Here is a 56,838-nt window from a genome sequence, read left to right on the forward strand (position 1 = left end):
GACATATCTGATCAACGAGAAGTACCTCACCAACCTCAAGATTATCGACAAACTTGACGCGCTGCAGACTGAAACCTCAGTGGCGATTGATATCAACCAGCCGATCCTCGCCTCGATCATACAAAAAGCCCTGGATGCCGTGACGCCAGAGGAGAGAAAACGGGTTAATCAATACTGGTTTAATGCGTCTCGGGCACAAGTGATCGACCTGAGTCCGGATGAGCAAGCCTGGATTCGCGCTCACCCTGTGGTCAATGCCGGGGGTCTGAAAGACTGGGCACCCTATGATTTTATCAATGCTGATCAGCGCTACAGTGGGATTATTGCGGACTATCTGGCGCTGATCTCGCGTCGCACTGGGCTGAAGTTCGAAACGACATTGGATGAGTGGGATATCAACCTGCAACGGTTGCAGGATAAACAGCTGGATCTGTTGCCGGGGGCCTATAAAACCCCGGAACGTGAAGCCTATGCGCTGTTTTCGGATGCTTACTTCGATATTCTCGATTACTTCTTTGTACATCGGGATCTGCAACTTGAAACACTGGCTGATCTGGCTGGAAAAACGGTCGCGATTCCCAAAGGTTATGCGCAGGCGGAACGGATCAGGCAACACTTCCCGGAGATAAACGTGTTGGAAGTGGCCAGCTTTTCCGCTTCTATTGATGCGGTACTGCAGGGTAAAGCGCAGCTGCTGTATGACGGTTACCCGGCGGTTGCCTATGCGCTTGCGAAACAGGGCATTACAGAAATTGTGCCGTTCCGTTCTACTCGGGGACAGGGACTGAATACCCTGCATATGATGACCCGTGATGACTATCCGCAGCTGGCCTCGATTATCCAGAAAGCCCTCAATAGTATCTCTCAGGCTGAGAAACAGGCGATTTATCAGAAGTGGGTGCAGGGCTTCATTCTGGAAGAGCTGAACGCCGTTGATCTTGTGCTGACCCCAGAAGAACGCCGTTGGTTAGTCCGCAACCGGCAGATCCGTTTTACCGGCTTGCCACAATCGATGCCGTTTGAGATGAACCGCAACGGTCATCATGTGGGAATTGTTGCGGAATATCTGAAGCAGATTGAGGCGTCGATCCCGGTGAACTTCACCTATCTACCTGCGGACAATGCATCACAGATGACGGCGATTGCGGCGCAGCAGCAGGTAGAAGTGGTGTCCTCTTTTCAGGGGGATGACCGGCTGGCGCAGGATTACCGTGCCACTGTGCCCTACGCGACTGCACCGGTGGTAGTTTTGATGAAGCAGCAGGCGTTTGTGAATGAGCTGGGCGATATTGCCGATGCACATATCGCGCTGGTGGAGGGCACAGGTTATTCGCAACAGCTCAAAACTGAGTACCCCGACGCTAAGTTTGTCCACGCACGGAATGCGACACAGGCGTTAATGATGCTGGAGAACGGTACGGTTCAGGCGACAGTACTCCCGATGCCACAAGCCCGCTATCTGCTGAAAATCCAGAATGTGCACGGGATCAATATCGTCGGGAAAACACACGTTAATCAGGCGTTGGCCCTCTACGTTAATAAATCCCGCCCCGCACTGTACAGCCTGCTTGATAAGGCCTTGAGTCATATCGATCAGACACAAGGGCCGGTGATTTCAGCCAAGTGGAGCAAACTTGAGTTCGCCAAGCAGACGGACTACTGGCTGATTGTGCAGGTGGTGACCGTATTGCTGGTCATCATGGGCATCGTATTTTATTGGAACCTGAAGCTGGCACGTGAAATTCGCCGTCGTCAGCAGCTGGAGTCAGAGCTGCGACAGAGTCAGGCTCAATTGCGGGTGGTGATCGACAATGTGCCGTTACGTATTCTGGTCACCGCGCCGTCGGGGGAGGTCTTGTCGGCCAACGCGGTGGTGTTGCGCGATTTTGACATCAGCGCAGAGGAGGCACGGCGTAAAAATATTGCCGATTATTACGTCAATGATGATGAGCGGGCGGCGGTTAAGGCGCAGCTCGCGCGTGAGGGTAAAGTCGAGCAAAAAGTTGTTTCGATGCGGGAAGCCAACGGCTCTGTCAGCAATATGATGCTCTCGGTGATCCCTATCGAATATAATCATCAGCCGGCATTTTTATCCCTATCGCTGGACCTCTCGGAACGTATTGAGATGGAACAGCAGTTACAGCGGGCCAAAGAGCAGGCTGAAGCGGCCAATGCGGCGAAGTCTGAATTTCTCGCGAACATGAGCCATGAAATCCGGACGCCGATGAACGCCATTCTTGGTTTTACCGAACTGCTACGTGAACAAGTGACAGAACCGCGTTTGCAGGACTTCACCCGAATTATCCAAAACGCAGGTAACTCGCTGCTGCGCCTGATCAACGATATTCTCGACCTCTCCAAGATTGAAGCGGGCAAGATGGAGCTTTCCCACAGCGCCTGTAATCTGCATGAGATGCTGAAAGAGATTGCTGATATCTTCACGATGAATGTGAGTAAAAAGGGCATTCAGCTGTATCTCTCCACCGATCACAGTATTCCCGATGCACTGCTGTTAGATGCGACCCGCCTGCGACAAGTGATTTTTAACCTCATTGGCAATGCAGTGAAGTTTACCGAACGGGGGCATGTGCGGTTGGCGGCGCAGGCGATTAATCACGATGAGGCACGCAGCAAAATTGATCTGGTGATTCGTGTGGAAGATACCGGAATGGGAATCGCACCGGACCAGCTCAAAACAATCTTCGACAGTTTTGGTCAGCAGTTTGGACAAGACAATGAAAAATATGGCGGCACGGGGCTGGGGCTGAGCATCAGCCAGCGTTTGGTCAATCTGATGGGAGGACAGATCGACGTTGCCAGTCAACAGGGGCAAGGGACAGCATTTACGGTCACCTTAAAAGAGGTGGACATTGCCTCGGTGCAAGCGCAAAAGACTCTCAATGCAAGTCTCGCTTTTGACTGCAGTCAGGTTCGGTTCCATCCAGCCACGGTGCTGGTGGTGGATGATGTAGAGGACAATCGGGCGCTGCTGGTTCAGAACTTTGCCGACTCACCGTTAACGGTGTACACCGCCGCAGACGGTCATGCTGCATTGGCCCAGCTGGAGCAACATGAAATCGATCTGGTGATCATGGATATTCGTATGCCGGGGATGGACGGTTATGACTGTGCCGAACATGTGAAACAGCGCTGGCCTGAGTTGCCGGTCATCGCCTTAACCGCATCCGTGATGCAGGATGAGTTCCAGCAGCTGAAGCAGGCTAACTTTGACGCTTACCTGCGCAAGCCGGTATTAAAAGGTGACCTGTTCCAGACGCTGATGCAGTTTTTGGCACATGATGTAGAGGCGCATGACGCAATGGCTGAAGCAGGTGGCGTGCGTCTGCGGGTGCAAGATCTACAGCCGTATGTTTCTCAACTCAAACTGCACGCCTTCATGTTGTTTCAGCAATCACAGAAGAGCAACAATATGGACACGATTACCGAGTTTGCTAAAGCCGTCGCGGATGTGGCGGTCGCAGGGCAGGCCCAGGCACTGGACCGTTACGCCACCTTGTTACTGGAAGCGGTGGATAGCTTTAATATCATGGCGATCAAAGCGTTGATGACAGAATTTGAAGCAGCCTGGGCGGATCTGCCCTGAACGATTTATGAGATAAGCTGGGTTACTGAGTTTATAAAAAAGCCCCGTCGGTAAACCGTACGGGGCTTTTTTGGGTGTGGCGTGTGTGATGCTTAGCCAAGAAACAGCTGATAGGCGCGGTTATCGGTTTCTTCCCAGAAGTTGTAACCGATCTCCGCGAGGAAACTTTCCACTTCGCTACGCTCGCCTTCCGGCACCTGCATACCGACCAGTACGCGCCCGTAAGCTGCACCGTGGTTTCGGTAGTGGAACATAGAGATATTCCAGCGGCCGCCCAGTGTGCTGAGGAATTTCATCAGTGCGCCCGGACGTTCCGGGAACTCAAAGCGGTATACCACTTCGTTTTCCAGAGACCCCGGTGCGTGACCGCCGACCATATAACGCACATGTAACTTGGCGATCTCATTGTCGGTCAGATCTTCCACTTCTGGCACATGCTCGCGCAGGTCGTTCAGCAACGATTCCCGACCACAGCCTGCGGCTTTGGTCTGGATACCGGCAAAGACAATGGCTTCGTTGTCATCGCTATAGCGGTAGTTAAACTCGGTGATATTACGCTGCCCCAGGGCTGCACAAAACGCTTTGAAGCTGCCCGGACGTTCGGGGATCTTGGCCGCAATAATCGCCTCGCGGTTTTCACCCAGCTCTGCCCGTTCGGCGATATGCCGCAGGCGGTCAAAGTTGACGTTCGCACCGGAATCGATCGCAATCAGGGTTTCATCTGAGCAGTTTTCACGCGCGACATATTTCTTCATGCCCGCGACACCCAATGCACCTGCTGGTTCGCAGATGGAACGGGTGTCATCGTAGATATCTTTAATGGCGGCACAGATCTCATCGGTATTGACCGTGATCACCTCATCCACATACTGGCGTGCGATCTCAAACGTGTGCTCACCGATCTGAGCAACCGCGACACCTTCGGCAAAAATACCCACCTGAGACAGGGTGACACGCTCGTTGGCTTCCAGAGCCGCTTTCAGACAGGCTGAATCTTCATACTCGACGCCGATAACTTTGACTTCCGGGCGCAGATATTTGATGTACACCGAGATACCTGCAATCAGACCGCCGCCGCCGACCGGGACAAAAACCGCATCAATCGGCCCGCTTTCCTGACGCAGGATCTCCATCGCAATGGTGCCTTGTCCGGCTATGACATCCTGATCGTCGTACGGGTGCACGTAGACATAACCGTGCTCTTCAACCAGTTTCTGAGAGTGGGCCAGTGCCTGATCAAAGGTGTCGCCGAAGAGCACCACGTTACCGCCCCATGCACGGACATTGTTGACCTTAATGTCCGGTGTGGTTTTTGGCATTACGATGGTGGCGTTCACCCCCATCTTATTGGCGGCCATCGCCAGACCTTGTGCATGGTTACCAGCAGAGGCGGCGACCACACCACAGGCGCGCTCTTCTGCGCTTAGCTGATTCATCTTGTTGTAAGCGCCACGGAGCTTGAACGAGAACACGGGTTGCTTGTCTTCACGTTTGAGCAAAATCTTGTTACCAAGACGCTTTGACAGTGATGGAGCGACTTCCAATGGAGTTTCAACCGCCACGTCGTAAACACGGGCTTCCAGAATCTTCTTGATATATCGGTGTGCCATAGGGGTATCGGTATCTTGCGGGGGATTTTTGACTGCGTATTGAGAGAATGGTAAAGGCTCAGGCATCTATGAACAAGCAATAAACAGGGACGGATGGCGCTATTTGCGCTTATTACTGCCTTACATGACGTATTTTGCGCAGGTGGGTGATCGTTGATTATAGGGTAGGGATCATCCAGCGCTTTTGGATATCCCGCGAAAGTAGTGGTTTTTAGCGTCACCGTTGGCTACAAGCCGTCGCAATCTGTGCGTATAATTTCCCCCAAATTGGCTTCTTAGATGACTGGGGATGCGTGACGCATGACACAAGACGAAATGAAGAAAGCTGTAGGTCAGGCTGCGGTTGATTACATCAAGCCGCGCCTGGATAAAGACAGCATTGTGGGTGTGGGTACCGGTTCTACCGCTAACTGCTTTATCGACGCATTGGCAGAGATCAAGCACTTGTTTGACGGTGCCGTCGCCAGTTCCGAAGCGACTGCGGAACGCCTGCAAGCGCACGGTATTCAGGTATATGACATGAATTCTGTTGCGAATATGGAAGTCTATGTGGATGGCGCGGATGAGTTTGATGACGGCCTGAACCTGATCAAAGGCGGCGGTGGTGCACTAACCCGTGAGAAGATCGTGGCGGCTGTCGCGAAAGAGTTTGTCTGCATTGTGGACAGCACTAAACACGTTGATGTGATGGGTGAATTCCCACTGCCGGTGGAAGTGATTCCAATGGCACGATCTCAGGTGGCCCGCGAACTGGTGAAGCTGGATGGCATGCCGGTATGGCGCGAGAATTTTGTTACCGATAATGGCAACGTGATTCTGGATGTACATGACCTGGAGATCACTGACCCTAAAGGTCTGGAAGAACACCTGAACAACATCGTGGGTGTCGTCACCAACGGTCTGTTTGCCCAGCGTGGTGCCGATGTGGTGCTGATGGGGACTGAAGACGGTGTGCAGACGATCAAGCTGAATAGCTGATAGGTTTGATGTAACTGCCTGAACTGCAAGGGTTCAGGCAGTCTGTGTCTGCGGTACTAAGAACTAAGCGTAAGAACTCAGTATCAGAGCTGCGCTCAGAAGGAAACGTTAGACCAGGCGATGCTTGCTGGCATGGTGATCCAAGCCAGTGCTACCAGATTAATCAGAATCCAGCCAAAACCAGAACCGTCGCGGAAATTTTCGTCGTGATGTGCCATTGAATTCACCCTTTCAAATAGATAAAAAATTAAAAAACTGTGCGCGATTTATAAGCTGGATGCTCCGCATAGAAAGAGTCATCCGCAGCTGACGCGGGAAAACTGTCTCGCTTTCTCTCAACGTCGTGACTGCTGGGTTGTTGCTTTCTGTTCCGGTTAGCCGGAATCTTGTATGTGTTTATAAATTGCACAGAACTGTCTTGGAGCGCGATTCTAGCAGCACCGATTTGCTTTGAGTAGCCCTGAAATTCCCTTGTTTTTTATGATGATATTTAAGTATTAATACCGGATTTCCTGAGTGAGGACCGGCTCAATTACTGTGCTATCGGCCGTTCGCATGACACCAGTCACCCGCCATTTCGCGCAGTAACACCTTGTTTCGTGTTGGGCTATCCTGGCTGCCGTAGGCATTCAAAATGCGCTCAATCCACTGCAAAAGGCCTGTCGGCAGTTGATCTCCGCTGGGGTAGGTTGAATGAATCAGAAAGGTCTCTTCCGAGTAGAGCACGCTACTCACATCCCCCGAATGCATGTCGACCATAATCAGCGCCTCCTCCATGCCGCCGCAATGATCGCGTGTCCCTTTCATCATCAACTGTTCGTTAATAATACGGATCGGTACAAAACCCCCGCCCAGATTACGGAACAGGTGTTGAAAGCCTGCACGCCCGAGCATGGTTTGCAGTACTACATGAAGGTAGTCGTCGTACATCGGTTCACGCAGATACTGATTGTGATACCGGCGCAGGTGTTTGACGGAGTCCGCATCGATGAACAGATCAGGGTGATCGTTAAAAGAGAGGAACAACAATTCGTCCGATGCGCTCTGCTGCTTCAGTTCACTGAAGGTCAGCGCGAAGGCCGGGTGGCAAAAACAGAGGCTGATGAACAGCAGAGCAATCTTTTTCACGTTAGCATCCCTGTATTTTTTACGATTGGCGTTATGATAGAGAAAGTTGTCTGCTAAGGGATAGATAGGATGCGTTGGTTACTGACACTGCTGGTTATTGTTGCGTTGTTTCTGCACAACTTACCGTACCTGATTCGTGATCAGGCGGTTATTTGGTTACGCTCACAGGGGGTGGAGACGGCCAGTCTTAAAGCCCTGAACGTGAACTGGCTCAGTGGCGAAATCGAAATTCTGGAACTGCGCGCCGAATCTGACGGGCACCAGTCGCTGAATATCGACCGTCTCTTTGTGAAGCTGGATTATGCGGCGCTCACCGATCAACGCATACTCGTACGGACGATTCAGCTGAAAGGTCTGAACTCCGGCATTGTTGAGCAAGCGCCGTCTCTGTGGCTCGGGCCTATAGACCTGAACGCATTGTCCGGTGATAGCAGCACGCAGGAAACATCCGATACCGGATCGGCCTGGTTGCCGGGGATTGATGATATCCAGCTCGAAGATATCCGCTGGTATACCGCGATGGCGGGGCAGGAACATCAACTCAGCATCGAGCAGGGTGAACTGAAGGATTTCCATTTCTGGAACAAAGAACAACCCACCGCACTGAACCTGGATGGCAGCATTAATGGTGCACCTCTGTCTTTGAAAACAGAGATGACACCGCTGCCGGAAGAAAAGCGCAGCACGCTCCGCGTCAATATCAGTCAGTTCCCGCTGCACAGCGTGACCGCGTTAATCGAACCGGGACTGAAAGCGTTTATCGATCTGGATCTTAAAATCAGCGCCGATTTTAAGGGTGAAAGTGGTCAGGTGAAGCAAAGTGGTTCGATTCGTGTCAGTGATTTAAAGCTGGCGCGGGATGGATTAGACGTACAGCAATCTGATCTGAACTGGAAAGGTGATGTAGCGGTTTCTCTGCGTGATGGCCAGCCCGATAACCTGAGCGTTAAAGGCCTGCTGACAGGCAATAAGCTGGACCTTAAGCAACCGGAAACCGCATTGCAGCTTGCCGGATACACGCTGTCCCTCAATACCCAGTTAGAAGGTAAACAGCAGTCACTGAGTCAGAAAGGGCCGCTTAACCTGACGGGTTTGCAGGCCTCGATGGGAGATCAGTCCCTGCAGAGCGCGACGTTCGATTGGGACGGTGCAGTGGCGCTGGTCCTGAATCAGGGCGAGCCGAAAGATCTGCACGTTAATGGAGGTCTGAGCGGTCAGGGGCTGACACTTCTGCAGCAAAAACAACAGGTGAAACTTGGTCGGTATGCACTTAACGCACAGGTGAACAGTGCGGATATGGTGGCGTTTGATATTCAGCTGCCCTCGACTGAGCTACAACAGTTCAGCTTGTCGGCGGCGGCTAATCCTCTGTTAGCAATACAAAAACTGATGGTTAAGCAAGCACAGGTGAAATTGCCGTTGCAGGTAAAAACCGGCCCTGTGTCGGTGGATGATCTGTTGGTGCTAGGAGAAAACAAACATCTGCTGAAACTGGCACGTACACGCCTCAAATCGGTTCAATTTATGCCAGAACAAGCCGCCGCGTTGGGTAGTTTGAGCATGGCGGGACTTGATGCAAACGTCATGCTTTCGCCTGAAGGAAAAATGAGCGATGTGGACTGGCTGCTGGCCCAATTATCGCCGCCGTCAGACGACAAGGCTGTAGAGGAAAAATCCACGGCGGAAACGTCTAAGCCTCTACGAATCAGCCTGAAGAGTTTCGATTTGGTGGGTGAAAACCAGATCAACTTCACTGATCAGGGGGCAGAACCCGCGTTTAGCAGCACGATCGATCTGGAAACTCTGACGTTGGGTGCGGTTGATACGGGTACTGTGCAATCGACGCCCTTTGGCTTACAAGCCAAGATCAATCAGTTTGCCACCTTAGATCTCAAGGGGGAGGCGGAACTGAGTGGTGATGAGCACAATGCCGACTGGCAGCTGAATTTGAAGAATTTGGAACTGCCGCCTCTCAGTCCTTACGCTGAACGTTTTACCGGCTATTACCTCAACAGTGGGCAATTTAATCTGGATGCCAAAGGTACATTGGCGGCGGGTAAAATCGATGGCACTAATCAGATGCGTTTGAACCGTCTGACGGTTGATCAGCGTGACTCTGATAAGGTGGCGGCGTTCAGTCAGAAGATCACCATGCCGCTGGAAACGGCGATTATGATCTTGGAGGACAACGACAACAACATTGAGCTGGATATTCCGGTCAGCGGTTCGTTGTCTGATCCTGAGTTTGGTTATCAGAGTGTTATTAATGAGCTGGCCGGACGCGGACTTAAAACTGCGGCGATCAGTTTTCTGACGAAGTCCTTACAGCCTTATGCAACCCTGATCTCTCTGGCAAGCACCGCCATGGAAGCCTCTGAAAAGGGTACTTTCATTACGCTGACCCCGGTGACGTTTACGCCGGGCAGCGCGGCACTCAATGGTCAAGGGAAAGAGTATCTGGGGAAACTGTCCGACATGTTGCAGGAACGCAAAGCGATGCGCCTGAATATTTGTGGGCGTGCAGTGTCTGCGGATGGTCCGGAGTTGATGCCTGCGCTGGTGGCAGCGAACAAAAAACGTAAGAAACCGTTGCCTCAGGAAGCGTTGCAGAAGGAACTTCAACAGAAGCTGTTGGATCTGGCGAATCAGCGAGCGGCAACCGTGAAACAGCATATGTCTGCCAGTGTGGATAACAGCCGTTTGTTCCTCTGCTTTGCCAAAGTAGAACAAGCGGCCGATGCCAAAGCGCGTGTAGAACTGGGTCTCTGATCAGACCCAGTTCTCACATCACTTACCCTAAGCGCCGCAGCAGCTGGTAGCTGTTGCGCTCATCAACTCGCCGCCGGGCTAGCAGACCGGTCAGTGTGAAGAGCGCTGTCGCGGCCAATGGGAGCAATAGCCAGTTGCCGGGATGCAGAACCGGTTCGATCAGCACCAGCCGCTGATGGATAAACCAGAGTGCAATCTCACCCAGTGCTGCCGCTAATCCGCCACAGACCAGTCCTAGCAGTGCAAACTCCAGCAGATCTAATTGTTGGCACTGTTGCGGCGTTGCGCCCAGTGTATGCAACAGGGCATTTTCGTAACGGCGTTGGTCCAGCTCCTGGCTCAGTGTGGTAAACACCAGCACCAGTCCTGCCAGTAGAGTGAGCAACATGACAAGCCCTGAGGTATCACTCAGTTTACCGATCAGGCTGCGTGCCTGTGCCAGTAACTGCTCAATATCGATCAGGGTAATGGTTGGGAACTGCTGCAACAGCTGATTGCCCACCTTGCGTTGTTCGCCGCTGGCGTAAAAACTGGTGATATAACTCACTGGCATATTGTCCAGCGCGCCGGGGGTGAAGATCACGTAGAAGTTAGGCTGGAAAGATTCCCACTGCACGGAACGTATCGAGCTGATGGAGCCTTCTACGGTATGGCTACCGATGCTGAACATCAGCTTATCGCCCAACGCTAACCCCAGCGTGTTGGCAAACTCCTGTTCGATTGACAGCTGCACCTCATCGCCATCGCTTTGAGACGACCATTCACCGCTGAGAAGGCGGTTATGGGCGGGCATTCGTTCACCCCAGGTGAGATTAAGTTCACGGTTCAGTGCGTTGTGCTGCCGCTGTTGTTCAGTGAATGCCGTGGCGATCGGTTCACCATTCAGGCCTGTAATGCGGCCACGGATCATTGGATACAGCTGGCTTTGCAGATCGTAGGATTGTAGCAGTTGATCAACGCCGTCCCGTTCATGTTGTTGGATATTGATCAGAAAATGGTTGGGTGTGGTATCTGGTAGCTGAGACTGCCAGCGATCAAGCAGATCAGAGCGTGCCCAGAGGCTGATGGCCATCAGTGCCAGTAACAAGCTGATAACCGGAATCTGCATCTGGTGCCAGCGTTGTTGTTGCTGCAAGCGCAGTCGAAGCAAACGGACCAGCGTATGTTTACCTGCTAGCGCAAAGGCGCTGATACGCAGTAACCATGCGCCCAGTTTACCCAGCAACCACGCGGTGATCAGCAGGCTGGCGATCAGGATCAGCGTCAGCTTGAGGTCATCCAGATAGAGCATCAACAGACCTGTCAGCATCAACCCGGCAACCAGCTGCAACATCCGTCCGCCCCATGTGGTTGGGGTGGCACTGCGCCGGAACAGATGCATAACGGAAACCTGACTCATGGCAACCATCGGCGGTAAACCCAGCGTAATCAGGCTGACCAGTCCCAGCAGTGCGCCAAGGCCATATAGTGCCGGCTGCGCAGAAGGTACTGGTTGCGGTAACAGATCATCCAGCAGATACAGCGTCACCTGTTCTAATCCCAAGGCTACAGCGGTACCTGCCAGTGCACAGACCACCCAAGCCAGTAATAACTGCAGGAGGAAAAGCCCCTGCAACTGACGGGCGGTCATGCCGAGGCTGAGTAGCACCGCTGCACGGTCACGGGAGTTCAGTGTATACCGCCGCAGACTCAGGGCGATGGTCAGGGCGGAGATCAATAAGGTTAGCAACGCGCCTAAACGCAGATAGCGGGATGCGTTATTCAGTGCGCCGCCGTTTATATTGTTACTGCTGTCTAAGGTGATTAGGCGTTCGCCGCTGGCGAGGTCAGGGCGCAGCTGATTCTCCAGTTTGTTCAGAGCCTCCGGGTCGCCGGAAAACAGCTGGCGGTAACGTACGCGTGAACCGGGACCGAGCAGCCCTGTGGCATCCAGATCTTGCTGGTTGATCATCACTTGGGGGCTAAAGTTGCTGAAACCATTGCCTCGATCCGGTGTACTGATCAGTTTGGCTGCGATGGTGAATTGTGCGTATCCCAGCTCGATCTGTTGACCTACTTCAAGACTCAGTCGTTCCAGTACAGCGGGTTCCGCCCAGAGTGTACCCGGTTCAGGAATTCCCACCTGCGCGGGCTGTGTCACGATGTTGCCACGCAGAGGGTAGGGCATATTGATCGCCCGCAGTGAGATCAGCAGTAAATTTTCACCCGCTTCGATCATGGTGGGGAACTGAGCAACCTGTGATGTTTCCAGTCCCAATGTGTTGGCATTGTTGGCGACTGCTTGCGGGATCGGTCGGCTGCTGTGCAGGGTCATATCGGCCCCCAGCAACTCTGCGGTCTGGCGCCCCAGACTTTGCTCAAGCCGGTCACCCAGTACAGCCAGTAAAGTGGCAATCGCGATGGCGACGGTCAGTGCAAGCAGCAGCGCGCGCCAGATGGGCAGGCGTCCGGCCGACAGTGTTTGTTGCCAAGCCAGTTTGAACAGGCTGCCTGAAGTCATTGTGGCCACTCCTGCAACTTACCGTTATGCAGGTGCAGGCGGCGATCACAGCGGCTGGCCAGATGGTTGTCGTGGGTGATGAGTACCAGAGTGGTGTTCTGATCCGTATTCAGCTGGAATAGCTGTTCGATGATCGCCTCACCTGTGTGTTCGTCGAGATTACCGGTGGGTTCATCGGCAAAAAGGAGGTCGGGGGCTGAGGCAAAGGCGCGGGCAATTGCAACACGTTGTTGCTCTCCGCCCGATAACTCTGCCGGATAATGGTCCAGTCGTGCACCGAGTCCCACTTGTTGTAACCATTCGCGGGCCCTGTCTGTCGCTTGAGTCGTGCCCCGGATCTCCAGTGGCAGCACGACGTTTTCCAATGCATTCAGCTCTGGCAGCAGATGAAATGTCTGAAACACAAAGCTGATATGGCGCGAGCGCAACTCAGCGCGTGCCTTCTCGTCCAGTGTGTGCGTATTTTGTCCGGCAATGGCTATACTGCCGTCACTGGCGAGATCCAATCCGGCAAGGAGGCTCAGGAGCGTTGATTTGCCTGCTCCTGAAGGGCCGGTGATGGCGATGGTTTCGCCCCGACGGATCTCCAGATTAATCTCGCGGAACAGTTCCAGCATTCCGGCTTGCGTGTCGAACCGTTTTGCGACATCTTGAGCAGATAAAATGATCTCTGATACAGGCTCGTTCATGTTACGTATTCTCGTCCTTACCTGGCTAATCTGTATGGCTCCTCTGTCCAGTGCGACAACGCTACTGGTGATGGGAGACAGTCTTTCTGCTGCTTATGGTATCGCCCCTGAAAAGGGTTGGGTGGCATTGCTGGATCAGCGCCTGCAGCAGAAGGGCTACGCTGTATCCGTGGTGAACGCCAGTATCAGTGGTGAAACCACGCAGGGAGGCCTGAGCCGATTACCTGCGTTGCTAAAACAGTACCAGCCCGACATTGTGATGTTGGAACTGGGCGCGAATGACGGTTTACGGGGTACGTTCCCGCCGGTCATTCGGAGCAATCTGGATCGTTTGACCCTGCTGTCTCAACAGCAAGGTGCCAAAGTATTGGTATTGGGGATGCAGTTACCGCCCAATTACGGACCGGCCTATACGCGCCGTTTTGCCGATGTTTTTCAGCGCGTAGCGAATGCGCGCGACACCGCGTTGGTTCCGTTTTTTATGGAAAGCGTCGCGTTGGAGCCAACGTTGATGCAGAACGATGGCCTGCATCCTAATGCAGAGGGACAGCCTTATCTGCTGGAAACGGTATGGCCTGCGTTAAAACCGCTGCTTCCTCTGCCTTAGAGGGTATAGGAATAACGACGTCTACCCGGGTACCATACTCGGGTGAACTCTGAATCCTGAACTGGCCACCCAGTGCATTGACGCGCTCCCGCATCCCTATCAGGCCAAACCCACCTCCTTTGCTTTCTTCACTCTGGCTAAACCCGTGACCGTTATCGGCCACAGAAAGTTCCAGAAAATCTTCCTGTTCGCTTTGATAACGATGTAATTCCAGAGTGATGTGATCCGCAGCGGCATGGCGCAGCGTATTGGTCAGGGACTCTTGTACCAGCCGGTACAAAGTGATGTTGTAGGTCTCGGCCATCTCATTAAGTGGGCCACTGAAGCGGGTTTCCAGCTGAATGCCGTTTTTGCGCAGTCGCAGGTTGGAGATGCATTCATGCAGTGCGTCTACCAGACCCAGATCATCCAGTGATGTTGGACGCAGATAGCGCATCAGATCATAGGTTACCGCGTAAATATGGCGGGCGATTGTGTCGATCGAGTCGGCGCTCTGATGCACCGCGCTGGTTTCGTTCGGATGCAGGCGTTTTAACAGGCGAGCGTCAGTACGGATAGCTGTCAGTGACTGGCCAAGCTCGTCGTGTAGCTCGCGTGCAAGATGACGTCGCTCGTTTTCCTGCACCTCCATCACCCGATGGGCTAAACGCTGGTTTTCTAGCAGCTGTGCATTGAGTTCCTGGGTCCGCTGATTCACATGGCTTTCGAGTTGGTTGCGTTCAGTTTCCAGCTCTTGTAATACGGCCAGACGTTGCTGCTGTCCGTCCCGTTTTTGCTCCGTATAGGCCTGAGTCAGTTTGAGCAGCGCCAGTGAAAACAGCAGCGCGCCTGCCATCAATACCCAATTGATATCACTCCAAACCATACTGCGGGACAGTTGTACCTGTAATGGCTGGCCAAAACGGTTGAGTTTGTGGGTCACTGACAGGGTCGGTAACCAGTTGTTTTCAGGTAGTTGACCGCTGTTGACCAGCAAGCGGCCATTGGCATCCAGCAGTGATATTTGGGTATAGGCATCTTTGGCGGGTGTGGCTGGCAGCAAACCTTCAAAAGTCACCACAAGGGAAGCGACCTGAAAGCTATCATCGGGGCTGTGGTTATTGGCGTAAACCACTTGGTACAACGTGTACGCCGAGCGCCCATCATCAAGGATAAAGGGTTCGGTGGCGACAGGGCGGCGGTAATACACGCTGTCGAGGAACGATTGCGCAAAATGCGTGTTGGTGCTCATGTCGAGACCGAGAAAGCGGCGGGTTTCCGAGTTAAAGGGCTCTAGAAAGGTAAAAGGGAAAAAGATCCGTTCGCCCTGATTACCACTGACTTGTGTCTGATCTTCACCAAAGCGGATACTGAAATAGTCATAACCGCGCGTGCGCATCGTTTCTTCAAAGGCGTTCTGGTCGTTGATTGATACCCGCTCTTGCAACTGCAGGCGGGCAATATGTGGGTTGCGGGTTCGCATCCCCGTCGCGAAGCGTCGCAGTGCCTGATGGTCGTCGGGCTGAGCATCGACCAGCGTGGTAAAACTTTGTAGTAGAACTTCGTTCAGGCGGGTGCGATCGTAAATGCTGTCGTAGAGATATCCCGCTTCGTCATTCACTTGTTTCTGAATTCGGCCGTAATCGATATTCAGCAGGAACAGTTGCAAACATCCTGTCAGCAACAGCCAGAGCAATGGCAGTGTCCATTTGGTTAGAGGGGTATTCAATGTCAGACGTCCTGTCCTGAGTATAGGAATAATCTTGAAAGACTGGTCAAATACTACCCTTGTTAGGGCGTTTTGACGAGCCTGCTACCGTTGGCATCCTTGCCGCAGTAACGGCGAGACCGCTGTTTAAAGCCGTCTCGCGGGAGTCATTTGCTGAGTGGCTAATGTTTTAGCCTGCAAAGTTCTCGTTTACGAAGTCCCAGTTAACCAGTTGCCAGAACGCTTTCAGGTAATCAGGGCGTACATTGCGGTAGTCGATATAGTAAGCGTGCTCCCACAGATCAACGGTCAGCAGAGCAGTCTGGCCGGCTGTCATCGGGGTGCCGGCGTTGCTGGTGTTAACGATCTCCAGAGACCCGTCCGGATTTTTAACCAGCCACGTCCAGCTGGAACCAAAGTTGTTAACGGCTTTGTCGTTCAGTTCTTCCTGAAATGCTGCGAATGAACCCCATTTAGCGTTGATTGCATCAGCAATCGCCCCACTTGGAGCGCCACCACCGTTCGGTGACAGGCAGTTCCAATAGAATGTGTGGTTCCAGATTTGCGCGGCATTGTTAAAGACACCGCCCGCTGGCGCGGACAAGATGATCTCTTCCAGCGTTTTGCCTTCAAATTCAGATCCCGGCACCAAACCATTCAGCTTAACCACATAGGTGTTATGGTGTTTACCGTGGTGGTAATCCAGTGTTTCGGCAGAGATGTGCGGCTCTAGTGCGTCTCGGGCAAAAGGCAGCGCTGGCAATTCAAAGCTCATGAGTGTTTACCTCCATATTAGTTACAACCATACTGCTGCCCTTCCTACGGAAGAACTCCCAGAATGGATGCGGTAAGTGCATTGAGAATAGCACCGCCTTGAACGGTTTTCATGGCACAAAACGTACGGGATTATTGAATGGAAATTGCAGTGCTGCGACTAAAGTAAGCTGAAATACGCGGGTTGAAGCCCTAAACTGTGGTTTCATAACAAAAACCAGAACAAAGTGTTTACAAAATATGGGTAAGATTTTTCTTTGGATTGGAGCTGTATCTATGGCCATATTTTTGGCCAAAACACAGTTGTGGACGTCGGACACCTATGGCCCGTTTGTTGAAGGCTGCATGAAAGGTGACAATGTTACGGAAGAACGCTGCGAATGCCTGGGTAAATATGTACACAAGCATTTCAGTGACAACGAAGTGAAAGCAATTATGGCGCAGCAACTTGAAGGCGCTTTTGGTGAAAAGGTACGAGAAGTGGTTGCCGCCGGTTCTCAGGCGTGTCTGACCCCTTAATAGATCATCTTTTCATCCGGCTGAGCATTTTCAGTCGGTTGACGAGTCCTTTGTGCTCGCTAGCGCATTCAGCGGGAAGTCCGGGTCTCCCACGACATAAAAGAACGGGTTGATCAGGCTTTCCTGCTGGTTATATTTCAAGGGCTGCAGGTTCTCTGCATGCACCAGTTTTCCTCCCGCCGCTTCTACGATGGCCTGTGCTGCTGCCGTATCCCACTCCGATGTTGGAAACAGACGGGGATAAAGGTCCGCCTTACCTTCTGCTATCAGGCACATCTTCAGTGAACTACCACTCGCCAGACTTTCGACGTTGTTGAACCGGGAGGCGAGCTTTACCAGCAAGCGGTCATTCTGCTCCTGACCATGGCGACGGCTGGCGGTCACAATCAATGTATCACCCAGTGACCGACTCTGAATGGCACGTACGCTGCCGTTCGCCTCTTGTTTCCAGGCACCGATACGTGGGCCTCCCCACCAGGTTTCTTTGGTGGTTGGCAGATGAATAATGCCCAGAATCGGTTGGCCGGACTGGATTAGCGCAATGTTGACGGTGAATTCGTCGTTGCGGCGGATAAACTCTTTGGTGCCGTCCAGTGGATCAATACACCAGAACAGATCCCAGTGCTGACGGGTACTGAAGCTAATATCGTCCGCTTCTTCACTCAGTTGAGGGATAGTTGGATTGAGCTGGCTCAGCCCCTGTTCGATGATCTGATGGGCGGCGAGATCAGCAGCGGTGACAGGTGAATCATCCCCTTTGGCCTGAATATCAAAGTCATCACGTTGGTAGACATCCATGATGGCATTGCCTGCATCCAGACAGATCTTGCGCAGATCAGGAATAAACAGATCAATGTCCATGGGCTTATTGCTCGTTCTGTAAAAAAGTACGGGTCATGTAGAGCGCGGCGATGGCACGGCCTTCGCTGAACTCTTCCTGAAGCACCAGATTATCCAGATCCGCCAGTGGCCAGCTGACGACTTCCAATTCCTCAGGTTCATCACCCTCTAAGCGGCATGGGTAGAGATCACGTGCGATCACCACATTGATACTGTGGCCCATATAGTTAGGTGCGGAGGTCATGACCTTCAAACTGTGCAGGCGTTCAGCGCCAAAACCGGCTTCCTCCTTGAGCTCCCTGTCGGCCGCCTGATGTGCGGATTCGCCCGGATCAATCAAGCCCTTGGGCAGGGTCAGGGTGTAATCTTCAAGGCCGGCGGCGTACTCCCGGATCAGCAGGACGTTGCCCTCCGTGGTAACAGGCACAATCATCACGGCCCCGTTGCCACGGGTTGCGAGGCGTTCGTAAACACGTTCTGCGCCGTTAGAAAAACGCAGGCTCAGTTCCTCTACCTGGAACAGGCGGCTACTGGCGGTTTGGGTGACCTTCAAAATTTCCGGTTTAGCGGGCATACTGTAAGCACTCTTAATAGCTAATTTCCTAACGCGAAACGTCCATGATTGACTGGTCCCAAATCGATACTGTCCTGCTAGATATGGACGGCACTTTGCTTGATCTGCATTTTGACTCCCACTTTTGGCTGGAGTTTCTGCCGCTGCGGTATGCGCAGATCCACGCTATGGAACCGGGTGAAGCGCGGGAATGGTTACACCAGCGTATCATACAGGAGCAGGGCACACTAAATTGGTACTGCCTGGATTTCTGGAGCCGTGAGCTGGGGGTTGATGTCCCTGAATTGAAGCGTGAGGTTGCCGACCGGATCGCGTTCCGGCCGCATGTGAAGGACTTTCTGGCACGCTTGCAGCAGGAAAAAATTCGCACGGTTATTGTCACTAATGCCCATTATGGCAGTCTAAACCTGAAGAAAGAGTACACTGATATCCATACGCTGGTGGATGATGTGATCTGCTCCCATGACTTTCAGTTACCCAAAGAAGATGTGTGTTTCTGGGATAAACTGAAGGAAGTTGAGCCGTTTGATCCGAGTCGTACATTGCTGGTGGATGATAGTCTGCCGGTGCTGCGCTCAGCGCAGAAATACGGTATTCGCTATCTGCTGTCGATTGTTCAGCCGGACAGTCAGGCGCCGCGACGGGAGATAGATGAGTTCCGTGCGATCGACCATTTTGATGAAATAATGCCGAAGAAGTCAGATTCATGAGTGAACATAAAAGTGCACTGCAGGATATCAAAGTCCGTCTGGATAAATGGTTGTGGGCTGCACGTTTTTATCGAACACGCGCAATAGCCAAACAGATGATCGACGGTGGTAAGGTTCACTACAACGGTCAGCGCACAAAATGCAGTCGTCACGTGGAGCTGGGGGCCAAGATTGAGATCCGTCAGGGTTTTGATGAAAAAATTGTTATCGTTGAAGCGCTCTCTGATCAGCGCCGCGGTGCACCTGAAGCGCAAAAACTGTATCGCGAAACAGACGCCAGCGTGGCTAAACGTGAAGAAAATGCTGCACAACGTAAAGCGCAGGGCTCCAGTCTGAACCCGCGTCATCGCCCCAACAAAAAAGAACGGCGTCAGATTCGCGGCTTTAAAGATCAGCCTGCCTGAGCAGATGACGCACGTTCGCCGCTGTTTATGGTAATATGGCGGGCAGATAAACAACTTCGTGTACGAATACCCCTCAATGAGCAATTCTGATCAAATTCAACGTATCCTGTTTGATGAACTGGATATCCGTGGTGTGTTGGTAGGTCTTGAAGACAGCTACCAAAAAGCACTGGAAAAGCACAACTACCCGCAAGTGATTCGCCGTGTACTCGGTGAGATGATGGCTGCCGCGACTGTTCTTAGTAGCAACCTGAAGTTTAAAGGACGATTGATCCTGCAAGCCCAGGGTGAAGGTAGCGTCTCGCTGCTTATGGCTGAGTGCAACGACCAGCATGATCTGCGTGCGATCGCGCGTTATGAAGGCGAGTTGCCCGACGACGCCAGCTTTATTGAACTGCTGGAAAAGGGCCGGATGGCGATCACCATCGACCCTGATCAAGGCCAGCGCTACCAGGGTGTAGTGCCGTTGGAAGGCAACACGCTGGCAGCTTGTCTCGAAGGCTACTTCGGACAGTCAGAGCAGCTACCTACCCAGATGCATTTTGTGGCAGATGATACCCATGCGGCAGGATTCTTCCTGCAGGTCCTGCCGGCAGAAGGCAACGGTGAAGAGGACTGGACCCGAATCAGCCATCTGGCTTCGACGTTGAAAGATGAAGAGCTGCTGACACTGGACAACAACACCTTGCTCTACCGCTTGTTCCATGAGGAACAGTGTCGTTTGTACGAGGCTGATCCTGTCCAGTTTCGCTGTGATTGCTCGCGTGATCGCAGCTTAAATACGCTGAAATTCATGACCAAAGAGGAGTTGCAGGGCATTCTTGATGAGCAGGGAAATATTGACGTTGCTTGTCAGTTCTGTAACGAGCAGTACCACTTTGATCAGGCTGATCTGGACCTGATGTTTTCAGATACAGCGTCCGCCCCGGGCTCGGATTCCGTGCATTGATCGGAAAAAACCAACCGGGGTCAAATAATTAGCGAACCCTGAATGGGAATCGTTTTTGAAATGGCGTTGTTGCTACTTTTTGTGCAATAATACGCCTCCTTTTTTATATAACTATGACAATAAACTGTGCCTACTAGGTACGGAACGTCTAATTGCTTATCAGGTAACGTTATTGGCGCCTACGCCAAGGGAACCCAGTAATGACCAAAGAATCTGTGAATACCGTAAACACCAACCTGAGCCCGGCTCAGCTCGTAGAAAAAGCTATTCAGTCCGGCGAAGGTCGTCTGGCTGATACCGGTGCTTTAGTTGTAGAAACCGGTAAACGCACCGGCCGTTCTCCGATGGATCGTTTCATCGTTGAAGAGCCAAGCACTTCTGACTCTATCGATTGGGGCAACGTAAACCGTCCTTTCGATGCAGACAAATTTGATGCGCTGTGGGTGCGTGTAGAGGAATATCTGGCGGACAAGGAATCGTTTGTCGCTAATGTTCACGTAGGCTCCGATCCTAATCACTATCTGCCGGTTAAAATGACCACGCAGACTGCATGGCAGAACCTGTTCGGTCAGAACCTGTTCATCCGCCCTGCGGAATACAACCAGAAAAGCAAAGAAGAGTGGCAGATCCTGAACGTTGCGGGTTTCGAATGCGATCCTGAACGTGACGGCACCAACAGCGAAGGCTGTGTCATCATCAACTTTGCGAAGCGTAAAGTCCTGCTGGCGGGTATGCGTTATGCCGGTGAGATGAAAAAAGCGATGTTCTCCGTACAGAACTTCCTGCTGCCTGAAAAAGACGTGCTGCCTATGCACTGTTCAGCAAACGTAGGCGAAGACGAGAGCACAACGTTGTTCTTCGGTCTGTCCGGTACAGGTAAAACTACACTGTCTGCTGATCCTGATCGTTACCTGATCGGTGATGACGAGCACGGTTGGGGTAAAGGTGTTGTCTTCAACCTGGAAGGTGGTTGCTACGCTAAAACCATCAACCTGTCACAGAAGAACGAACCTATTATCTGGGACGCAATCCGCTTTGGCGCTATCGTGGAAAACGTGACGCTGAACGAAGGCCGCACAGCTGATTACGACGATACGTCTCTGACTGAGAACGGTCGTTGTGCATACCCTCTGCAGCACGTTGAAAAGCGTACTGACACCAACATGGGTGGCGAGCCTCAGGCAATCGTATTCCTGACATGTGACCTGACTGGCGTATTGCCACCGGTGTCTATCCTGTCTAAAGAAGCGGCGGCTTATCACTTCCTGTCCGGTTACACTGCGTTGGTAGGTTCTACCGAAATGGGTTCCGGCGGTGGTATCAAGTCTACCTTCTCTACCTGCTTTGGTGCGCCGTTCTTCCCGCGCCCTGCTGCTGTATACGCAGAGCTGTTGATGAAGCGTATCGAAGAGTTCGGTTCTCAGGTTTACCTGGTCAACACAGGTTGGACGGGCGGCTCTTTCGGCACGGGTGAGCGTTTCAGCATTCCAACGACTCGCGGTATCATTTCTGCAATCCAGAACGGTGCGCTGAAAGGTGCTGAGACTCAGCATCTGGAAGGTATCAACCTGACCGTACCTACTGCGGTACCAGGTGTTGATTCTGAGCTGCTGAACCCGCGTGCGACTTGGGCAGATAAAGGTGCTTACGACGCAACGGCTAAAGATCTGATCGGCCAGTTCACCAGCAACTTCGAGAAGTTCTCCGGTGTATCTGAAGAGATCATTACTGCAGGCCCTCAGCTGTAAAATCAGCTAACGGTCCGCTACAAAAAAACGCCCTCAATTGAGGGCGTTTTTTTATGCCTGACATAAGTGCAAATGACCTGTCAGGCGGCGTGACGTTGGGCTTATTCAATCAGTAGGCGATAGTCGATTACTTTCAGGTGTTCCGCTTCCTGTTGCAGATCGGCCGTCGTCAATGGATTATGTTGCAGCCAGCTTTCCGGAAAGCGCAGGCGCAGTTGATTGTCCTCGGCGCGGAAGATAATGGCCGGTAAGCGGACAGTGCTTTCGCTACGATGCAGCAGTACAGAAATACGCAATAGAATACAGAGACGACGGTAAGGTTCCTGCAGGTACTTAGGCAGCTTTTTGAACTCTTCTTTTGGGAACTTGCGGCGGTGTCCGCGTGCCAGTGAGGCTACCAGCTGTTGATCTCGCTTGGTGAAACCGGGCAGGTCGGAGTTCTGTAATAAGTACGCACTGTGTTTGTGGAACTGGCTGTGAGAAATTGTCAGGCCAATCTGGTGTGTGCGCGATGCCCAGCTGAGCATGTCATGGAAAATCGGACGCTCCAGTCCCCAATCGTCCTTTACCTGTGCCCAGCCAAGCAGTGCGGTATGCTCGATCTTGTTGGCCCGTTCGGTGTTGACATGATAACGCGCAACGAGAGCATTGATAGTACGCTCGCGTACATCCTCGTGTTCTAATCGGCCAATCGTGTCGTACAGCAAGCCTTCGCGCAGTGCGCCGGTGGAGTAATCGAGCTTATCGATACCCAGTGATTCCAGTATGCCTGACAAAATAGCGATGCCTGCTGGTAGCACTGTGCGGCGCTCAGGTTTGATGGACTCGATGTCGATGTCATCAACCGAGTTAAATTCCAGTAGTCGTTGTTGCAGTTTGTAGAGTGCATGTGCGGTAATGGATTCGTCGCTCAGACCGGCGCTCATTAGTGCATTGCGGACCGCTTTGATGGTGCCGGATGAGCCGACACAGCTGCTCCAGCCTTGCTCGCGGTAGCGATTGCGGATCGACAGTAATTCCTGCATGGCGGCTGTTTTGGCCCGCTGAAAACGCTCGGCAGAAATGATGCCATCGGGGAAGAAACGCTTGGTGTAGCTGACACATCCCATATGCAGGCTTTCGAGCTCCTGTGGTTCGAAGCGCTCTCCAATGATGAACTCTGTGCTACCGCCACCAATATCGATAACCAGCCGCTTGCCCAGATCATCGGCCAGCGTATGTGCGACACCCAGATAGATTAAACGGGCTTCTTCCCTGCCGGCGATAATTTCTAGTGGTGTGCCGAGAATTTTTTCTGCCTTATCCATAAAAACAGCGGCGTTTTTGGCTTCGCGTAGCGCGTTGGTCCCAACGATGCGTACGGCACTGCGGGGTAGCGAGACAATGCGTTGTGCAAACCGGCTCAGGCAATCAAGCCCACGCTCTTGAGCGGCTTCTGTCAGCTCTTTGTTTGCATCCAGACCTGCAGCCAGTTGCACTTTTTCGGACATCACATCGATGGGTTTGAGTTCGCCTTGGGTCAGGCGGGCGAGCATCATATGGAAACTGTTGGAGCCTAGGTCAATAGCGGCAAGGAGGGTGGAATCCTGATTGTTGTCGCTGCCTACATCCTGCTGGGACATGCTAAAAACGCCTCGAAATCTATATCGCTTGAAAGCCGGTGCCATGCGGAGTGAAGGCACAGATAAGTCTAAGGTTACCAGAAGAGACATTACAGAACATGTATCGTCCGGCGGGCGAAGTTATACTGATATAAGAAATAAGTCTGGCATCGTGCCGCAATGAGGCGGGTCAAAGGATGCAACGATGGTTGAAGTCGGTTACCAAATAAGGACCGACGGTGTTATTATCGGGCGTCTTATTATTCAAGCACCAGGTACATTGGAGAAAGTATCCCATGAGCGAGAACATCGTAAACGTTACCGATGCCTCTTTTGAAGAGGATGTCCTGAAAGCTGAGGGCGCGGTACTGGTTGATTACTGGGCGGAGTGGTGCGGTCCATGCAAAATGATTGCCCCTGTGCTGGAAGAGATCGCCAAGGAATACGAAGGTCAGCTGAAAGTGTGTAAGCTGAACATCGATGAAAACAACGATACGCCACCGAAGTTCGGTATCCGTGGCATCCCAACCCTGATGTTGTTCAAGGGTGGTAACGTTGAAGCGACTAAGGTTGGCGCACTGTCTAAGTCCCAGCTGGCTGCATTCATCGAAGCGAACCTGTAATTCCGGGTCTGAAAATGTGGTCGCTGACAGTAACCTGAGAATAATTTCGTATCCGACGGTTCCAGTGCCACATTTTCTCCTCTCTGCTATAGACAGCGTAGAAACAACCTTTTATAGTCGTTGCATAGACAGCCCGTCGCGCTCAGATTTGACGGTGTTCCTGTCGCATTAGCAGCAACTGTAGTAGCTCTATTTTAGTAATTCCGAATTCTTCCCAAAACCTACCCATTCATCTTAAGCAGGCCTTTTGCCGCGCTCCCTTACACTTATGAATCTTACTGAACTGAAAACAAAAAGCGTTCCTGAACTGCTGGATATCGCCAAAGGCATGGGCATGGACAATCTTGCCCGTTCCCGTAAACAGGATGTGATTTTCGCCATCCTGAAACGCCACTCCAAAGGTGGTGAAGATATCTATGGCGACGGTGTACTTGAAATTCTGCAGGATGGCTTCGGCTTTTTGCGTTCCGCCGACTCCTCTTACCTGGCGGGACCCGATGATATCTATGTATCTCCAAGCCAGATCCGTCGTTTCAACCTGCGTACAGGTGACACGATTGCCGGTAAGATTCGTCCACCTAAAGAAGGTGAGCGTTACTTTGCCCTGCTGAAAGTTAACGAGATTAACTACGACAAGCCGGAAAACGCAAAGAACAAGATCTTGTTCGAAAACCTGACGCCATTGTTTGCGCAGGACCGTTTACGTCTTGAGATGGGTAACGGCAGTACCGAAGATCTGACCGCTCGTGTCATCGATCTGGTTTGCCCGATGGGTAAAGGTCAGCGTGCTTTGGTGGTATCTCCGCCTAAAGCTGGTAAGACCCTGATGCTGCAGAACATTGCCAACAGCATCACTCGCAACAACCCTGAGACCCACCTGATTGTCCTGCTGATCGATGAGCGCCCGGAGGAGGTGACCGAGATGCAGCGTACAGTACGTGGTGAAGTGGTTGCTTCTACTTTCGATGAGCCGCCAGCGCGCCACGTGCAGGTTGCTGAGATGGTATTGGAAAAAGCGAAGCGTCTGACCGAGCATAAAAAAGACGTGGTGATCCTGCTGGACTCCATCACCCGTCTGGCGCGTGCCTACAACACAGTGATCCCATCCTCCGGTAAAGTACTGACCGGTGGTGTGGATGCACACGCACTGGAACGTCCAAAGCGTTTCTTCGGTGCAGCACGTAACATCGAAGAGGGCGGCAGCCTGACCATCATCGCGACAGCACTGGTTGATACCGGTTCTAAGATGGATGAGGTTATCTTCGAGGAATTTAAAGGTACCGGTAACTCCGAAGTTCATCTGGACCGTAAAGTTGCAGAGAAACGCGTATACCCAGCGATCAACATTCGTCGCTCCGGTACTCGTCGTGAAGATCTGTTGACCACCGAAGATGAACTGCAGCGTATGTGGATTCTGCGTAAGCTGCTGGATCCGATGGAAGATTCCGCAGCGATTGAGTTTGTACTCGATAAGTTGAAAGACTTTAAAACCAACGACGAGTTCTTCCTGTCGATGAAGCGGAAGTAAGACGATTTCCGTATGAAAGGGTAAGCATTTGCTTGCCCTTTTTTATGGCTGTTAGATTGGTTATTTGCATGGCGACACCCAAATACAAAGATCTGCGTGACTTTATCCAGATGCTGGAAGCGCGCGGTGAGCTGAAACGTATCAAGCAAGAGATTGATCCTAATCTCGAAATGACGGAAATCGCTGATCGCACCCTGCGTGCCGGCGGTCCTGCCTTGCTGTTCGAAAATCCCAAAGGTTACGACTACCCGGTGCTGGCCAACCTGTTTGGTACGCCCGAGCGTGTTGCAATGGGCATGGGTGAAGAGACCGTTCACGCGTTGCGTGGCGTAGGCGAAGTGTTGGCTCAGCTTAAAGAGCCTGAACCTCCAAAAGGTATGAAAGATGCCTGGGAGAAGTTGCCAGTCTTTAAGCAAGTGCTCAACATGGGACCGAAGGTGGTGAAGAAGGCTCCCTGTCAGGCGCATGTGGTTGAAGGCGACGATGTTGATCTGAATAAGCTGCCGATCCAGACCTGCTGGCCGGGTGATGCCGGTCCGCTGGTGACCTGGCCACTGGTAATTACGCGCGGTCCGAATAAAGAGCGTCAGAATCTCGGTATCTACCGGCAGCAGCTGATCGGCAAAAATAAGCTGATCATGCGGTGGCTGGCTCATCGTGGTGGTGCGCTGGATTTCCGCGAATGGAAAAAGGAGCATCCCGGTAAGCCTTTCCCTGTTGCTGTGGCGTTGGGTGCAGACCCGGCCACGATATTGGGTGCGGTGACTCCGGTACCGGACACGCTGTCAGAATACGCCTTTGCGGGTCTCCTGCGCGGTGGTAAAACTGAAGTTGTACAGTGTTTAGGCAGTGATCTGCAGGTGCCCGCCAGCGCAGAATTTATCCTTGAGGGATATATTGATCCTGATGAGATGGCAGACGAAGGACCGTTTGGCGACCATACTGGTTATTACAACGAAGTGGATAGCTTCCCGGTATTTACGGTCGAACGCATCACTCACCGTGATCGCCCGATCTATCACAGTACTTATACGGGCCGTCCGCCGGATGAGCCGGCCATTCTGGGTGTGGCGTTGAACGAAGTGTTTGTGCCGATTCTGCAGAAACAGTTCCCGGAGATCGTTGATTTTTACTTGCCGCCGGAAGGGTGTTCCTACCGTATGGCCGTGGTGACGATGAAGAAGCAGTACCCGGGCCACGCTAAACGTGTGATGCTGGGAGTCTGGTCTTTTCTGCGTCAGTTTATGTACACCAAGTTTGTGATTGTGTGTGACGACGATGTAAATGCCCGTGACTGGAATGATGTCATCTGGGCGATCACCACCCGCATGGACCCGCAGCGGGATACCGTGATGATCGACAATACGCCGATCGATTACCTCGACTTTGCATCTCCGGTATCAGGCTTAGGGTCGAAGATGGGGATGGATGCCACCAACAAGTGGGAAGGTGAAACCACCCGTGAGTGGGGCGAACCGATAAAAATGGATGACGCAATCAAGCAGCGGGTTGATGACATCTGGGACGAGCTGGATATTCTCTAGTGAGTGACACAGTATTTCTGCTGCACCTGAATGATGAACCGCAACCGGTAACTGTCCGGACAGGAGAAAGCCTGCTCGAAGCACTGGAAAGTGCCGGGTACCGGATGCGGAAAAGTTGTCGGAACGGGGTGTGCGAGATCTGTGAAATAGGGTTGCAACGAGGCACGGTTAAACAACGATACCCAAGTGCGACCTACAACAATAATAACGCTGCAGAAAATGTCAGGGTGTTGGCGTGTACCGCGACCCCGTTGACGGATGTTTGGGTGAATATTGAAGGGCTGATAGCCCCCGGAGAACAATCGGTGAAAAAACTGGTTTGTGACATTAAAGGGATCGAGTCCCTGAACCACGATGTGTATCGGGTTCGTTTACAGCTGCCGGCAACAGGCAGTCTGGCGATTGAATTTAACGCCGGTCAGTATCTTGATGTGGTTCTGCCAGACGGCAAACAGGCCTCATTCTCAATTGGCAGTGCGCCGGAGCAAGGGCGTGATCTGGAACTGCATATTCGACATATCCCGGATAGTGATATGTCCAATGCCATTATGGATCATCTGAAGTCTGAGAGCACCGTTGAGCTGGAACTGCCAAAAGGTGATTGTTTCTTGCAGGCCAAAGCGCTGAACCCAGATACCCATTTTATCTTTGGTGCGGCAAGTACGGGCTTTGCTCAGGTAAAGAGCGTTGTTGAGCACTTGCTGGCGAATCAGGTACCGAATCCAATCACCATCTACTGGGGCGCACGTATCGAAGAAGATATGTATCTGGAGCGTTTGCCTCAGCAATGGGAAGCGGAGCACGCCAATCTGACATTCGTACCGGTGGTGAGTGAGCCGGAAAATAGCCCGAACTGGAAAGGTCGCACGGGGTTGTTGCCCGAAGCGGTACTGGAAGACTTTTCTGATCTGAGCGGTGTCGAGATTTTTGCCAGCGGCTCCCCGGCGATGGTTTATGCGTTGCTGGATGCAGCAGAAACTCGTGGATTTAATGAAAAGCAGATGCACTCCGATGTGTTTGCGTATGCACCGCGTGGTTGATTAGGTTTTTTGCCGCCTCGTTTGAAAGAGCCTCCTTTTGGGGGCTTTTTTGTGGGTGTTGATCAAGTCTGTTGTGCGGTTCGATCCAGCGAAGGTGATACTGTTTGTAGGGTTTCCATTCAGGCTACCGGCAGCCTGAAAGCTGCCCTACAGATGAATGAGTGCGATTTAGGCAGTGATACCCAGCACCGGTGACAACAATGAGTACAAAAAAGGCCGATAGGTTTCCCTATCGGCCTTTTTATCGAGCGCTGTTTATCAGGCTTTTGCTGCTTCAGCTTCCGGCTGCGGCAGTTCTGGCAGGTCGTTGGCAACAACTGACAGGTTCTGCTGCATCAGATCTTGTGCTCTGTCGGCTTCACCTAAGTGGCGCAGCAGGCGGCTCAACTCTGCCAGTGTTTCCTGGCTAGGCTGAATAGAGAAGCTCTGTTCGAAGTAACCCAGTGCTTGCCCCCAAACCTGATTGCGCAGCGAGAGGCGGCCCAGTGTCAGCAACAAGTCTGCGCTGTCAGGGTGATGTTTCAACCAACCTTGCGCATGGCTCATCTGCTTCTTCAGGTCCTGACCCATAATGCGGCCGTACAGGTTAACCAGCTGTTCGCTCCATTGCTTGCTGATCATCTCGCGAAGTACTTGTTCAGCTTTAGGCTCGGCGCTGATGGAGATCAGAAGTTCAATATAGCGACGGACCAGATCCGGTTCGCCACTCAGGTTACGTGGTAGTTTCTGCCATGCTTTATCGAGTACGCTATGACGGCTGGCATTGTCGGTTTCTACCGGCAGTTGTTCTAGGCTGTGATTCAGCAAGTTCATGTAGGTCTGGCGTTCCAGCTCTACCAAAGCATCGTCGCGCACGGCCTGAGACTTTTTCAGCTCGGGCAGCAGCTTGGCAATCGCATCCCAGTCCTGAAGGTTGGCATACACATCTTTCAGCAGGCGCATCACGTAGGTGTTCTTTGGCGCCAGTTTGCGCAGTTTCAGCAGGTTGGCCAGACAAGGTTCCAGCTGACCGCGTGCCAGTTGGATCTGAGCCTGAGCAATACCTACCGCAACTTCAGCCTGAGGTGTGCTGGTGCGTGCTTTCTGCAGCAGCTCATCGGCGGCTTTTTCGTCGCCTTGTTCGTGTGCCGCACGAGCAGCAGCCAGATAGTTAATCAGTGGCAGTTCAGAACGTTCAGCCGCTTGTCCCAGCTGGCGTTGAGCGCGAACCCAGTTGCCTTCGGACAGTGCCATCAGGCCTTTCAGTGTCTTGCGCTGAGAGACATTATGGTTACGACGATCACGCCAGTTACGCAGGCGATGTACTGGCATCATGGCGTTGGTCAGGATGTTCAGCAACCAATGTGCCAGTAGGAAGCCCAGTACGCCGATCACCAGCATGACCCAGAGGCTGGTTTCGACTGTGGTTTCGTTAAACGCAATCAGGACATACCCCGGATCCTGAACCATTAACTGGCCCACCCAGGTACCGGCAGCCAGTACGACCAGCAGTAGAATAAAGAGCTTTTTCATTACTTAGCCCCCTCTTCCTTCAGCTTGGTCATGCGTTTTAGATAGTCTTTCAGTTCACGCAGGGAGCCGGAGATATCCGGTACTTCCGGAGATACCTGTACCGGTTTCAGGTCTTCCAGCCCACGAACGAGCGCTTGGGTGGCAGCATCTTTCTTGTCGAAGTATTCAGCGGCCCATGCCTGTGCTTTGATCAGGCTGTTGTCATAGGCACCTTGCTCACGTTGCAGCAGGGCCATCTGTGCCTGTTCCAGCATCAGGTGCAGATTCTGCTTCAGGTAGAAAGTCTCTTTTGGTGACAGCAGAGGCTCAATTTTGCCGTCGCGCTGCTGGATGACTACCAGTGAACCCAGCTTGTCCATTGCGCTGTTCCAGCTGGCTTTCATGCCGCTGGCCCAGCTTTCGCTGACGCTATCCGGAGTGATCTCTTTCAGCAGATCAGGCAGTTCACGTTTTTCCGCCAGAGGGATCAAACGCAGTTTTTCGACCTGATCATTCATTGCGCCCAGTTTCAGGAAGACCCCTTCGGTATCAACCTGAGGTACGGCTTCCAGTGCCGCGATATCTGTTGCCAGCGCTTTACGGACTTCATAGATCGTCACGTCGTCGGTTTCAGACAGGATTTTATCTGCTGATTTCAGCAGCGTAAGCGCGCCGTCAGCAGTCTTTTCCATCAGCACACGCTGGTTTGCCAGACGTAGCAGATATTCTACTTCGGCCAGTAACCATTCCGTGCTGTTATCCTGCTGCTTGGCGTTGATCTGCTGCATGCTACGGGTTAGACGTAGTTGCAGTTCTTCAACGCCAATTTTATCTGCGGCAGCCTGAGTGCGCACGTCATCAAGACGGCGGCCCAAGTCAGCAATTGAACGGTTGGTTTCGTTATTGCTGCTGGTCAGGTTGTTCTGCACATCCTGAGCAAGGCTGCTACGCAGCATCTCATTGCTCTGGGTCTGCTGTAATGTCAGCCAGTACAGATAGCCGGATGCGCCCAGCGCTGCAACAGACAGGATTAGGGCTACTTTGCCCGGCCAGGTTGCACCTGGTTTTTTCTCTTCTGTTGCTTTTTCTGCTGGAGCGTCTGTTTCAGCCGAGTTATCAGAAACGGCTTCAGCCTGCTCGTCAGCGCTGTTTTGTTCTGCTTCCTGAGTCTCTGGAGCAGAAGTATCGGCTGATTTTTCAGCCTCTTTGTCTGAGTCTTTCACCAGTTCACCTTCAATAACATCGTTGTCAGGGGTGTTATTTTGCTGCTGCTTTTTATCTTTTTCGCTCATTTGTCGCTTTCCGCATCGGTTGCAGGCAGCAGGGCGGTGATCATTGCCAGATCATCGGCTCCTGCGGCTGTCGTAATCCTTTTAAAACCGGCAAGCTGTGCTTGCTGTGCAACACGCTCACTCGGTACAACCAGCTGACAGCTAAACAGTGTGGATGGATCGTACTGTCGCTGATTGCCGTGGGCGAGCAGTAAAAGGTTATTTAACCCTTCACTGCTGGTGACCAATAGCGCATCGGGCCGCTGTTGGTACAAAGTTTCTTCTATCTGGGCGTCGTTGTATACAGGTCTTACCCGCTGATAAAGATCAGCGTACTCGACCTGAGCACCCCGTTCGCGCAGTGTCTCTGCCAGTTTTTCCCGGCCGCCCTGGCCTCGGATAATCAAAATTCGACTGTCACTCACGTCTTGCAGTGCAGATGATTCCAACAGGGCTTCTGAATCGTACCCCAATGTGCTGGATTCAGCATCTATACCATAGTTCGCTAGTGTGGCGGCTGTTTTCTTACCAATCGCCAGCCAGCATACCTTTATGGGGAGTTGTGGCCAGTAGTCGTCGATCAATTCTGCACCAATTCGGGCAGCATTGGCGCTGATAAATATCACGTGTTGATATAAATCGAGGTCCAAAATGCGACTTTTTGCCAAATGGTATTCGGTTGCAGGGGGCGAGAAGGGCTTAATTTCGAGCACGGGCAGTGTGACTACGTCGACGCCCAGCTGTTTTAGCTGGGCGATCTGCTCCGCGGACTGATGGGCAGGGCGGGTGACTAGTACCCGTTTACCTGCCAGTGTCGTAGGGTGGGACGCTTCAGTCATTGCTGTCGCTGTAGACGGCCTTAAGAATCTCGTCGGCCCCTTCGGCAAGCAAGCGTTCAGCCAGCTCGATACCCAGAGCTTCACACTGTTCCGGAGTGCCGGTGATCTCATCACGCAGCACTTTGGTGCCGTCAGGGCGGGCAACCAAACCACGCAGGAACAGTTCGCTGTTGTCATCATTCAGTACGGCGTAGCAGCCGATAGGTACTTGGCAGCCGCCTTCCAGACGACGGTTCATGGCGCGCTCGGCCATCACGCGCCATGCAGTCTCCTGATGGTGCAATGGTTTCAGGAGTGCAATTGCATCGGCATCGTCCGTACGGCATTCGATACCCACGGCACCCTGACCACCGGCTGGCAGACTGTCCTCGGGTGTAATTTCGTGCGTGATACGGTCTTCCAGTTTCAGTCGCAGCAAACCGGCTGTCGCCAGAATGATGGCATCGTAATCACCGGCATCCAGTTTGCCCAAACGGGTTTGTACATTGCCACGCAGCCATTTGATCTCTAAATCCGGACGGCGTTCGCGCAGCTGAGCTTCGCGACGCAGGGAAGAGGTGCCAACAACAGCACCGGCGGGCAGATCATCCAGATGTTTGTAGTTGTTGGATACAAACGCATCGGTTGGCTGCTCACGCGGACAGATAACGCTCAGACCCAGGCCTTCAGGGAACTCCATCGGTACATCTTTCATGGAGTGAACCGCGATATCGGCACGATTCTCCAGCAGAGCCGTTTCCAGCTCTTTTACAAACAGCCCTTTACCGCCGACTTTAGCCAGTGGGGTATCCAGAATCTTGTCACCGCGAGACACCATAGGCACCAACTCCACGGTCAGATCCGGGTGGTGTTTTTCAAGCTCTGCTTTGACGTATTCGGCCTGCCAGAGTGCCAGCAGGCTTTTTCGGGTGGCGATTCGGAGGGTTTTGCTCATCTTCAGATCCTGTAAAAACCACATACGGGTTGTGGAAAGCATTCAATTGACTCGATTGTATCAGATACGAAGAGGGGCGATGAGGGTTGAGCATGATATAATAAGTCGCAAATTTTTAGCCTGCAGCCACCGTTGGCTGCGAGATTCGAGGTTGATCGCATGAGTGACAATACTAACCAGCAGTGGGGCGGCCGTTTTAACGAGCCAACCGACGCTTTCGTAGCCCGTTTTACCGCATCTGTAGAATTTGATCAGCGTATGTATCTGCAGGATATCCGCGGGTCTATCGCTCATGCCAAAATGCTGACTAAAGCGGGCGTGCTGACCGAAGACGAGCGTGATGACATCATCCGCGGTCTGGGTGAAATCCGTATCGAAATCGAACGCGGTGAATTTGAATGGTCTGTGGCACTGGAAGATGTGCACATGAACATCGAAGCGGCACTGACTAAGAAGATCGGTATTACCGGCAAGAAACTGCACACCGGGCGCTCCCGTAACGATCAGGTCGCAACCGATATTCGCCTGTACTTGCGCGACGAAGTGGATCTGATTCTGGAAGAGATTACCCGTCTGCAGCAGGGCTTACTGGGTGTGGCTGAACGTGAAGCAGATACCATTATGCCGGGCTTTACACACCTGCAGACGGCACAGCCGGTAACCTTTGGTCATCACCTGCTGGCATGGTTTGAGATGCTGAGCCGCGATTACGGCCGTTTTGTTGATTGCCGTGAGCGTACGAATATTATGCCACTGGGGGCTGCGGCGCTGGCCGGTACAACTTACCCGATCGAGCGTGATATGACCTGCGAGCTGCTGGGCTTTAGTGCACCGGCTGAAAACTCACTGGATGCTGTGTCGGATCGTGATTTCGCCATTGAATTCTGTGCGGCGTCCAGCATCCTGCTGATGCACATGACCCGTATGTCTGAAGAGCTGGTGTTGTGGACATCTGCTCAGTTTAACTTCATCAACTTGCCGGATCGCTTCTGCACAGGCTCTTCTATTATGCCGCAGAAGAAAAACCCGGATGTGCCTGAGTTGGTACGTGGTAAATCGGGTCGTGTTTACGGTCACCTGATGAGCCTGCTGACGTTGATGAAGTCGCAGCCGTTGGCGTACAACAAAGATAATCAGGAAGATAAAGAACCGTTGTTCGATGCGATCGATACGGTGAAAGGCTGTCTGCGTGCATTTGCGGATATGATTCCTGCGCTGGAGCCGAAAAAAGAGAGCATGCGTGAAGCGGCGCTGCGTGGTTTCTCTACTGCTACCGATCTGGCTGATTATCTGGTACGTAAAGGTGTTGCGTTCCGTGATGCACACGAGATTGTCGGTAAGTCTGTTGCATACGGTATTGAGCAGAATAAAGATCTGGGCGAGATGACGTTAGATGAACTGGCTCAGTTCTCTGATGTGATCACTGCGGATGTGTTTGATGTGCTGACGCTGGAGGGCTCTGTTGCCGCGCGTGATCACATCGGCGGTACGGCACCGAATCAGGTGCGTGCTGCAGTTGCACGCGGTGAGAAGAAACTGGCGGAACGTCAGGCTTAATCACGACCGGATCCATCTGAACGGGGTAGCCATTGGTTACCCCGTTTTTGTTTGTACGTAGTTCTCCTCAGTATTTTCCTCTGCATCCTTCTGCTAGCCTTAGCACATTGCTATCTCTCTGTTTTGCAGGAGCTTTTCGTCTATGTCGAATCCTCAGTCTGAAGCCGCTGCCATTTTTGCAGCCTATCCGCGCTGGCGCCTGATTAATGAGCCGATCTCCGTTGACCCTATAGATGGTTTGCAACGTGATACCGCGTTGTTAAAAGAGGTGGCGGCAGGTAAGCGAGGGGCAACCGCCCGCATCTGGGAAAACCCTCAAAGTTTGGTGGTGACCCGTCGTGAAACCCGCTTTCCGAGCTTTAAAGACGCACAGATACAGCTGGGTCAGGAAGGCTGGCCGGTGTTGGTGCGCGAAAGTGGGGGGACTGCAGTGCCACACGAGCCGGGAATTATTCACTTCAGCCTGATGTTCCGGCAGGAGAAGTTATTTCAGTTCAGTATGGATGCTGTATATGAAGCCTTGTGTGAACCGTTGCAGATGGCACTGGCGTCACTTGGCCTGACCCCTGGTTATGGTGAGGTCAAAGGCTCTTATTGTGATGGCAAATACAATTTGGTGGTGGATGGTCTGAAGATTACCGGGACCGCGCAGCGCATCATCGGTGCAAAAAAATCGGACGATGGCGTGCAGCGCTCTGCCGTTATGGCCCAATCCATGTTGATGGTGGAAAGTGACCCGGTCGCCGGTACCGATGTGGTGAACCGCTTCTATCAATTGGCGGGCAGCGAGCGGGTGTTCGATCCGGCGGTATCCACCAGTGTGCAGCATCGGATGGCTGAGCGGGCTGCCGATCTGGCCCCCGGCGAGCTGACCTTGCTGGTGCGTGAACGCTTAGCTGAAGCCTTTACTCAGCTTGCCGAGCGAGGCTGATCGGGTTGCTTAAACAGTCCGGCTAAAATATTGATGGCTTCGATGGGAAGGGCGTCTTTGCGGTGAATCAGCATGATATTCATGGCTGCCTCTGTGGCGTTGAGGCTTTCCAGTTGCAGCGAGTGTTCATACCGATTCTGGGTCACCATTTCACGGCTGATGACGGTGTAACCCAGACCGGCTGCGACACACCCCAGCAAGCCATCCACGGTACTCATGACCATCGTCTCTTCGTTACTGCGCCCCGTTTTACGCTGCCAGGCTAATGCACGCTCACGGTAAGCGCAGCCATCGCCACGTATAATTAACGTGGGTTCCCCCGCCTGTTCTTTCGACGTCACGACGACCATCTCTTCCTGTACCGCAGGAATCACATTCAATTCTCCGTGTTCGACCTGCCCACCGACAAACGCGCAGTCCAGCTGATGGTCCAATACGGCGGTGATCAGCTCAGCACTGGTCGCGGAGTAGACTTTGGGGATGATGTTGGAGTAATCCCGTCGCAATGCTTGCAGGGCCGCGGGTAGGTGCACGGCCGCGAAGGGTTCCGGACTGCCAATATGCAGTTCATAGTTATCGGCAGCCAAGTGAACCGCGGCCGTCGCCTGCCGCTCAAGCTGTAGCATCTGGTTGGCGTAGTTGTAGAGAATTTCCCCGCTTTGAGTGAGCTCCAGTTTGCGACCGCGACGTATAAACAGAGCTGCATCTAACTCCTCTTCCAGGCGCTGAATGCGGGTGGTGATGTTGGATTGCACCGTGTGGAGCTTGAGTGACGCAGCTTTTATACCACCTTCTTCAACAACGGCTTTCAGTGTGCGCAGAGCGAGCAGTTCCATAGACAGGTCCGAGGCTTGTTATTGCTTGGTTCTAAAATAGAGAACGTTTGGTTCTTTATAATTCGTTTGTGGAGAGATTTAAAGCGGTCTAGGCTCAATCCTCTACGTATAACAATAAATGAGACTCCACTTATGTCATCGGGTGCTGAACGTTATAAGGTGTTGGCCGCAGGTGTGCTTTGCATGATCGTTACGATCGGTATCGCACGATTTTCCTATACCTCGCTGTTACCGATCATGCAGGCAGAAACTTGGCTGGACGAGGCTGCAGGCGGCTGGCTGGCAGCAGTTAACTACATGGGGTACATGGCGGGAGCATTGTTGGCAGCATCAGTCAGTGATCTGCGCACCAAAGACCGGCTGTATCGCTTGTACCTGGTGTTGGCGGTGGTGACCACCTTCGCGATGGCGTTCACAGACAACATGATTGTGTGGGCAGTGTTGCGCTTTATCTCCGGACTCAGTAGCTCTGGTGGTATGTTGATCGCCTCTGGTCTGATTCTGAACTGGCTGATTCGTCACCATTATCGTGGTGAGCTGGGTATCCATTTTGCTGGTGCTGGAGTGGGGATTATTTTTGCATCGGCGGTGGTTGAGCTGTTGGTGTATCTGGCTCAGAGTTGGGATCTGCAGTGGATCTGGTTTGCCGTGTGCGCTTTGCTGTTGAGTATTCCTGCGTGGATTTGGATGCCAAAACCCGACACCCGTCCGGTCACTGTCTCCGGGGCCAAGCTGGTTGATCAGCCTCCCAGCCAGCTGTTTATGGCAATTATGTTGGTTGCCTATTTTTGCGCCGGTTATGGTTATGTTATCAGCGCGACCTTTATTGTGGATATTGTCGAAGGGCAGGAAACGCTGAAAGGAATGGGGCAATGGGTCTTTATGCTGATCGGGCTGGCGGTGATGCCGGCGGCCATTATCTGGGATCGAATTGCCCGGGCGGTGGGCTACCTGCGGGCACTGATGATGGCATATGGCATACAGATTATAGGGATCGTTCTACCTGCATTGACGGATTCCGTACTGGGAGTGGTACTGAGCGCGTTATTTTATGGTGGTACTTTTATCGGCTGCGTGAGCCTGGTGTTGACGATGGCTGGGCGCTTTTATCCGACCAAGCCGGCTAAGCTGATGGGTAAAATGACATTAGCTTACGGTGTGGCCCAGATTGTGGCTCCTGCGCTGACTGGGATGCTTGCGCGGGAGAATGGTAATTACGACTTGGGGCTGTTTCTGGCGGGGGGCTTTGTCGCGCTGGGGACGGTGCTGATTATCGTGCTGATACAGTTGGAGAAAAAAGAGCAACGTCAGGTACAGGAAGCGGTGTAGATGTCCGCTTGCCTACATATATAGTACTGCGCTAAGCGGCGTAGCTCCGTTGTAAAAAAAACCGCACTGAGGCTGGGCCTGAGTGCGGTTTTTTTATGTCATGACACGCGGATAAATCAGTTGTTCAGAGTAATATCTACCATCAGATCACTGGCGATATCTTCCAGTGCGTCCTGCAGGTCGTCTAGATCTGTGTCCGCAGCGGCCGAAAGGTCTGCACTGGCTTTAAAGAGCAGCTCGGCAGACATGGAGCCGGATGTCAGCTCAGTGCTTAGGCGTTCGACGTTGATATGACGTTTTGCCAGTGCCTGAGAGATCTCGCGCACGATGCCGGGTTTGTCGTGACCCACCAGTTCCAGCGTAAAGCTCTGGCCTGCAGCAGCTTCGGCTTCCGCGGAACGTTCGGTAACAATTTTTAAGCCCTGAGCTTCGAGCGCAGTCAGGGCAGCGGTCAGTGCTTCGGCTTTATCAGCGGGTACTTCTGTAATCAAAATGCCAGCAAATTTGCCAGCCAGACGGGACATGCCAGACTCCAGCCAATTGCCCTGATGATCGGCAATGGTCTGTGCTAGTAGTTCAACCAGACCCGGTTTATCCGGACCGATGACGGTAAGAACCAGAGATGTCATCATGAGAATACTCCTGTGTATTTTCGGCCGTTGTCCCCACTGGCCTTTTCTTGTTAGTTACCTTAAGCACTATAACACTCCCGCGCTGCAACAGAAGTGTCAGACCGAAATTTCGCACATGGAAGGGCTACCGTCGTTCTGATATGGATTGGCGCCTATGCTGCTGGTGCGGGCGGGCTTTATGCAACCGCGTGTGTTTTGTGAATACGCAGGTGGTGTCTTTGGTTGAGGTTACGCTTGTCTTGGATGGTGCGGATGATGTTGAGTTGTGTTGCGCATCACTGTGAGCTGAAATGTGCGCTTGGCCGTCCGCTGGATAGGACGGGATGCTGATGGCAATCATTGGTGGTTAAATGTTGATGTCCGTCATTACTTTGTCGATTGTGTAGGTAATTGCTTTGAACTTTTCGAGATTGCGGTGTCATAAAGTTGTTATTTGCGAACATGATCGAAGCAGTTGTTAAACTTTATGCGGATCTGGTCGATATAATTCTTGAATCTCAGGAAAAAGGCTTGCTTATTCTCGTCGTTCGGGGAAAATGCTGCCTTTGTTGTATCCTATGATCGAAACATACGTTTGACTGCATAACCGGAAAGTAGAGACAGATGAAGAAAGGTCCAGATTTAGTTGCGGTACTTGTGTTGTTTTTTGTTGTCGGCACGTTAATGACCGGCATTTCCCATGCAGATTTTGATGTACCTTCAATCGTAGGAAGTGTTGCTGGCAACTAAGGCCAGCAACATGGTTTAACCGCTGGCACTTATCAACCGAGATAAGATGCCTGATCGCTGATGATCCCGGCCAGTGGAATATCCCAGTTTTCCACCGGTAGGTGTTCTACGCGCTGCAATTCATGCGCCAGTCCAATGAGTTTTGGGCCCGGAATACTTTGTCTCCGGTTTTTAAAACTGAAGGTCCGGTCATAATACCCGCCTCCCATTCCCATCCGGTTCCCATCGGCATCAAAGGCCACCAGAGGAAGCAGCACCAGATCTAATGCCCAAGGTGGGCGGCGCGGCGCTTTAATAATCGGCGGCTCTTCAATTTTATAGATATTGCGCACAAGTTTTGTCTGACGGTCGAAAGGTACAAACCAGAGACGGTTGTGCAAGATGGGGTGCAGTACCGGCAAATAGGTTTTTTTACCCATCTTCCAGCAAGACTCTAATAAAGGGCGTGGATCTATTTCGCCGTCATTGGGCAGATATAGGGCTACATGGCGGGCACGAATAAAATCGGGGCGTCGACATAGCTGTGCATGGAGGCGTTTGGCTGCACGTAACTGCTGGGTGCGGGTTAACGCGCGACGTTTACGACGGATATCTTGACGGAGCTGCTGACGTGGATTCATAAGGTGTGGTGAAGAGGCTCCCCGGGGTGCCGGTGTGGTACTGGCCCTGAACCCGAAGGTTCAAGGTGGCGGTTTCAGAAACATATTAGGCTTTCCGTAAAACGGACATGCACATCAATGCTTGCGTGAAACCTCCGGAGGTGTGCTTATCGGCTCGAGGGACGTTACCAGCTGTCGAACACCTCAGGGAGTTAATCACATTATACTCGTCTCAATGTGGAAGTCAGGTCTTGAAATAAAACTTTGTTATGCTAGGCAGTGGTTGTAACTGCTTGTATTTTGGTGGTTTTTTGCTCAATTGAAAAGTTTTCAATCAATTGTGTTTTCTGGCTCTTTAGTCTCATGGCTTAGGGCGTTATCGATGCGCAGGCAGAGCTGCTCAACATTATCCTTGAGTGTCTGTTCGTGCGACCCGCGCTCTTTTATCAGCTCGTGCGTGATGTTCAGGGCCGCCATCACCGCAATGCGTTCGAGACCAATCAGTTTCCCGTTGTGACGGATCTCCGCCATTTTATCATCCAGATACTGCGCGGCAGCTTCTAGCTCGGTGCGCGCTTCCGGCGGACAGTTGATGCTGTACTCTTTTTCCAGCAGTCTGATCGAAACAGTTTTTAGATCCTGGCTCATGCACTTTGCTCCAAAGCTTTCAGGCGCTGAATCATGGCTTCAACTTTATGGCGGGTCTGATCATTTAGCTGGATCATCTGTAAACGTTCCTGTTTCAGCTCATGTTCTTGCTGACGCAGTCGTTTGTTGTCCTGTTCCAGTTGATCACAGTATGCCAGAAGCTGATCTACTTTCTGTTCCAGTATAGTTAAATGCTGTTCACTCATTTTATTTTCCAGACGACTATCCTGTCGGACTATAAAGACCCCCCGCCAGACGGTCAATGCCGGTCCGTGGCTCCTGTGTCGGGGAAGTGCTAGGATTAGCACTATATCTTTTATTGCCCGCACTGCGGGTCCATTTCAATCTTGGTTTTAAGTCCACATCCATGTCATCCGAATCTTATGCACAACCGGAACTGCCGGATTTTGATCTGATCGCTAATCTGATGGTTGCCGAAGGCGTTCATGTTGTTTCTCCGTCTGAGCTGCACGGCCTAATGAGTGGCCACTTATCGGCGGGGGCCCGTCTGGAACCCGCAGTGCTTTTACAAAGCGCCTGCGATCTGATGGATATCACCGCATTGAAGCATGAAAACAGCAAAGTGTTGTTGCTCGATATGTACCAGCAGACGTTGTTGATGCTGGAGGCGCCCGAGCTGATTTTGGAGCTGAGTGTGCCCGATGAAGAACAAAGTCTGGCGCAACGTGCAGAAGGGTTAGGGCAGTGGTGCCAGGGTTTTCTGAGTGGTTTTGGCCTCTACGGTAAACATACTGACAAAACGCTGTCGAAAGAAGCCAAAGAAGCGCTCGCCGATCTGAACCAGATTGCGCAGATTGTGGCAGGCGTTGACGATGATGACGGCAGTGAAAACGATCTGATGGAAGTGGAAGAGTACGTCCGTATGGTGGTGCTGATGTTGTTTGCCGAGTGCAATAAAGCGGAACCGCCTGCTAACAATAGCCCCCAGAAAACAGTGCACTGATTATGAAAAGCCTGCTTGCTCAGTCCGTATTTTCTGAACGCCGTGCGCGCCTGATGGCGCAGATGCAGCCGCACAGTATAGCGATAGTGCCCTCTGCTCAGCTGGCCCCTCGTAACCGTGATGTGGATTATGCCTTCCGTCAGGATAGTGACTTCTATTACCTGACGGGCTTTGACGAGCCGGATGCGGTGTTGGTGCTGATCCCCGGTCGTGAAGCAGGTGAATGCGTGGTGTTCTGTCAGGATCGTGATCCTGAGATGGAGATCTGGCACGGTTACCGTGCCGGCCCTGAAGGACTGAAGAGCGAGTATGGGGCTGATCAGGCGCATCCCATTGGGCTGATCGATGATCAGATGCCGGGTTTGCTGGACGGTTGTGACCGCATCTATTACGCCATTGGCTGTGACGATGCGCTTGATGCTCAGGTGCGCGGTTGGCTCAACGCTATCCGTGCGCAGGCGCGTCAGGGCGCGGTGCCACCAACTGAAATGGTGATGCTGGATCATCTGTTGCACGAAATGCGTCTGTTTAAGTCATCTGCTGAAGCGGATCTGATGCGACAGGCGGGTGAGATCTCTGCGCAGGGACACGTGCGCGCTATGCAGATCTGCCAGCCGGGTATGACTGAATATCAACTGGAAGCGGAGATCACCCATCATTTTGCGGTAAACCGTTGCCGGCAGGCTGCCTACCCGTCGATTGTCGGCGGAGGTGATAATGCCTGTGTCCTGCATTACACCGAAAATGCAGATGTACTGAACGACGGTGATCTGGTGTTGATTGATGCCGGTTGTGAACTGGACTACTACGCCGGAGACATTACCCGAACATTCCCTGTAAACGGTACCTTCAGTGCTGAGCAAAAGGCGCTGTACCAGCTGGTGTTGGATGCTCAGGAAGCCTGTATTGAGCTGGTTCGCCCGGGTACACCCTGGAACGACATTCATGATCGCTCGGTGGAGTTGATCACCGAAGGGTTGGTGGGCTTAGGTTTGTTGCAGGGCGATGTTGAAGAGCTGATTGAGCAGGGTGCTTATCGCGAGTTTTATATGCACCGTATCGGCCACTGGCTGGGTATGGATGTGCACGATGTAGGGGACTACAAGGTGGATGGCAATTGGCGTCTGCTGGAGCCGGGTATGGTGATGACCGTGGAGCCCGGAATTTATGTCTCTCCGTTTAATGACAAGGTAGAGGAACGCTGGCGCGGTATCGGTATTCGTATTGAAGACGACGTATTGGTGACTGAAGGTGGTTGCGAAGTGCTGACTGCCGCAGTGCCTAAGCAGGTTGCTGAGATCGAATCCCTGATGGCGGGCTAAGCCAGAAAGATGAAACAGCATTACGACATCGTGATTGTAGGCGGGGGCATGGTTGGCGCGAGTCTGGCTTGTGCCTTGTTACCCGCCAGTGAGCAGCTGGATCTGAATATTGCTGTCATTGAAGCGTTTCCCATGCCGGAAGCCAGTGAACTGATCTATCAGCCCAGCTATGACTCCCGTGCCACCGCATTGGCGTACGGTGCCCGCACCCTTTATGAGCTGATGGGTATCTGGGACACGTTACGCGAACATCTGAGTCCGATTGAGCATATCCACGTATCTGATCGTGGACGCTTTGGTGCGACCCGTTTACATGCAGAGGACGAGCACGTCTCTGCGCTGGGTTATGTGGTTGAAAACCACTGGTTGGGGCGGGTATTGCTGGATCGTTTGCAGCAACCGGATGCTGGGCGGGTGGATTTTATCTGTCCGGCAGAGGTGATGGATATCCAGCCCGGTGCCAAGCAGATGGGGTTGAATGTGAAGCACAATGACGAAATGCAGCAGCTGACCGCTGAGCTGGTGGTGATGGCTGACGGTGGCCGCTCTGAGTTGCGTGAACGTATGGGGATCGGTTATCAGCAGGCGTCTTACGGCCAGCATGCAGTGATCGCCAATGTGAGTCCTGATCGAAGTCACGAAGGTGTGGCGTACGAACGCTTCACCGATTCAGGTCCTATGGCGCTGTTGCCACTGGAAGATGAGGGTGGTCAGCACCGTTGTGGTCTGGTGTGGACGGTGCCCGACGATAGGGTTGAAGAAATACTGGCATTGGACGACGATGCATTTATCGAACGCCTGCACGAGCGTTTTGGTTATCGGGCCGGGTGTTTTGTACACGTGGGTGAGCGTCATGCCTATCCGCTGAAGCTGGCGGTTGCCGATGAACAGGTGCGCGCGGGGCTGGCGGTCTTGGGTAACGCTGCACATGCGCTGCACCCGATTGCGGGTCAGGGCTACAATCTGGCCCTGCGGGGTGTGGTTGCATTGGCTGATCAGATCATCGGCGCGCGTAAACAGGGGATTTCGGTGGGTGATCTGGGTGTTCTGCAGGCATTTTATGAGCAGCAGAGTTATGACCAGCAGCGGACCATCGGTCTGAGCGATCAGGTGATGAAGTTGTTTTCGAACAACAATCCATTGTGTGCATTTGGCCGGGATCTGGGATTGCAGTTGCTGGATATTTGTCCGCCTGCAAAGACCGTGTTTGCCCGCGGTGCGATGGGGTTGGATATGCCTGCACCGGATTTGAAATAAGCCAACGCTGATATAGCAAAAGTGGAACAACAGTAAAGTGAAGAGAAAACAATGAGCGCAGCAGAGCAGGTTGATATCGTCATTGTAGGTGCAGGCATGGTCGGGGTTACTCTGGCCACGGCGCTAGCCCCTTCCGGCTTGAATATCTGGTTGCTGGAGCAGCGCGAAGGAGATCCTGCGGGTTATCCGGCGGTGGTGCACCAACAGCAGGCCAAAGGCTACGATCCTCGCGTCAGTGCGCTGACCTGTGCGTCTCAGCAGATTCTGACCTCGGTGGGTGCCTGGCCCAAAATGCTCGATTACCGCGTGAGCCCTTATACCGGTATGGATGTCTGGGATGGTGAAGGGACCGGTCATATCCACTTCTCTTCGAACGAACTGCATGAGCCTTGTCTGGGGCATATCGTTGAGAATCGAGTTACGCTGGCGGCACTTTACGAAGTGTTAGGGGAGCATGACAACCTGCATTTTCAGTCGGGTGTTGCGATGAATACGCTCTCTGAACCCGATCCGGCCGACGGTGGTCTGCGGATGCTGGGGTTGAGTGACGGGCGGATCGTACAGACACCGCTGGTGGTTGCGGCGGATGGTGCTCTGTCGCGCACCCGTCAGTTGGCGGCTATTCCGATGATGGAGTGGGATTACGGTCACCATGCGATAGTGACGACCATTCGTACTGAGCAATCTCATCAGCATACCGCGTGGCAGCGGTTTACCGAAGACGGTCCGCTGGCGATTCTGCCGTTGCACGCGGATGAGGATGATCGGACCAGCTCGATTGTGTGGTCTACCTCGCCGGGTCATGCCAACGAACTGATGGCGCTGGACGATGAGTCATTCTGCGCGGATTTAGCGCGTACGTTTGAGCACCGTTTAGGGGATGTCGAGTGGGTGGATCAGCGCCATGTGTTCCCGCTGCGCCAACGCCATGCAAAGTACTATGTACGCGAAGGATTCGCCGCAATTGGGGATGCTGCGCATACCATTCACCCGCTGGCCGGGCAGGGTGTGAATCTGGGGCTACTGGATGCTGCGTCTCTGGCGGAGGTGTTGCTGGATGCATCTGAGCGTGGAGAGTCCTACGGGGCTGAAACAGTATTGCGTCGGTTCCAGCGTGCCCGTCAGAGTGACAATCTGCAAATGTCGGCGGCGATGGAAAGCTTTAAACGTCTGTTTAACGCTGAACAACCGGCCGTGCGACTCTTGCGCAACATGGGGATGAACCTGCTGGATAAAATGGCACCGGTGAAAAATCATATCGTGATGGATGCGATGGGTTTGCGGGGTAATTTGCCTCGCTTGGCGCAGCGCCCGATCCGTCACTGAGTATTAAGCGGGCTTTTGCGGCCCGCGTCCTCTCCCGATATCCTCCAGCGTCTGTCCCGGTGTGGCTTTGAGACGATGGTCTAGCGCTTGACTACGATCAAAGATTGATCTGATCGCCAATTGCCTATAAATTGTCATCCCTTTTTCTTTTAGTTTCGCGACAGCTGTACGGGTCGCCCAGTGTATTCACAATAAGAGTTTCAGCTATGGGCAATAAAACCGCGCTTTACCAGGCACATGTTGATATGGGTGCCAAGGTTGTTGATTTTGGTGGCTGGGATATGCCGCTGCATTACGGTTCACAGATGGATGAACACAACGATGTCCGTAACGATGCGGGTATGTTCGATGTGTCCCACATGACCGTAGTGGATGTGACGGGTGCTGATGCTAAAGAATTTCTGCGTCACCTGTTGGCTAATGATGTTGCTAAGTTACAGGCCAAAGGTAAGGCTTTGTACTCTGGAATGCTGAACGTTGATGGCGGTGTCATCGATGATCTGATCATTTATCTGATGACTGAGCCGGGCGTATCCGGTGAGTGGTTCCGCGTGGTTGTCAATTGTGCCACCCGCGAAAAAGATCTGGCATGGATGGCAGAACAGGCCGCGAAGTTTGATGATGTTGCGCTGACTGAGCAGCCTGAGCTGGCGTTGATTGCTGTGCAAGGTCCATCGGCACTGGCGCGCGCTAAAGTGGCGGTGACCGAGTCGCGGGCTACACTGATTGACAACCTGAGCGTATTCCAGGGTGTTGAATCTGAGGGCTGGTTTATCGCCCGTACCGGTTATACCGGTGAAGACGGTCTTGAAGTGATGCTGCCCGAAGATGAAGCTGCTGATTTCTGGCAGGCGCTGGCGGATGCCGGTGTCAAACCAACCGGCTTGGGCGCACGCGACACCTTGCGTCTGGAAGCCGGTATGAATCTGTACGGTTCCGATATGGACGAAACGGTTTCGCCGCTGGCGGCCAACATGGGTTGGACGATCAGCTGGGAGCCTGAAGAGCGTAACTTTATCGGACGTAACGCGCTGGAAGCCCAGAAGCAGGCAGGCGTAGAGCAGAAGCTGGTAGGTTTAGTGCTGGAAGGCCGGGGTGTGCTGCGGGCACATCAGAAAGTTATTATTGACGGTGTTGGTGAAGGTGAAATTACCAGCGGTAGTTTCTCACCAACACTGGGGCACTCCGTTGCGCTGGCACGTGTGCCGGCAGCAACAGGCGAGAGTGCGGAAGTTGAGATGCGTGGCAAGCGGGTGGCGGTGAAAGTCGGGCGCCCGGTGTTCGTACGAAACGGCAAAAAAGTCTTTTCTTAATTTAAAGGGTAGGACGCTGGAATGAGTAACAATCCATCCGAACTGAAGTATGTAGCAAGCCATGAATGGATTCGCGTAGAAGGCGATGGCACCGTCACTGTAGGCGTAACCGATCACGCACAGGACCTGCTGGGTGATGTGGTATTTGTTGAATTGCCGGAAGTGGGCGCAGAGCTGGCGAACGGCGATGATGCGGGTGTTGTGGAGTCCGTAAAAGCGGCTTCCGATATCTATGCACCGATCTCCGGTGAAGTGATTGCCATCAACGAAGCGCTGGAAGATACGCCAGAAAACGTCAACAGCGATCCATACGGTGACGGCTGGTTCTTCAAGCTGAAGCTGACCGATGAAGCAGAGCTTGACGCTTTGCTGGACGCGGATGGTTACGCTACGCATTGCGAATCTGAAGCCTGATTTTAGGTAGTGCACCCACTATGGGTGCACTGCTCTGATCTACCTATCCCGGCAGAGAGCCGGCAGCTGTTTTGCACCGTTGAAGTGCATGCAATCTGCTGAGCTCCTGAGCCGGGATTGTTGTTTAAGCTGGACGGAAATAAATGTCACTGCAAACGTTAAAATTACGCGACGGCGCTGATCGTCGTCTCCGGGGCGGTCACCTGTGGATCTACAGCAATGAAGTAGATACTGCGGTGACCCCGCTGAAGAACTTTGCTGCTGGAGAGCAGGTGGTTGTAGAAAACAACCGTGGGAAAGCGCTGGGTATTGCCTACGTTAACCCGAATACCCTGATCTGTGGCCGTATTGTGAGCCGTGATCTGAAACATGTGCTGGACCGTTCACTGCTGATACATCGTCTGAATATAGCCCTGTCGTTGCGTGAAGCCTGCTTTGATGCGCCTTGCTATCGTTTGGTTTACGGCGACAGCGACGGCCTGTCAGGACTGGTCATTGATCGCTTTATGGATATTTTTGTCGTGCAGGTGTCGACCGCCGGTATGGAAGCCGTGCTGGAAGATATCGTCGACGCTCTGAACAAGGTGTTCCGCCCGAAAGCTATCCTGCTGCGCAATGATGGCAAGATGCGTGATATGGAAGGTTTGGAGACTTACATTGAGATCGTGCAGGGTGATCTGCCTGATCTGTGTCCGTTGGAAGAGAACGGTGTGCCGCTGCTGGCACCCTTGCAGAAAGGTCAGAAAACCGGTTGGTTTTACGATCACCGTGAGAACCGGGCACAGATGCAGAAGCACGTTAAGGGCAAGCGCGTGTTGGATCTGTTCAGTTACGTGGGTGGCTGGGGTACGCAGGCGCTGGCGGCAGGTGCTGAGCAGGTGGTATGTGTTGATGCTTCTCATTATGCGCTGGAAGTGGCGGGCGAGAATGCACGCATCAACGGCGCTGATGACCGTTTCGAAGGTTTCCACGGCGATGCGTTTGATATCTGCAAAACCATGATCTCCGAAAAAGAGCGTTTTGACGTAGTGGTGGTGGATCCGCCAGCGTTTATCGCGAAGAAAAAGGATATTCGCAACGGCGAGCGTGCCTATGCACGCATGAATAACTTTGCAATGCGTCTGCTGAATAAAGGCGGTGTGCTGGTCTCTGCGTCCTGCTCGATGCATCTGGAATACAGTCGGTTGGTAGATATCATCCGTACCAATAGCCGTGAGCTGGACCGCAGTGCACAGATCTTCCATCAGGGGCATCAAGGTGCAGACCATCCGTTGCACCCTGCGATCCCTGAAACCGATTATCTGAAAGCCTACTTCGCACGCATTCTGCCTGCATCCTGAGGAGACGGCCATGCAATACAATACGCTGGGTAATACGGATATAAAGATCAGTCTGATCTGTCTGGGCACAATGACCTACGGCAGCGATCATACTGAAGCTGAAGCCCACGAGCAGATGGATTATGCCCTAGAGCAGGGTGTGAACTTTTTTGATGGGGCTGAGATGTATCCGGTCCCAACCTCGCCTGAGTATCAGGGGCGTAATGAAGAGATCATCGGTAGCTGGCTGAAAAAGCGGGGCTGTCGTGATCAGGTAGTGGTGGCGACTAAAGTGGCTGCGCCTGCGGATATGACACGTTACCTGCGTCCGGACATGGCATTTGATCGGCGCAATATTCGTGAAGCGGTGACCAGTAGTCTGAAGCGTCTACAGACGGATTATATCGATCTCTACCAATTGCACTGGCCGGAACGTAAGACTAACTTTTTCGGCCAGCTCAACTATGAGCATCAGCCTGATCAGGATGGCACACCGTTACTGGAAACGCTGGAAGCGCTGGGTGAGCTGGTGGATGAGGGCCTGGTGCGTCATATCGGTCTTTCTAATGAAAGTGCCTGGGGTACGATGAAGTTCCTGCAGCTGGCTGAGCAGCATGGTTTGCCACGTGCGGTCTCGGTACAGAATCCGTTTAACTTCCTGAACCGTACGGTTGAGGTGGGTTTGACGGAAGTGCTGCACCGTGAGGGCGTCTCGCTGTTGCCGTACTCGCCGCTAGCGTTTGGTGCGTTGAGTGGTAAATATATTGGCGGTGCACGTCCAGAGGGTGCGCGGATTACCAAATATCCGGCATACGGACGCTATTTTAACGAACAAGGTCAGAAGGCGGTTGAAGCCTACGTGGCTTTGGCGCAAAAGCATGAGCTCGACCCTTGTATGATGGCGCTGGCGTGGGTGAATAATCGTCCGTTTGTGGATGCCAACATTATCGGTGCCAGCTCAATGGCTCAGCTCAAGGCTAATATCGAATCTGCGAACGTCACGCTGAGTGATGAGCTGTTGGCTGAGATCGAAGCGATCAATGTGCTGTATCCGAATCCATGTCCTTAAGGTTTAACGGATGAAAATGAAACCCCGCTTTTTAGCGGGGTTTTCTTTTATGGGGTAAACGGGGGCGGGCTTAACTGCGCTTCATTTCCCGGTCGAACTGGAATTTTCGCGAGGTGACGTAACCTTCCATGCGACGCAGCTTTTCATCAATCCGACGCATGCGCTCACCGATGTCGGCTGCCTGGCCGCTGGGTGTTGGGCCATAGTTAAACAAAGCATCTTTCAGGTTGTGAGATGCTTCGCTGGTGTCAGCGTGGTAGGCATGCGGCTGCCGGTAAGCGTCTCTGTTGCTGTTGTGTGGCCGGTCGTGCGCGTTTTGGCGGTTTGCTGTTGGGCGTTTTGCCATCATCAATATGCCTGCCACGTAGAGCAGAATGGCAAAGCTGCCGGTGAACAGGAACAGGGTGACAAAGCCTAAGCGGACCAACCAGCTGGGCATGTTCATGTTTTCGGCGATGCCGCCACACACGCCTGCCATCCAGCTGTCGTTGCGACTGCGGTAAAGGTCCATGCCGTAGCCATTGTGTTTGCGTGAGAACATACCTATCTCCTTGTTGATTGTTGATAGCGCGGATCGGATTCGTTGTCACGCCACTGAGGATGTTCAGCATCCAAAATGGTTTCAAGGGTGCCAATCCGCTCTTCCAGCCTTTCTACTTGCGCCATCGCGCTGGAAAGCGTGTGGCGATCATCCTCTGACAATCCTTTGGTTGCACGTGACTTGCTAAGGTAGTGAAGCACCAGCCAGAGTGGGGCGACTAACCCCATAAAAATCACAGTGGGGACGAAAAAGAACAGGATGCTGGACATCATTAGTCACCTTTTTTGTTGCTTTCCATTTCAGCTTTCAGCTTAGCCAGCGCGTCATCCAGTTTCTCATCACGTTCCAGATCGGCAATTTCCTCAGCCAGGTCTTTGGTGCCCAGATCGTAACTTTCCACTTCGCCTTCCAGGTCATCCATTTTGCGCTCGTAGCGTTCGAACTTGTCGAATGCTTCGTTCAGCTTGTCGCGACTGAAGCGGCGACGAATGTCCAGGCGTGACCGGGCGGTTTGTTCGCGTGCCAGTAGCGCTTTCTGCTTGGCTTTGGCGTCGTCGAGTTTTCGCTGCAATTGGCCGATCTCATCATTCAGTTCTGCCAGTTGTTCATCCACCATGACCATCTCGTTACCTGCGAGCACAAGCGTTTCTTCAATGCTTGCCTGTTCCGCGAGTGCTCCGCGGGCGAGATCTTCGCGACCTTTGCTCAGGGCCAGTTTGGCCTTGTTGCCCCATTCGTCGGCGTCGCGTTGTAGGTTAACGATACGGCGCTCCAGTGTTTTGCGGTCAGCGATGACGCGGGCGGAGGTGGTGCGTACTTCTACCAGCGTATCTTCCATCTCCTGAATCATCATCCGGATCATTTTTTCCGGATCTTCGGCCCGATCCAGCAGGGAGCTAATGTTGGCGTTCACGATGTCCTGAAAGCGGGAAAAAATACCCATGACTATCTCCTTTTTTGATTCGAAGCGGGTTGTTTGCATGTTTTGTACATAGCGAACGGTGTGCCAAAAGTAACGTTTTTTATGTAATGCCTTGATAGATAAGGATTTGTTTCCAGTTATAAGAAAAGTGACAGCGATTTGTGATAGGGATACTATGACTAATTAACAGTCTATTTAACTAAGTATTAGTCAATATGAATCACTCTAAGCGACAGCCTTTAATTGGTTCCTCTGTGCTCCTGATGGATGTTATTGATCAGGTTTCTGGTTTAGCGCCACTGAGTAAGCCTGTGTTGGTGATGGGTGAACGGGGTACAGGTAAAGAGCTGATTGCTGAGCGGTTGCATTTTCTGTCCAAGCGTTGGGATCAGGCGTTTCTGAAGCTCAACTGTGCGGCGATGAGTGAGAGTTTGTTGGAAAGTGAGTTGTTTGGTCATGAGGCAGGCGCTTTTACCGGCGCGGCTAAGCGGCATTTTGGCCGGTTTGAGCGGGCTGACGGTGGGACGTTGTTCCTGGATGAATTAGCGACCTGCTCAATGCGGGTGCAGGAAAAGCTGCTGCGGGTTATTGAGTATGGAGAATTTGAGCGTGTGGGCGGTCAGCAGACGGTCCGTGTGGATGTGCGGCTGATTGCTGCAACCAATGAAGATATTCAGCAGCTAGCGGAGCGCGGTGAGTTCCGTGCGGACCTGCTCGACCGGCTGGCGTTTGATGTTGTCAATTTGCCGCCTTTGCGGTTTCGGCAGGAGGATATTCCTGAGCTGGCGGAATATTTTGCATCGGGCATGTGTCGTGAATTGGAGCGTGCTTATTTTCCCGGATTCAGCGAGCAGGCGATGGCAAAACTGCTCTCCTATCACTGGCCGGGAAATATTCGTGAGCTGAAGAATGTCGTTGAGCGCAGTGTTTATCGTAGTGATGATGCGGAGGAGGTGGTTGTTGATGTGGTCCTCAATCCCTTTCAGGCTGCGTGGCAGGAAAAAACGAAGGCTCAGATGCAAGTTGATGAAGGTGTAACAGAAGATGTTGTTCCAGCGGATGATATCCGTGATTTGGTGGCAGAGCTACCCTCTGATTTACCGGGGCGGATGCGTGAACTGGAGAAAAAGATGCTGGCGCAGGCGCTGAATCAAAACCGCTTCAATCAGCGTCAGACCGCGGACAACCTTGGGTTGAGTTATCACCAGTTACGCAGTTATCTGCGTAAGCATCAGATGTTGCCGCTTAAGCGTTATTTGGCGGAACAGGATAACAATTGAAATTGATTCCGGGTGGGCGTGGGTCATCAGCGAATAGAGAAAAGCCGGTGCCTTAAGCAGCACCGGCTTTTCTGCTTATGGCGTGTTCATGGCCGGTTGGCCTGCCCAGTCGGGAACGGACATTAGATCCACACCCCAGATCAGTGGTAATACATAGGCGATGCAGAAGGTGATCGCCGCAACACCGATCAGGTTGACCCACAAACCGGCTTTGGCCATCTGCATAATGCTGACATAACCCGAGCCGTAGACGACTGCATTGGGTGGGGTGGCCACCGGCAGCATAAAGGCGAACGATGCCGCGACGGCGGCGGCAAACATCGGTCCATACGGATGCACACCCATCGTGCCCGCTACCGCCGCCATCACGGGGATCAGCAATGTTGCGGTAGCTGTGTTGGAGGTGATTTCAGTGAGAAACAGGGTCAGCAGTACGACGACTCCGATAAACAGCGTCAGGTCTATGCCACTCAACAGACTCAGTTGGCTGCCGATCCACTCGGTCAGGCCGGTGGTTGAAAAGCCTTTCGCTAACGCCAGACCGCCGCCGAACAGCAGGATGACACCCCACGGAAGTTTCACTGCTGATTCCCAATCGAGCAGGAAGCGGCCTTTTTTCAGGTCAACCGGCGTTATAAATAGCAAAAGGGCACCCACAATGGCAATGGTGGCATCGTGGATCATAGGGGGCTTCAGGAAGCCACGTAAAATCCAGCTGGCGGCGGTGAGTGTGAAGATCAGCAGGACCAGCTTTTCGGCTTTGCTAATCGATCCCAGTTCTTCTAGCTGCTGGGACACCATTTCCTGTCCGCCCGGCAAGGTCTCCAAGCCTGATGGGTACACCACCTTCACCAATAAAAACCATGCAACGGCCAGCATAACGATGGCCAGAGGTACGCCGAAGCTCATCCATTGGGCAAAACCAATGGAGTGTCCGTAAATGTTCTCGGCCATACCAGCCAATACGGTATTCGGAGGTGTGCCGATCAATGTGCCGACACCGCCAATCGAGGCGGCAAAAGCGATCCCCAGCATCAGTGAAATGCCGAACTTAAAATGTTGTGGTCGGGTATCGATGTCATCGATGGGGTTGGTGCTCAATGATGCTGCGGTTTGATTGATGATCGCCAGGCCAATCGGCACCATCATCATGGTTGTGGCTGTATTGCTGACCCACATAGATAGAAAGGCCGTAGCAATCATGAAACCCAATACGATGCGGTCAGGGCCAACGCCGACCATGCGAATGGTATGCAGCGCAACGCGCTTGTGCAGGTTCCATCGTTCCATCGCAATGGCGATCAGGAAGCCGCCCATGAACAGAAAAATAAGATGATTTGCATATGACGGCGTGGCCTGAGCCGATTTCATAATGCCTAGGGTGGGATACAGGGCAACCGGCAGCAATGAGGTGGCAGGAATAGGAATCGCTTCAGTAATCCACCAGGTGGCCATGAGTGCCGCGATAGCTGCAACCTTCAGGGCTTCCGGTGTTAATCCTTCAGGCAGTGGCAGGGCGAGTATCAATAAAAACAGCGCAGGTCCTAGTAATAGGCCAACGCGTTGACGCATGCTGTACATAGATCATCTACTTTTCTGTGAATGGATAAGCTATTGGTACAGCATAGATCGTGCCATTCGCCTGAAATGGGATGAAGGTGGGAAATATGAGGTTTTTTGGCTAAGTATTGATCAGTGTCGGTGGGTTCGTGTGTGGAGAACCACCCTGCGGACAAAAAAAATGGGTGATTATTCACCCATTTTTACGTCATGTTGTTGTGTTAGCGCAGATCGAGTACGGGCCAATCACGCCCCGTGGCATGGCTTTCCAGTAGCTCGTCCGGATTGACCGCAACAGGGTAGGTGACCAGTTCCAATAGAGGAAGGTCGTTGTGGGAGTCACTGTAGAAATAACTCTCTTCCAGCGTGTGGCCGGTGTCCGTCAGCCATGTATGCAGGCGTTCAACTTTGCCATGTTGGAAGCATGGGGTGCCTGCTACTTTTCCGGTGTAGCTGCCATTCTGTAATTCTGGGTCGGTTGCCAGAATAGCATCCACTCCCAGATGTTCTGCGATAGGCTGAGTAACAAAGGCGTTGGTCGCCGTAATGATCAGTAGGAAGTCTCCCTGATCGCGATGTTTCTGCAACAGTTCCGCGGCTTTTGGCAGCATGATCGGTGCGATCATCTCGCGCATGAATTCAGCATGCCATGCGGCGAGTTGTGCCATGTCGTGTTCGGCCAGAGGGCGCAGGGCGAATTCCAGATATTCATGGATATCCAGCCCCCCACTTTTATACTGTTCATAAAAGTAGTCATTGGCACGGCGGTATACATCGGTATCAACGATACCTTTTTTACACAGAAACTCGCCCCAGGCGTGGTCGCTGTCGCCGCCAATAAGAGTGTTGTCCAGATCAAAGATTGCCAGGCTCAAGTAAGAGTCTCCCTGTCAGTTTGCTGATAACCGGAGAAATCTCCGCTACTTTAATAGTCTGGATTTTACAGGCTGGATGACGCTGGGGTAAGAGGATATTGCGTTGATTTGCCCACCACAAAAGAATTGTGGAACAATAGGTTGAAAAAGATTTAGGAAAAATTACGTGATCGATTCAGATGGGTTCAGACCGAATGTCGGTATCATTCTGGCTAACTCGCTGGGTCAGGTTCTCTGGGCAAGGCGGATCGGCCAGGATGCATGGCAGTTTCCGCAAGGTGGTATCAACGAAGATGAATCGCCCGAACAGGCGATGTTACGTGAACTCGAAGAGGAAGTCGGGCTCACACAAAAAGACGTTGAGATCGTAGCAGTAACCCGAGGTTGGTTACGCTATCGTTTGCCCAAACGCATGATTCGGCGTAATTCGCATCCGATATGTATTGGCCAGAAGCAGAAATGGTTTCTGCTCAGGATGCTGACAGATGATAGAGCGGTGGCGATCGATCAGACCGAGTCACCGGAGTTTGATGACTGGCAGTGGGTAAGTTATTGGTATCCGCTGGGTCAGGTTGTTTCGTTTAAACGAGAGGTTTATCGCAAGGCGATGCGTGAATTATCGCCCAAGATGTCACGGATGATTGTATAACTTTACTTAGGAGGTTGGTGGATGCTGGAAGTATTGCGCAAGATTGTTCAGGAGGTGAGTACTGCTCCGGATCTGGACTCCGTTCTGGATCTAATTGTGCGCCGTATCCAGCGGGCGATGCGAACTCAGGTATGTTCTGTTTACCTGTACGACGATGATGCTGAACGTTACAGCCTGATGGCAACACAAGGGCTTAACCCGGATGCAGTGGGGCGGGTGAGTCTGTCCTCTTCAGAAGGTATTGTCAGTATGGTTGGTCAGCGCGCCGAACCTATCAACCTGGAGGATGCGTCTGTGCATCCTCGCTATACCTACCTCAAAGACACCGGAGAAGAGCAGTTTCACGCGTTTCTGGGTGTCCCTATCATTCATCACCGCGATGTTTTAGGCGTGCTGGTTGTTCAGCAGAAAGAAGTGCGCCGCTTTGATGAAAGTGAAGAAGCCTTTCTGGTGACCTTATCCGCCCAGTTGGCGGGCGTGATTGCACATGCTGAGGCGACTGGGTTAATCCGTCCTCAAGGTGAGGGTGAAACCGAAAGCGAACGTCGTTTTGAGGGGATTGCCGGTTCTCCGGGTGTGGCGATTGGTCAGGTTGTTGTAATCGTACCGCCCGCAGATCTCAGTGTAGTGCCAGACAAAGTCGCAGCAGACATTGATCATGAGATCGAAAGCTTTGAAGCGGCTCTGGCGTTGGTGCGCAAAGACATCAAGGTGGTCGGGCGTAGTTTGTCCAAGCGCTTACGTGCGGAAGAGCAGGCATTGTTTGATGTGTATCTGCGCATGCTGGATGACAATGCGTTGGCCGGCGAAGTGATCGATAAAATTCGTGGCGGTCAGTGGGCACAGGGAGCTTTGCGCACCGTTGTCATGGAGCACGTGCAGCAGTTCTCGATGATGGATGATCCTTATCTGCGTGAGCGTGCTACGGATATTAAAGATCTGGGGCGGCGTGTACTGGCATATATGCAGGAGTCCGGGCCGGCGGATATTGAGTTCCCGGAAGATACAATTCTGGTTGCCGATGAGATTACCCCTGCGATGCTGGGTGAGGTGCCGTCCGACAAGCTGCTGGGACTGGTGTCTGTACATGGATCCGGTAACTCTCATGCGGCCATTCTTGCGCGCTCCATGGGGATTCCTACGATCATGGGGGCGCTGGATCTGCCGTATACCCGTCTTGATGGCCGTAAGGTGATCATTGATGGATATTCCGGGCGAGTTTATATCGATCCCTCGGACGATCTACGCAGCGCTTATATGGATATTCTGCGCGGTGAGCAGGAGATGGCGGCTGAGCTCGCCACTCTGAAGGATATGCCGGCTGAAACCCGTGACGGCTTCCGTATGCCTCTGTGGGTAAATACAGGGCTCGTGGCTGATGTGGCGCGGGCGCTGGAGCGTGGTGCCGAGGGGATTGGGCTCTATCGCACCGAAATTCCCTTTATGATTCGCGACTTCTTCCCAAGTGAGCAGGAGCAATTGCAGACGTACCGTCGTCAGTTGGAGGCATTCCATCCGCGTCCGGTAACGATGCGTACTCTGGATATTGGCGGCGATAAAGCATTGCCCTATTTTCCGATTCAAGAGGAAAATCCGTTTTTGGGTTGGCGTGGAATCCGCGTCACACTGGATCACCCTGAGATCTTTCTGGTGCAGGTCCGTGCCATGCTGCGGGCAGGTGAGGGGCTGAACAACCTGCGTATTATGCTGCCGATGGTTACCAGCGTGCATGAGGTCGATGAGGCGTGCCGTCAGATTGATCGTGCAGTTTCTGAGCTGCGTGATGAGGGCTTTGCGATTGAGCG

52 protein-coding genes and 1 other RNA gene (2 of these 53 running past the window's edge) are annotated in these 56,838 nt (G+C 52.7%); 28 read left to right on the plus strand and 25 right to left on the minus strand.

The genetic code is table 11. The annotated features are described in order from the left end of the window. Positions 1–3,604, plus strand: partial view of a transporter substrate-binding domain-containing protein gene (locus IOQ59_RS06270; protein WP_193952423.1) — the 3' portion only. The gene continues 611 nt to the left of window position 1, outside the view; 3,604 of the gene's 4,215 nt are visible here — the last part of the coding sequence; its start codon lies off the left edge, out of view; the stop codon is at positions 3,602–3,604. A gap of 92 nt (positions 3,605–3,696) precedes the next feature. Here the strand turns inward: IOQ59_RS06270 and ilvA are convergent, their stop codons facing one another. After that, the gene (ilvA, locus tag IOQ59_RS06275; protein ID WP_193952424.1) at positions 3,697–5,214 is read right to left on the minus strand and encodes a threonine ammonia-lyase, biosynthetic; all 1,518 of its coding nucleotides are present in this window, start codon (positions 5,212–5,214) and stop codon (positions 3,697–3,699) included. A gap of 300 nt (positions 5,215–5,514) precedes the next feature. Here ilvA and rpiA point away from each other — a divergent pair, with 300 nt between their 5' ends. Further along, complete coding sequence (gene rpiA, locus IOQ59_RS06280) at positions 5,515–6,192, plus strand: ribose-5-phosphate isomerase RpiA (RefSeq protein ID WP_193952425.1); 678 nt, start codon at positions 5,515–5,517, stop codon at positions 6,190–6,192. A gap of 95 nt (positions 6,193–6,287) precedes the next feature. On the opposite strand, the gene IOQ59_RS21325 is transcribed toward rpiA, so the two are convergent. Together IOQ59_RS21325 and IOQ59_RS06285 are read right to left on the minus strand one after the other, a co-directional pair. Then, complete coding sequence (locus IOQ59_RS21325; protein WP_255512530.1) at positions 6,288–6,410, minus strand: hypothetical protein; 123 nt, start codon at positions 6,408–6,410, stop codon at positions 6,288–6,290. A gap of 322 nt (positions 6,411–6,732) precedes the next feature. Continuing rightward, positions 6,733–7,320: an Ivy family c-type lysozyme inhibitor gene (locus IOQ59_RS06285; protein ID WP_193952426.1), complete on the minus strand. Its 588-nt coding sequence runs from the start codon at positions 7,318–7,320 to the stop codon at positions 6,733–6,735. Between the two features lie 69 nt (positions 7,321–7,389). On the opposite strand from IOQ59_RS06285, the gene IOQ59_RS06290 reads away from it, so the two are divergent. Beyond that, positions 7,390–10,089 (plus strand): DUF748 domain-containing protein, encoded by a 2,700-nt coding sequence (locus IOQ59_RS06290; protein ID WP_193952427.1) that lies wholly within the window; start codon positions 7,390–7,392, stop codon positions 10,087–10,089. Between the two features lie 22 nt (positions 10,090–10,111). On the opposite strand, the gene IOQ59_RS06295 is transcribed toward IOQ59_RS06290, so the two are convergent. Continuing rightward, positions 10,112–12,589, minus strand: coding sequence for an ABC transporter permease (locus IOQ59_RS06295; RefSeq protein ID WP_193952428.1), 2,478 nt, complete (start codon positions 12,587–12,589; stop codon positions 10,112–10,114). Then, on the minus strand, positions 12,586–13,278 hold the full coding sequence (locus IOQ59_RS06300) for an ABC transporter ATP-binding protein (RefSeq protein ID WP_193952429.1): 693 nt from the start codon (positions 13,276–13,278) through the stop codon (positions 12,586–12,588). The genes IOQ59_RS06295 and IOQ59_RS06300 overlap by 4 nt, the downstream gene beginning before the upstream one ends. 34 nt (positions 13,279–13,312) lie before the next feature. Here IOQ59_RS06300 and IOQ59_RS06305 point away from each other — a divergent pair, with 34 nt between their 5' ends. Beyond that, complete coding sequence (locus IOQ59_RS06305) at positions 13,313–13,885, plus strand: arylesterase (RefSeq protein ID WP_304621438.1); 573 nt, start codon at positions 13,313–13,315, stop codon at positions 13,883–13,885. On the opposite strand, the gene IOQ59_RS06310 is transcribed toward IOQ59_RS06305, so the two are convergent. After that, a complete protein-coding gene (locus tag IOQ59_RS06310) occupies positions 13,812–15,593 on the minus strand; it encodes an ATP-binding protein (RefSeq protein WP_193952431.1) in 1,782 nt (593 codons plus the stop codon). The two genes, IOQ59_RS06305 and IOQ59_RS06310, sit on opposite strands and share 74 nt — an antisense overlap. A 169-nt stretch (positions 15,594–15,762) precedes the next feature. Further along, positions 15,763–16,347 carry a superoxide dismutase gene (locus IOQ59_RS06315; RefSeq protein ID WP_193952432.1) on the minus strand — a complete coding sequence of 195 codons (585 nt, stop codon included), beginning with the start codon at positions 16,345–16,347 and terminating at the stop codon, positions 15,763–15,765. Between the two features lie 275 nt (positions 16,348–16,622). Here IOQ59_RS06315 and IOQ59_RS06320 point away from each other — a divergent pair, with 275 nt between their 5' ends. Continuing rightward, the gene (locus IOQ59_RS06320) at positions 16,623–16,865 is read left to right on the plus strand and encodes a hypothetical protein (RefSeq protein WP_228050730.1); all 243 of its coding nucleotides are present in this window, start codon (positions 16,623–16,625) and stop codon (positions 16,863–16,865) included. Positions 16,866–16,895: 30 nt separating this feature from the next. Here the strand turns inward: IOQ59_RS06320 and cysQ are convergent, their stop codons facing one another. Together cysQ and nudE are read right to left on the minus strand one after the other, a co-directional pair. Next, on the minus strand, positions 16,896–17,726 hold the full coding sequence (gene cysQ, locus IOQ59_RS06325) for a 3'(2'),5'-bisphosphate nucleotidase CysQ (protein WP_193952434.1): 831 nt from the start codon (positions 17,724–17,726) through the stop codon (positions 16,896–16,898). Between the two features lie 4 nt (positions 17,727–17,730). After that, on the minus strand, positions 17,731–18,279 hold the full coding sequence (gene nudE / locus IOQ59_RS06330; RefSeq protein WP_193952435.1) for an ADP compounds hydrolase NudE: 549 nt from the start codon (positions 18,277–18,279) through the stop codon (positions 17,731–17,733). A 44-nt stretch (positions 18,280–18,323) separates the two neighbouring features. Between nudE and yrfG the strand changes: the two genes are divergently transcribed. From yrfG to IOQ59_RS06350, 4 genes are all read left to right on the plus strand, one after another. After that, on the plus strand, positions 18,324–18,989 hold the full coding sequence (gene yrfG, locus IOQ59_RS06335) for a GMP/IMP nucleotidase (protein WP_193952436.1): 666 nt from the start codon (positions 18,324–18,326) through the stop codon (positions 18,987–18,989). Next, positions 18,986–19,393: a ribosome-associated heat shock protein Hsp15 gene (gene hslR / locus IOQ59_RS06340; protein ID WP_193952437.1), complete on the plus strand. Its 408-nt coding sequence runs from the start codon at positions 18,986–18,988 to the stop codon at positions 19,391–19,393. The genes yrfG and hslR overlap by 4 nt, the downstream gene beginning before the upstream one ends. Before the next feature lie 76 nt (positions 19,394–19,469). Further along, positions 19,470–20,342 (plus strand): Hsp33 family molecular chaperone HslO, encoded by an 873-nt coding sequence (gene hslO, locus IOQ59_RS06345; protein WP_193952438.1) that lies wholly within the window; start codon positions 19,470–19,472, stop codon positions 20,340–20,342. A gap of 200 nt (positions 20,343–20,542) precedes the next feature. Further along, positions 20,543–22,090, plus strand: coding sequence for a phosphoenolpyruvate carboxykinase (locus IOQ59_RS06350; protein ID WP_193952439.1), 1,548 nt, complete (start codon positions 20,543–20,545; stop codon positions 22,088–22,090). A gap of 101 nt (positions 22,091–22,191) precedes the next feature. On the opposite strand, the gene ppx is transcribed toward IOQ59_RS06350, so the two are convergent. Beyond that, a complete protein-coding gene (gene ppx, locus IOQ59_RS06355; RefSeq protein WP_193952440.1) occupies positions 22,192–23,712 on the minus strand; it encodes an exopolyphosphatase in 1,521 nt (506 codons plus the stop codon). A gap of 275 nt (positions 23,713–23,987) precedes the next feature. Between ppx and trxA the strand changes: the two genes are divergently transcribed. The 4 genes from trxA (at position 23,988) to IOQ59_RS06375 (ending at position 28,426) form a co-directional block, all read left to right on the plus strand. Next, a complete protein-coding gene (trxA, locus tag IOQ59_RS06360; RefSeq protein ID WP_193952441.1) occupies positions 23,988–24,314 on the plus strand; it encodes a thioredoxin TrxA in 327 nt (108 codons plus the stop codon). Between the two features lie 268 nt (positions 24,315–24,582). Beyond that, positions 24,583–25,842 (plus strand): transcription termination factor Rho, encoded by a 1,260-nt coding sequence (gene rho, locus IOQ59_RS06365; RefSeq protein ID WP_193952442.1) that lies wholly within the window; start codon positions 24,583–24,585, stop codon positions 25,840–25,842. A 68-nt stretch (positions 25,843–25,910) separates the two neighbouring features. Then, positions 25,911–27,386: a 4-hydroxy-3-polyprenylbenzoate decarboxylase gene (ubiD, locus tag IOQ59_RS06370; protein WP_193952443.1), complete on the plus strand. Its 1,476-nt coding sequence runs from the start codon at positions 25,911–25,913 to the stop codon at positions 27,384–27,386. Further along, a complete protein-coding gene (locus tag IOQ59_RS06375) occupies positions 27,386–28,426 on the plus strand; it encodes a 2Fe-2S iron-sulfur cluster-binding protein (RefSeq protein WP_193952444.1) in 1,041 nt (346 codons plus the stop codon). The genes ubiD and IOQ59_RS06375 overlap by 1 nt, the downstream gene beginning before the upstream one ends. 258 nt (positions 28,427–28,684) lie before the next feature. Here the strand turns inward: IOQ59_RS06375 and IOQ59_RS06380 are convergent, their stop codons facing one another. The 4 genes from IOQ59_RS06380 to hemC are packed head-to-tail and all read right to left on the minus strand — an operon-like array spanning position 28,685 to position 32,961. Further along, on the minus strand, positions 28,685–29,938 hold the full coding sequence (locus IOQ59_RS06380) for a heme biosynthesis HemY N-terminal domain-containing protein (protein WP_193952445.1): 1,254 nt from the start codon (positions 29,936–29,938) through the stop codon (positions 28,685–28,687). Then, the gene (locus IOQ59_RS06385; RefSeq protein WP_193952446.1) at positions 29,938–31,209 is read right to left on the minus strand and encodes a uroporphyrinogen-III C-methyltransferase; all 1,272 of its coding nucleotides are present in this window, start codon (positions 31,207–31,209) and stop codon (positions 29,938–29,940) included. The genes IOQ59_RS06380 and IOQ59_RS06385 overlap by 1 nt, the downstream gene beginning before the upstream one ends. After that, positions 31,206–32,027, minus strand: coding sequence for a uroporphyrinogen-III synthase (locus tag IOQ59_RS06390; protein ID WP_193952447.1), 822 nt, complete (start codon positions 32,025–32,027; stop codon positions 31,206–31,208). The genes IOQ59_RS06385 and IOQ59_RS06390 overlap by 4 nt, the downstream gene beginning before the upstream one ends. Then, positions 32,020–32,961 carry a hydroxymethylbilane synthase gene (gene hemC / locus IOQ59_RS06395; RefSeq protein ID WP_193952448.1) on the minus strand — a complete coding sequence of 314 codons (942 nt, stop codon included), beginning with the start codon at positions 32,959–32,961 and terminating at the stop codon, positions 32,020–32,022. Before hemC ends, IOQ59_RS06390 begins: the two co-directional genes overlap by 8 nt. A 159-nt stretch (positions 32,962–33,120) precedes the next feature. Here hemC and argH point away from each other — a divergent pair, with 159 nt between their 5' ends. Continuing rightward, entirely contained in the window at positions 33,121–34,518 is a 1,398-nt protein-coding gene (gene argH, locus IOQ59_RS06400; protein ID WP_193952449.1) for an argininosuccinate lyase, read from the plus strand. A 142-nt stretch (positions 34,519–34,660) separates the two neighbouring features. Then, the gene (locus IOQ59_RS06405; RefSeq protein ID WP_193952450.1) at positions 34,661–35,449 is read left to right on the plus strand and encodes a lipoate--protein ligase family protein; all 789 of its coding nucleotides are present in this window, start codon (positions 34,661–34,663) and stop codon (positions 35,447–35,449) included. On the opposite strand, the gene IOQ59_RS06410 is transcribed toward IOQ59_RS06405, so the two are convergent. Continuing rightward, positions 35,428–36,285 carry a LysR family transcriptional regulator gene (locus tag IOQ59_RS06410; protein ID WP_193952451.1) on the minus strand — a complete coding sequence of 286 codons (858 nt, stop codon included), beginning with the start codon at positions 36,283–36,285 and terminating at the stop codon, positions 35,428–35,430. The genes IOQ59_RS06405 and IOQ59_RS06410 overlap by 22 nt on opposite strands. A gap of 132 nt (positions 36,286–36,417) precedes the next feature. On the opposite strand from IOQ59_RS06410, the gene IOQ59_RS06415 reads away from it, so the two are divergent. After that, positions 36,418–37,614: a YbfB/YjiJ family MFS transporter gene (locus IOQ59_RS06415; RefSeq protein ID WP_193952452.1), complete on the plus strand. Its 1,197-nt coding sequence runs from the start codon at positions 36,418–36,420 to the stop codon at positions 37,612–37,614. A gap of 116 nt (positions 37,615–37,730) precedes the next feature. Here IOQ59_RS06415 and IOQ59_RS06420 read toward each other — a convergent pair whose 3' ends face one another. After that, the gene (locus IOQ59_RS06420; RefSeq protein WP_193952453.1) at positions 37,731–38,246 is read right to left on the minus strand and encodes a glycine cleavage system transcriptional repressor; all 516 of its coding nucleotides are present in this window, start codon (positions 38,244–38,246) and stop codon (positions 37,731–37,733) included. A gap of 603 nt (positions 38,247–38,849) precedes the next feature. Between IOQ59_RS06420 and IOQ59_RS21330 the strand changes: the two genes are divergently transcribed. Beyond that, complete coding sequence (locus IOQ59_RS21330; protein ID WP_255512531.1) at positions 38,850–38,975, plus strand: hypothetical protein; 126 nt, start codon at positions 38,850–38,852, stop codon at positions 38,973–38,975. A 32-nt stretch (positions 38,976–39,007) separates the two neighbouring features. Here IOQ59_RS21330 and IOQ59_RS06425 read toward each other — a convergent pair whose 3' ends face one another. The 4 genes from IOQ59_RS06425 to IOQ59_RS06440 all read right to left on the minus strand — a co-directional run bounded on the left by IOQ59_RS06425 (position 39,008) and on the right by IOQ59_RS06440 (position 40,428). After that, positions 39,008–39,595: a 5-formyltetrahydrofolate cyclo-ligase gene (locus tag IOQ59_RS06425; RefSeq protein ID WP_193952454.1), complete on the minus strand. Its 588-nt coding sequence runs from the start codon at positions 39,593–39,595 to the stop codon at positions 39,008–39,010. Between the two features lie 14 nt (positions 39,596–39,609). After that, positions 39,610–39,788: non-coding RNA, 6S RNA (ssrS, locus tag IOQ59_RS06430), on the minus strand. Between the two features lie 116 nt (positions 39,789–39,904). Further along, complete coding sequence (locus IOQ59_RS06435) at positions 39,905–40,222, minus strand: cell division protein ZapA (protein WP_193952455.1); 318 nt, start codon at positions 40,220–40,222, stop codon at positions 39,905–39,907. Then, positions 40,219–40,428 (minus strand): TIGR02449 family protein, encoded by a 210-nt coding sequence (locus tag IOQ59_RS06440; protein WP_193952456.1) that lies wholly within the window; start codon positions 40,426–40,428, stop codon positions 40,219–40,221. Before IOQ59_RS06440 ends, IOQ59_RS06435 begins: the two co-directional genes overlap by 4 nt. 161 nt (positions 40,429–40,589) lie before the next feature. Between IOQ59_RS06440 and IOQ59_RS06445 the strand changes: the two genes are divergently transcribed. From IOQ59_RS06445 to IOQ59_RS06480, 8 genes are all read left to right on the plus strand, one after another. Next, on the plus strand, positions 40,590–41,186 hold the full coding sequence (locus IOQ59_RS06445; protein WP_193952457.1) for a UPF0149 family protein: 597 nt from the start codon (positions 40,590–40,592) through the stop codon (positions 41,184–41,186). A 2-nt stretch (positions 41,187–41,188) separates the two neighbouring features. After that, a complete protein-coding gene (pepP, locus tag IOQ59_RS06450) occupies positions 41,189–42,508 on the plus strand; it encodes a Xaa-Pro aminopeptidase (RefSeq protein ID WP_193952458.1) in 1,320 nt (439 codons plus the stop codon). Positions 42,509–42,517: 9 nt separating this feature from the next. Then, a complete protein-coding gene (ubiH, locus tag IOQ59_RS06455) occupies positions 42,518–43,765 on the plus strand; it encodes a 2-octaprenyl-6-methoxyphenyl hydroxylase (RefSeq protein WP_193952459.1) in 1,248 nt (415 codons plus the stop codon). 51 nt (positions 43,766–43,816) lie between these two features. Continuing rightward, complete coding sequence (locus tag IOQ59_RS06460; RefSeq protein ID WP_193952460.1) at positions 43,817–45,091, plus strand: FAD-dependent monooxygenase; 1,275 nt, start codon at positions 43,817–43,819, stop codon at positions 45,089–45,091. A 206-nt stretch (positions 45,092–45,297) separates the two neighbouring features. Further along, positions 45,298–46,404 carry a glycine cleavage system aminomethyltransferase GcvT gene (gene gcvT, locus IOQ59_RS06465; protein WP_193952461.1) on the plus strand — a complete coding sequence of 369 codons (1,107 nt, stop codon included), beginning with the start codon at positions 45,298–45,300 and terminating at the stop codon, positions 46,402–46,404. A gap of 21 nt (positions 46,405–46,425) precedes the next feature. Next, positions 46,426–46,818, plus strand: coding sequence for a glycine cleavage system protein GcvH (gene gcvH / locus IOQ59_RS06470; RefSeq protein WP_193952462.1), 393 nt, complete (start codon positions 46,426–46,428; stop codon positions 46,816–46,818). A 143-nt stretch (positions 46,819–46,961) separates the two neighbouring features. Further along, entirely contained in the window at positions 46,962–48,158 is a 1,197-nt protein-coding gene (locus IOQ59_RS06475) for a class I SAM-dependent rRNA methyltransferase (RefSeq protein ID WP_193952463.1), read from the plus strand. Between the two features lie 10 nt (positions 48,159–48,168). Further along, a complete protein-coding gene (locus IOQ59_RS06480; protein WP_193952464.1) occupies positions 48,169–49,206 on the plus strand; it encodes an NADP(H)-dependent aldo-keto reductase in 1,038 nt (345 codons plus the stop codon). Positions 49,207–49,276: 70 nt separating this feature from the next. Here IOQ59_RS06480 and IOQ59_RS06485 read toward each other — a convergent pair whose 3' ends face one another. Genes IOQ59_RS06485 through pspA form a run of 3 tightly spaced genes read right to left on the minus strand, consistent with a single transcriptional unit; the run spans position 49,277 to position 50,690 of the window. Then, positions 49,277–49,747 (minus strand): PspC domain-containing protein, encoded by a 471-nt coding sequence (locus IOQ59_RS06485; protein WP_193952465.1) that lies wholly within the window; start codon positions 49,745–49,747, stop codon positions 49,277–49,279. Positions 49,748–49,749: 2 nt separating this feature from the next. Beyond that, positions 49,750–50,019 carry an envelope stress response membrane protein PspB gene (gene pspB / locus IOQ59_RS06490; RefSeq protein ID WP_228050731.1) on the minus strand — a complete coding sequence of 90 codons (270 nt, stop codon included), beginning with the start codon at positions 50,017–50,019 and terminating at the stop codon, positions 49,750–49,752. Next, positions 50,019–50,690 (minus strand): phage shock protein PspA, encoded by a 672-nt coding sequence (gene pspA / locus IOQ59_RS06495; protein ID WP_193952467.1) that lies wholly within the window; start codon positions 50,688–50,690, stop codon positions 50,019–50,021. Before pspA ends, pspB begins: the two co-directional genes overlap by 1 nt. A 194-nt stretch (positions 50,691–50,884) precedes the next feature. On the opposite strand from pspA, the gene pspF reads away from it, so the two are divergent. Beyond that, a complete protein-coding gene (pspF, locus tag IOQ59_RS06500; protein ID WP_193952468.1) occupies positions 50,885–51,949 on the plus strand; it encodes a phage shock protein operon transcriptional activator in 1,065 nt (354 codons plus the stop codon). 75 nt (positions 51,950–52,024) lie between these two features. Here the strand turns inward: pspF and IOQ59_RS06505 are convergent, their stop codons facing one another. Together IOQ59_RS06505 and IOQ59_RS06510 are read right to left on the minus strand one after the other, a co-directional pair. Next, positions 52,025–53,530 carry an SLC13 family permease gene (locus tag IOQ59_RS06505; RefSeq protein WP_193952469.1) on the minus strand — a complete coding sequence of 502 codons (1,506 nt, stop codon included), beginning with the start codon at positions 53,528–53,530 and terminating at the stop codon, positions 52,025–52,027. Between the two features lie 200 nt (positions 53,531–53,730). After that, a complete protein-coding gene (locus tag IOQ59_RS06510) occupies positions 53,731–54,384 on the minus strand; it encodes a histidinol-phosphatase (protein ID WP_193952470.1) in 654 nt (217 codons plus the stop codon). Positions 54,385–54,550: 166 nt separating this feature from the next. On the opposite strand from IOQ59_RS06510, the gene rppH reads away from it, so the two are divergent. Further along, positions 54,551–55,033, plus strand: coding sequence for an RNA pyrophosphohydrolase (gene rppH, locus IOQ59_RS06515; protein WP_193952471.1), 483 nt, complete (start codon positions 54,551–54,553; stop codon positions 55,031–55,033). 21 nt (positions 55,034–55,054) lie between these two features. Then, a protein-coding gene (gene ptsP / locus IOQ59_RS06520) for a phosphoenolpyruvate--protein phosphotransferase (RefSeq protein WP_193952472.1) crosses the window boundary here: on the plus strand, positions 55,055–56,838 show its 5' portion. 487 nt of this gene lie beyond the right edge of the window; only the first 1,784 of its 2,271 coding nucleotides appear in the window; the start codon lies at positions 55,055–55,057; the stop codon falls past the right edge of the window.

The sequence above is a fragment of the Pontibacterium sinense genome, assembly GCF_015209595.1.
In the GTDB taxonomy this organism is placed as follows: domain Bacteria; phylum Pseudomonadota; class Gammaproteobacteria; order Pseudomonadales; family Balneatricaceae; genus Pontibacterium; species Pontibacterium sinense.

Bases quoted from the DNA above. Each gene is read 5' to 3' on its own strand.
- IOQ59_RS06460 (WP_193952460.1), top strand. From the start codon at position 43,817: ATGAGCGCAGCAGAGCAGGTTGATATCGTCATTGTAGGTGCAGGCATG.
- IOQ59_RS06350 (WP_193952439.1), top strand. From the start codon at position 20,543: ATGACCAAAGAATCTGTGAATACCGTAAACACCAACCTGAGCCCGGCT.
- IOQ59_RS06505 (WP_193952469.1), bottom strand. From the start codon at position 53,530: ATGTACAGCATGCGTCAACGCGTTGGCCTATTACTAGGACCTGCGCTG.
- IOQ59_RS06405 (WP_193952450.1), top strand. From the start codon at position 34,661: ATGTCGAATCCTCAGTCTGAAGCCGCTGCCATTTTTGCAGCCTATCCG.
- rho (WP_193952442.1), top strand. From the start codon at position 24,583: ATGAATCTTACTGAACTGAAAACAAAAAGCGTTCCTGAACTGCTGGAT.
- pspF (WP_193952468.1), top strand. From the start codon at position 50,885: ATGAATCACTCTAAGCGACAGCCTTTAATTGGTTCCTCTGTGCTCCTG.
- IOQ59_RS21325 (WP_255512530.1), bottom strand. From the start codon at position 6,410: ATGGCACATCACGACGAAAATTTCCGCGACGGTTCTGGTTTTGGCTGG.
- IOQ59_RS06295 (WP_193952428.1), bottom strand. From the start codon at position 12,589: ATGACTTCAGGCAGCCTGTTCAAACTGGCTTGGCAACAAACACTGTCG.
- IOQ59_RS06320 (WP_228050730.1), top strand. From the start codon at position 16,623: ATGGCCATATTTTTGGCCAAAACACAGTTGTGGACGTCGGACACCTAT.
- hslR (WP_193952437.1), top strand. From the start codon at position 18,986: ATGAGTGAACATAAAAGTGCACTGCAGGATATCAAAGTCCGTCTGGAT.
- pspA (WP_193952467.1), bottom strand. From the start codon at position 50,690: ATGGGTATTTTTTCCCGCTTTCAGGACATCGTGAACGCCAACATTAGC.
- cysQ (WP_193952434.1), bottom strand. From the start codon at position 17,726: ATGGACATTGATCTGTTTATTCCTGATCTGCGCAAGATCTGTCTGGAT.
- IOQ59_RS06435 (WP_193952455.1), bottom strand. From the start codon at position 40,222: ATGAGCCAGGATCTAAAAACTGTTTCGATCAGACTGCTGGAAAAAGAG.
- IOQ59_RS06425 (WP_193952454.1), bottom strand. From the start codon at position 39,595: ATGAATCCACGTCAGCAGCTCCGTCAAGATATCCGTCGTAAACGTCGC.
- ubiD (WP_193952443.1), top strand. From the start codon at position 25,911: ATGGCGACACCCAAATACAAAGATCTGCGTGACTTTATCCAGATGCTG.
- IOQ59_RS06480 (WP_193952464.1), top strand. From the start codon at position 48,169: ATGCAATACAATACGCTGGGTAATACGGATATAAAGATCAGTCTGATC.
- trxA (WP_193952441.1), top strand. From the start codon at position 23,988: ATGAGCGAGAACATCGTAAACGTTACCGATGCCTCTTTTGAAGAGGAT.
- IOQ59_RS06380 (WP_193952445.1), bottom strand. From the start codon at position 29,938: ATGAAAAAGCTCTTTATTCTACTGCTGGTCGTACTGGCTGCCGGTACC.
- IOQ59_RS06290 (WP_193952427.1), top strand. From the start codon at position 7,390: ATGCGTTGGTTACTGACACTGCTGGTTATTGTTGCGTTGTTTCTGCAC.
- gcvT (WP_193952461.1), top strand. From the start codon at position 45,298: ATGGGCAATAAAACCGCGCTTTACCAGGCACATGTTGATATGGGTGCC.
- IOQ59_RS06420 (WP_193952453.1), bottom strand. From the start codon at position 38,246: ATGATGACATCTCTGGTTCTTACCGTCATCGGTCCGGATAAACCGGGT.
- hemC (WP_193952448.1), bottom strand. From the start codon at position 32,961: ATGAGCAAAACCCTCCGAATCGCCACCCGAAAAAGCCTGCTGGCACTC.
- IOQ59_RS06410 (WP_193952451.1), bottom strand. From the start codon at position 36,285: ATGGAACTGCTCGCTCTGCGCACACTGAAAGCCGTTGTTGAAGAAGGT.
- pspB (WP_228050731.1), bottom strand. From the start codon at position 50,019: ATGATGTCCAGCATCCTGTTCTTTTTCGTCCCCACTGTGATTTTTATG.
- IOQ59_RS06305 (WP_304621438.1), top strand. From the start codon at position 13,313: ATGGCTCCTCTGTCCAGTGCGACAACGCTACTGGTGATGGGAGACAGT.
- IOQ59_RS06385 (WP_193952446.1), bottom strand. From the start codon at position 31,209: ATGAGCGAAAAAGATAAAAAGCAGCAGCAAAATAACACCCCTGACAAC.
- IOQ59_RS06445 (WP_193952457.1), top strand. From the start codon at position 40,590: ATGTCATCCGAATCTTATGCACAACCGGAACTGCCGGATTTTGATCTG.
- IOQ59_RS06315 (WP_193952432.1), bottom strand. From the start codon at position 16,347: ATGAGCTTTGAATTGCCAGCGCTGCCTTTTGCCCGAGACGCACTAGAG.
- IOQ59_RS06485 (WP_193952465.1), bottom strand. From the start codon at position 49,747: ATGTTCTCACGCAAACACAATGGCTACGGCATGGACCTTTACCGCAGT.
- nudE (WP_193952435.1), bottom strand. From the start codon at position 18,279: ATGCCCGCTAAACCGGAAATTTTGAAGGTCACCCAAACCGCCAGTAGC.
- yrfG (WP_193952436.1), top strand. From the start codon at position 18,324: ATGATTGACTGGTCCCAAATCGATACTGTCCTGCTAGATATGGACGGC.
- IOQ59_RS06300 (WP_193952429.1), bottom strand. From the start codon at position 13,278: ATGAACGAGCCTGTATCAGAGATCATTTTATCTGCTCAAGATGTCGCA.
- ilvA (WP_193952424.1), bottom strand. From the start codon at position 5,214: ATGGCACACCGATATATCAAGAAGATTCTGGAAGCCCGTGTTTACGAC.
- ppx (WP_193952440.1), bottom strand. From the start codon at position 23,712: ATGTCCCAGCAGGATGTAGGCAGCGACAACAATCAGGATTCCACCCTC.
- IOQ59_RS21330 (WP_255512531.1), top strand. From the start codon at position 38,850: ATGAAGAAAGGTCCAGATTTAGTTGCGGTACTTGTGTTGTTTTTTGTT.
- gcvH (WP_193952462.1), top strand. From the start codon at position 46,426: ATGAGTAACAATCCATCCGAACTGAAGTATGTAGCAAGCCATGAATGG.
- IOQ59_RS06440 (WP_193952456.1), bottom strand. From the start codon at position 40,428: ATGAGTGAACAGCATTTAACTATACTGGAACAGAAAGTAGATCAGCTT.
- IOQ59_RS06415 (WP_193952452.1), top strand. From the start codon at position 36,418: ATGTCATCGGGTGCTGAACGTTATAAGGTGTTGGCCGCAGGTGTGCTT.
- IOQ59_RS06390 (WP_193952447.1), bottom strand. From the start codon at position 32,027: ATGACTGAAGCGTCCCACCCTACGACACTGGCAGGTAAACGGGTACTA.
- pepP (WP_193952458.1), top strand. From the start codon at position 41,189: ATGAAAAGCCTGCTTGCTCAGTCCGTATTTTCTGAACGCCGTGCGCGC.
- ubiH (WP_193952459.1), top strand. From the start codon at position 42,518: ATGAAACAGCATTACGACATCGTGATTGTAGGCGGGGGCATGGTTGGC.
- argH (WP_193952449.1), top strand. From the start codon at position 33,121: ATGAGTGACAATACTAACCAGCAGTGGGGCGGCCGTTTTAACGAGCCA.
- hslO (WP_193952438.1), top strand. From the start codon at position 19,470: ATGAGCAATTCTGATCAAATTCAACGTATCCTGTTTGATGAACTGGAT.
- rpiA (WP_193952425.1), top strand. From the start codon at position 5,515: ATGACACAAGACGAAATGAAGAAAGCTGTAGGTCAGGCTGCGGTTGAT.
- IOQ59_RS06475 (WP_193952463.1), top strand. From the start codon at position 46,962: ATGTCACTGCAAACGTTAAAATTACGCGACGGCGCTGATCGTCGTCTC.